This window comes from Saccharopolyspora sp. NPDC050642 (assembly GCF_040654735.1).
GTDB classification, from domain to species: Bacteria; Actinomycetota; Actinomycetes; order Mycobacteriales; family Pseudonocardiaceae; genus Saccharopolyspora; species Saccharopolyspora elongata.
Genome location: NZ_JBFAIN010000011.1, coordinates 168,454 through 226,124, shown reverse-complemented (window position 1 = coordinate 226,124; position 57,671 = coordinate 168,454). Strand labels below are relative to the sequence as shown.

The 57,671-nt window shown below is 71.2% G+C and carries 49 protein-coding genes, 1 tRNA gene and 1 pseudogene (2 of these 51 only partly in view); 26 read left to right on the top strand and 25 right to left on the bottom strand.

What is annotated here, in order from left to right; genetic code table 11:
* Both selD and AB0H93_RS19835 read right to left on the bottom strand, forming a co-directional pair.
* Positions 1-984: the 5' portion of a selenide, water dikinase SelD gene (gene selD / locus AB0H93_RS19840; protein WP_358574332.1), read on the bottom strand. The gene continues 18 nt to the left of window position 1, outside the view; the window shows 984 of its 1,002 coding nt (coding positions 1-984); its start codon is at positions 982-984; its stop codon lies beyond the left edge, outside the window.
* Positions 985-1,017: 33 nt separating this feature from the next.
* A tRNA-Sec gene (locus AB0H93_RS19835) sits at positions 1,018-1,113 on the bottom strand.
* Positions 1,114-1,136: 23 nt separating this feature from the next.
* Between AB0H93_RS19835 and AB0H93_RS19830 the strand changes: the two genes are divergently transcribed.
* Complete coding sequence (locus AB0H93_RS19830; RefSeq protein WP_358574330.1) at positions 1,137-1,925, top strand: alpha/beta fold hydrolase; 789 nt, start codon at positions 1,137-1,139, stop codon at positions 1,923-1,925.
* A gap of 15 nt (positions 1,926-1,940) precedes the next feature.
* On the opposite strand, the gene AB0H93_RS19825 is transcribed toward AB0H93_RS19830, so the two are convergent.
* Positions 1,941-2,924: a sigma-70 family RNA polymerase sigma factor gene (locus AB0H93_RS19825; protein WP_358574329.1), complete on the bottom strand. Its 984-nt coding sequence runs from the start codon at positions 2,922-2,924 to the stop codon at positions 1,941-1,943.
* A gap of 80 nt (positions 2,925-3,004) precedes the next feature.
* Entirely contained in the window at positions 3,005-3,943 is a 939-nt protein-coding gene (locus tag AB0H93_RS19820) for a siderophore-interacting protein (protein WP_358574328.1), read from the bottom strand.
* Positions 3,944-4,004: 61 nt separating this feature from the next.
* Between AB0H93_RS19820 and AB0H93_RS19815 the strand changes: the two genes are divergently transcribed.
* Positions 4,005-5,006, top strand: coding sequence for an ABC transporter substrate-binding protein (locus tag AB0H93_RS19815; RefSeq protein ID WP_358574327.1), 1,002 nt, complete (start codon positions 4,005-4,007; stop codon positions 5,004-5,006).
* Between the two features lie 113 nt (positions 5,007-5,119).
* Here AB0H93_RS19815 and AB0H93_RS19810 read toward each other — a convergent pair whose 3' ends face one another.
* The 3 genes from AB0H93_RS19810 to AB0H93_RS19800 are packed head-to-tail and all read right to left on the bottom strand — an operon-like array spanning position 5,120 to position 7,867.
* Positions 5,120-5,755 carry a helix-turn-helix domain-containing protein gene (locus tag AB0H93_RS19810; RefSeq protein ID WP_358574326.1) on the bottom strand — a complete coding sequence of 212 codons (636 nt, stop codon included), beginning with the start codon at positions 5,753-5,755 and terminating at the stop codon, positions 5,120-5,122.
* Between the two features lie 2 nt (positions 5,756-5,757).
* Positions 5,758-6,654 carry a hydroxymethylglutaryl-CoA lyase gene (locus AB0H93_RS19805; RefSeq protein ID WP_358574324.1) on the bottom strand — a complete coding sequence of 299 codons (897 nt, stop codon included), beginning with the start codon at positions 6,652-6,654 and terminating at the stop codon, positions 5,758-5,760.
* 1 nt (position 6,655) lies between these two features.
* Positions 6,656-7,867 carry a CaiB/BaiF CoA-transferase family protein gene (locus AB0H93_RS19800; RefSeq protein WP_358574323.1) on the bottom strand — a complete coding sequence of 404 codons (1,212 nt, stop codon included), beginning with the start codon at positions 7,865-7,867 and terminating at the stop codon, positions 6,656-6,658.
* 306 nt (positions 7,868-8,173) lie between these two features.
* On the opposite strand from AB0H93_RS19800, the gene AB0H93_RS19795 reads away from it, so the two are divergent.
* The gene (locus AB0H93_RS19795; RefSeq protein WP_358574322.1) at positions 8,174-9,511 is read left to right on the top strand and encodes an SLC13 family permease; all 1,338 of its coding nucleotides are present in this window, start codon (positions 8,174-8,176) and stop codon (positions 9,509-9,511) included.
* Between the two features lie 48 nt (positions 9,512-9,559).
* On the opposite strand, the gene AB0H93_RS19790 is transcribed toward AB0H93_RS19795, so the two are convergent.
* The 8 genes from AB0H93_RS19790 to AB0H93_RS19755 form a co-directional block, all read right to left on the bottom strand.
* Positions 9,560-10,354, bottom strand: a complete 795-nt coding sequence (locus AB0H93_RS19790) for an alpha/beta hydrolase (RefSeq protein ID WP_358574321.1) — start codon at positions 10,352-10,354, stop codon at positions 9,560-9,562.
* On the bottom strand, positions 10,354-11,400 hold the full coding sequence (locus AB0H93_RS19785) for an oligopeptide/dipeptide ABC transporter ATP-binding protein (protein ID WP_358574320.1): 1,047 nt from the start codon (positions 11,398-11,400) through the stop codon (positions 10,354-10,356). Before AB0H93_RS19785 ends, AB0H93_RS19790 begins: the two co-directional genes overlap by 1 nt.
* The gene (locus AB0H93_RS19780) at positions 11,397-12,380 is read right to left on the bottom strand and encodes an ABC transporter ATP-binding protein (RefSeq protein WP_358574319.1); all 984 of its coding nucleotides are present in this window, start codon (positions 12,378-12,380) and stop codon (positions 11,397-11,399) included. The genes AB0H93_RS19785 and AB0H93_RS19780 overlap by 4 nt, the downstream gene beginning before the upstream one ends.
* The gene (locus AB0H93_RS19775) at positions 12,377-13,297 is read right to left on the bottom strand and encodes an ABC transporter permease (RefSeq protein WP_358574318.1); all 921 of its coding nucleotides are present in this window, start codon (positions 13,295-13,297) and stop codon (positions 12,377-12,379) included. The genes AB0H93_RS19780 and AB0H93_RS19775 overlap by 4 nt, the downstream gene beginning before the upstream one ends.
* 23 nt (positions 13,298-13,320) lie before the next feature.
* Complete coding sequence (locus tag AB0H93_RS19770) at positions 13,321-14,265, bottom strand: ABC transporter permease (protein WP_358574317.1); 945 nt, start codon at positions 14,263-14,265, stop codon at positions 13,321-13,323.
* A 4-nt stretch (positions 14,266-14,269) separates the two neighbouring features.
* Positions 14,270-15,811, bottom strand: a complete 1,542-nt coding sequence (locus tag AB0H93_RS19765) for an ABC transporter substrate-binding protein (RefSeq protein WP_358574315.1) — start codon at positions 15,809-15,811, stop codon at positions 14,270-14,272.
* Positions 15,812-16,053: 242 nt separating this feature from the next.
* Positions 16,054-17,475, bottom strand: a complete 1,422-nt coding sequence (locus AB0H93_RS19760) for an amidase family protein (RefSeq protein ID WP_358574314.1) — start codon at positions 17,473-17,475, stop codon at positions 16,054-16,056.
* Between the two features lie 23 nt (positions 17,476-17,498).
* Entirely contained in the window at positions 17,499-18,788 is a 1,290-nt protein-coding gene (locus tag AB0H93_RS19755) for an MFS transporter (protein WP_358574312.1), read from the bottom strand.
* A 100-nt stretch (positions 18,789-18,888) separates the two neighbouring features.
* Between AB0H93_RS19755 and AB0H93_RS19750 the strand changes: the two genes are divergently transcribed.
* Positions 18,889-19,905, top strand: a complete 1,017-nt coding sequence (locus AB0H93_RS19750; protein ID WP_358574311.1) for an Lrp/AsnC family transcriptional regulator — start codon at positions 18,889-18,891, stop codon at positions 19,903-19,905.
* Here AB0H93_RS19750 and AB0H93_RS19745 read toward each other — a convergent pair whose 3' ends face one another.
* Genes AB0H93_RS19745 through benA form a run of 5 tightly spaced genes read right to left on the bottom strand, consistent with a single transcriptional unit; the run spans position 19,906 to position 26,244 of the window.
* Positions 19,906-22,545, bottom strand: coding sequence for a LuxR C-terminal-related transcriptional regulator (locus AB0H93_RS19745; protein WP_358574310.1), 2,640 nt, complete (start codon positions 22,543-22,545; stop codon positions 19,906-19,908). It abuts the gene before it with no gap.
* A gap of 28 nt (positions 22,546-22,573) precedes the next feature.
* Positions 22,574-23,350 (bottom strand): 1,6-dihydroxycyclohexa-2,4-diene-1-carboxylate dehydrogenase, encoded by a 777-nt coding sequence (locus AB0H93_RS19740; RefSeq protein WP_358574309.1) that lies wholly within the window; start codon positions 23,348-23,350, stop codon positions 22,574-22,576.
* Positions 23,347-24,366, bottom strand: coding sequence for a benzoate 1,2-dioxygenase electron transfer component BenC (gene benC / locus AB0H93_RS19735; RefSeq protein WP_358574308.1), 1,020 nt, complete (start codon positions 24,364-24,366; stop codon positions 23,347-23,349). Before benC ends, AB0H93_RS19740 begins: the two co-directional genes overlap by 4 nt.
* Before the next feature lie 10 nt (positions 24,367-24,376).
* Positions 24,377-24,874, bottom strand: coding sequence for a benzoate 1,2-dioxygenase small subunit (benB, locus tag AB0H93_RS19730; RefSeq protein WP_358574306.1), 498 nt, complete (start codon positions 24,872-24,874; stop codon positions 24,377-24,379).
* A gap of 8 nt (positions 24,875-24,882) precedes the next feature.
* Complete coding sequence (gene benA / locus AB0H93_RS19725; protein WP_358574304.1) at positions 24,883-26,244, bottom strand: benzoate 1,2-dioxygenase large subunit; 1,362 nt, start codon at positions 26,242-26,244, stop codon at positions 24,883-24,885.
* 251 nt (positions 26,245-26,495) lie between these two features.
* On the opposite strand from benA, the gene AB0H93_RS19720 reads away from it, so the two are divergent.
* The 4 genes from AB0H93_RS19720 to catC all read left to right on the top strand — a co-directional run bounded on the left by AB0H93_RS19720 (position 26,496) and on the right by catC (position 29,810).
* The gene (locus tag AB0H93_RS19720) at positions 26,496-27,434 is read left to right on the top strand and encodes a LysR substrate-binding domain-containing protein (RefSeq protein WP_358574303.1); all 939 of its coding nucleotides are present in this window, start codon (positions 26,496-26,498) and stop codon (positions 27,432-27,434) included.
* Positions 27,415-28,518 (top strand): enolase C-terminal domain-like protein, encoded by a 1,104-nt coding sequence (locus AB0H93_RS19715; protein WP_358574301.1) that lies wholly within the window; start codon positions 27,415-27,417, stop codon positions 28,516-28,518. Before AB0H93_RS19720 ends, AB0H93_RS19715 begins: the two co-directional genes overlap by 20 nt.
* A gap of 46 nt (positions 28,519-28,564) precedes the next feature.
* Positions 28,565-29,416, top strand: coding sequence for a catechol 1,2-dioxygenase (catA, locus tag AB0H93_RS19710; protein WP_358574299.1), 852 nt, complete (start codon positions 28,565-28,567; stop codon positions 29,414-29,416).
* Between the two features lie 103 nt (positions 29,417-29,519).
* Positions 29,520-29,810, top strand: a complete 291-nt coding sequence (gene catC / locus AB0H93_RS19705) for a muconolactone Delta-isomerase (protein ID WP_358574357.1) — start codon at positions 29,520-29,522, stop codon at positions 29,808-29,810.
* Positions 29,811-29,820: 10 nt separating this feature from the next.
* Here the strand turns inward: catC and AB0H93_RS19700 are convergent, their stop codons facing one another.
* The 3 genes from AB0H93_RS19700 to AB0H93_RS19690 form a co-directional block, all read right to left on the bottom strand.
* Positions 29,821-30,033, bottom strand: coding sequence for a DUF2277 domain-containing protein (locus tag AB0H93_RS19700; protein WP_358574298.1), 213 nt, complete (start codon positions 30,031-30,033; stop codon positions 29,821-29,823).
* Positions 30,034-30,170: 137 nt separating this feature from the next.
* On the bottom strand, positions 30,171-31,610 hold the full coding sequence (locus AB0H93_RS19695) for a gluconate:H+ symporter (protein ID WP_358574297.1): 1,440 nt from the start codon (positions 31,608-31,610) through the stop codon (positions 30,171-30,173).
* A gap of 208 nt (positions 31,611-31,818) precedes the next feature.
* A complete protein-coding gene (locus tag AB0H93_RS19690) occupies positions 31,819-32,421 on the bottom strand; it encodes a TetR/AcrR family transcriptional regulator (protein ID WP_358574296.1) in 603 nt (200 codons plus the stop codon).
* 240 nt (positions 32,422-32,661) lie between these two features.
* Between AB0H93_RS19690 and AB0H93_RS19685 the strand changes: the two genes are divergently transcribed.
* The 12 genes from AB0H93_RS19685 (at position 32,662) to AB0H93_RS19630 (ending at position 48,488) form a co-directional block, all read left to right on the top strand.
* The gene (locus AB0H93_RS19685) at positions 32,662-33,114 is read left to right on the top strand and encodes a (2Fe-2S)-binding protein (RefSeq protein WP_358574295.1); all 453 of its coding nucleotides are present in this window, start codon (positions 32,662-32,664) and stop codon (positions 33,112-33,114) included.
* Positions 33,101-34,063 (top strand): xanthine dehydrogenase family protein subunit M, encoded by a 963-nt coding sequence (locus tag AB0H93_RS19680; RefSeq protein WP_358574294.1) that lies wholly within the window; start codon positions 33,101-33,103, stop codon positions 34,061-34,063. The genes AB0H93_RS19685 and AB0H93_RS19680 overlap by 14 nt, the downstream gene beginning before the upstream one ends.
* Positions 34,060-36,222: a xanthine dehydrogenase family protein molybdopterin-binding subunit gene (locus tag AB0H93_RS19675; RefSeq protein WP_358574292.1), complete on the top strand. Its 2,163-nt coding sequence runs from the start codon at positions 34,060-34,062 to the stop codon at positions 36,220-36,222. Before AB0H93_RS19680 ends, AB0H93_RS19675 begins: the two co-directional genes overlap by 4 nt.
* A 188-nt stretch (positions 36,223-36,410) precedes the next feature.
* Complete coding sequence (locus AB0H93_RS19670) at positions 36,411-37,253, top strand: SAM-dependent methyltransferase (RefSeq protein WP_358574291.1); 843 nt, start codon at positions 36,411-36,413, stop codon at positions 37,251-37,253.
* A gap of 78 nt (positions 37,254-37,331) precedes the next feature.
* Complete coding sequence (hutC, locus tag AB0H93_RS19665; protein ID WP_358574289.1) at positions 37,332-38,087, top strand: histidine utilization repressor; 756 nt, start codon at positions 37,332-37,334, stop codon at positions 38,085-38,087.
* Positions 38,088-38,280: 193 nt separating this feature from the next.
* Positions 38,281-39,696, top strand: a complete 1,416-nt coding sequence (locus AB0H93_RS19660) for an amino acid permease (RefSeq protein ID WP_358574288.1) — start codon at positions 38,281-38,283, stop codon at positions 39,694-39,696.
* A gap of 105 nt (positions 39,697-39,801) precedes the next feature.
* The gene (gene hutH, locus AB0H93_RS19655) at positions 39,802-41,376 is read left to right on the top strand and encodes a histidine ammonia-lyase (RefSeq protein ID WP_358574287.1); all 1,575 of its coding nucleotides are present in this window, start codon (positions 39,802-39,804) and stop codon (positions 41,374-41,376) included.
* Between the two features lie 160 nt (positions 41,377-41,536).
* Positions 41,537-42,925, top strand: coding sequence for a cytosine permease (locus AB0H93_RS19650; RefSeq protein WP_358574285.1), 1,389 nt, complete (start codon positions 41,537-41,539; stop codon positions 42,923-42,925).
* Between the two features lies 1 nt (position 42,926).
* A complete protein-coding gene (locus AB0H93_RS19645) occupies positions 42,927-43,715 on the top strand; it encodes an IclR family transcriptional regulator (protein WP_132483803.1) in 789 nt (262 codons plus the stop codon).
* A gap of 112 nt (positions 43,716-43,827) precedes the next feature.
* On the top strand, positions 43,828-45,489 hold the full coding sequence (hutU, locus tag AB0H93_RS19640) for a urocanate hydratase (protein ID WP_358574284.1): 1,662 nt from the start codon (positions 43,828-43,830) through the stop codon (positions 45,487-45,489).
* Positions 45,490-45,559: 70 nt separating this feature from the next.
* Positions 45,560-46,510 carry a formimidoylglutamase gene (hutG, locus tag AB0H93_RS19635; RefSeq protein ID WP_358574283.1) on the top strand — a complete coding sequence of 317 codons (951 nt, stop codon included), beginning with the start codon at positions 45,560-45,562 and terminating at the stop codon, positions 46,508-46,510.
* 502 nt (positions 46,511-47,012) lie between these two features.
* Positions 47,013-48,488, top strand: a complete 1,476-nt coding sequence (locus AB0H93_RS19630; protein WP_358574282.1) for an amino acid permease — start codon at positions 47,013-47,015, stop codon at positions 48,486-48,488.
* A gap of 43 nt (positions 48,489-48,531) precedes the next feature.
* Here the strand turns inward: AB0H93_RS19630 and AB0H93_RS19625 are convergent.
* Positions 48,532-49,771: pseudogene (locus AB0H93_RS19625) on the bottom strand (ATP-binding cassette domain-containing protein); the annotation flags it as partial.
* 94 nt (positions 49,772-49,865) lie between these two features.
* Positions 49,866-51,134 (bottom strand): amidohydrolase family protein, encoded by a 1,269-nt coding sequence (locus AB0H93_RS19620; RefSeq protein WP_358574281.1) that lies wholly within the window; start codon positions 51,132-51,134, stop codon positions 49,866-49,868.
* Positions 51,135-51,362: 228 nt separating this feature from the next.
* Between AB0H93_RS19620 and AB0H93_RS19615 the strand changes: the two genes are divergently transcribed.
* The 6 genes from AB0H93_RS19615 to AB0H93_RS19590 all read left to right on the top strand — a co-directional run.
* Positions 51,363-52,280, top strand: coding sequence for an alpha/beta hydrolase (locus AB0H93_RS19615; RefSeq protein ID WP_358574280.1), 918 nt, complete (start codon positions 51,363-51,365; stop codon positions 52,278-52,280).
* A 322-nt stretch (positions 52,281-52,602) separates the two neighbouring features.
* Positions 52,603-53,934 carry an MFS transporter gene (locus tag AB0H93_RS19610; protein ID WP_358574278.1) on the top strand — a complete coding sequence of 444 codons (1,332 nt, stop codon included), beginning with the start codon at positions 52,603-52,605 and terminating at the stop codon, positions 53,932-53,934.
* A gap of 40 nt (positions 53,935-53,974) precedes the next feature.
* The gene (locus AB0H93_RS19605; protein ID WP_358574276.1) at positions 53,975-54,451 is read left to right on the top strand and encodes a deaminase; all 477 of its coding nucleotides are present in this window, start codon (positions 53,975-53,977) and stop codon (positions 54,449-54,451) included.
* Positions 54,448-55,359, top strand: coding sequence for a polysaccharide deacetylase family protein (locus tag AB0H93_RS19600; protein WP_358574275.1), 912 nt, complete (start codon positions 54,448-54,450; stop codon positions 55,357-55,359). The genes AB0H93_RS19605 and AB0H93_RS19600 overlap by 4 nt, the downstream gene beginning before the upstream one ends.
* Positions 55,360-55,389: 30 nt before the next feature.
* Complete coding sequence (locus AB0H93_RS19595; RefSeq protein WP_358574273.1) at positions 55,390-56,757, top strand: amidohydrolase family protein; 1,368 nt, start codon at positions 55,390-55,392, stop codon at positions 56,755-56,757.
* Positions 56,751-57,671: the 5' portion of an amidase gene (locus AB0H93_RS19590; protein ID WP_358574272.1), read on the top strand. 465 nt of this gene lie beyond the right edge of the window; the window shows 921 of its 1,386 coding nt (coding positions 1-921); the start codon lies at positions 56,751-56,753; its stop codon lies beyond the right edge, outside the window. Before AB0H93_RS19595 ends, AB0H93_RS19590 begins: the two co-directional genes overlap by 7 nt.

Sequence of the window (57,671 nt, the reverse complement as noted above, 5' to 3'; positions counted from 1 at the left end):
CGCGGCGCCCGCGGGGACCACCCGGCCGATCACCGCCGCGCCGGGCACCTCACCGACCACGAGCAGCCCGCCGGAGGTCTGCGCGTCGGCGAGCAGCAGCAGGTCTTCTTCCGGCGCCGAACCAGGATCGAGGTGCGGCCGGACCCAGTCGAGGTTCCGGCGGGTGCCGCCGCTGACGAACCCGGCCCGCACCGCATCCCGTGCGCCGTCGAGGTAGGGCACTGCGGCCACGTCGATCTCGGCGGCGGTGCCGGAGGCGCGCATCGTCTTGAACAGGTGGCCCAGCAAGCCGAATCCGGTGACGTCGGTCGCGCACACCGCCCCCGCCCGCGCCGCCGCGGCGGCGGCATCGCGGTTCAGCGTCGTCATCGCGTCGATCGCCTGCTCGAAGCGTTCGCCGGTGCTCTTGTGCCGGGTGTTGAGGACGCCGATGCCCAGTGGTTTCGTCAGCGACAGCGGCAGGCCGGGACGCGCGGTGTCGTTGCGCAGCAACCGATCCGGCTCGACCAGGCCGGTGACCGCCAGCCCGTACTTCGGCTCGGGATCGTCGACGCTGTGCCCGCCGCCGACGTGGCAGCCCGCCGCCCCGGCGGCGTCGCAACCGCCGCGCAGCACCTCCGCCGCCAGCTCGAACGGCAGGACGTCGCGCGGCCAGCCGAGCAGGTTGACCGCGACGATCGGCGTCCCGCCCATCGCGTAGACGTCGGACAGCGCGTTCGTGGCGGCGATGCGGCCCCAGTCGTAGGGATCGTCCACGACGGGCGTGAAGAAGTCCGTGGTGGCCACGATCGCCGGCCCGCCGCCGGCGCGCACCACGGCGGCATCGTCGCCGGTGTCCAGGCCGACGATCAGCTCTGCGTTCGGTCGTTCGACGGCGGGCGTCAAGCCGCCGACGACCGACTCCAGTTCGCCGGGCGGGATCTTGCAGGCGCAGCCGCCGCCGTGCGCGTACTGGGTCAGGCGAATCGCCGCGGTTCCGGGCATGGCCCCATTGCAGCACGTCGAGGGCGGGTGCACTGGCGGAGACGGACGGGAATCGAACCCGCCGCACCGAGGTGCTCGGTGCCACCGGCTTTGAAGGCCGAGGGGGCCACCAGGCGCCCAGACGTCTCCGCCGGCCACTCTAGGATGTTCGCGTGCCGTTCGCGACGACAGCTGACCAAGCCAAGATCTACTACCAGGTCCGGGGTTCCGGCGAACCGCTGGTGCTGCTGAGCGGGCAGGCGAACACCCACCACTGGTGGGACAACGTGCATGCCGATTTCGAGGACGATTACCGGACGATCGTGCTGGACTACCTCGGCACCGGGCAGAGCGACAAGCCCGCCGACGTGGAGTACGGCGTCCGCCGTTTCGCGGGCGATGTGATCGCCGTCCTCGACGACCTGGGCCTGGCGCGAGCCCACGTCTACGGCACCTCGATGGGCGGCAAGGTGGCGCAGTGGGTGGCGATCGACCACCCGGACCGGGTCGGTGCGCTGGTGCTGGGCTGCACCTCGGTCGGCGGCACCCGCGGGCTGCGCGCCGACGCCGAGGTGACCCGGTCCCTGGCGCAGCCGTCGGCGGACGCGGCGCGCCAAGCCCTGATCGACCTGATGTACACGCCGGGATGGGTGCGGACCCACCCCGGCCCGTACGTCACGCTCGGCGGCCCGATGCCCCACCACGCCCGGCGCGGGCACCTCCGGGCCAGCAACGGCCACGACAGCTGGGCGGAGCTGGACCGGGTGACGGCGCCGACGCTGGTGCTGCACGGCACCGACGACATCTTCAGCCCGGCGGAGAACGCCGCGATCCTCGCCGAACGCATCGCCGGTGCCGAACTGCACTACCTCGAGGGTGCCCGCCACGCCTACTTCGAGGAGCAGCAAGCCGAATCCTCCGGCGCCGTGCTGCGGTTCCTCGCCGCGCACCCGCTGAGCTAGCCGCCCTGCGCGGGATCACGCCGGGCAGGTGTCGGGCAGGCCGAACTTGGGGAACAGGCTGACGTCGAAGAACGCGACGGTGTGCTTGACCTTCGCGCCGTCGAAGTCCAGCACCTGCAGGTGGAACGGCCGGAACACGCCGTCGGGCTCGAGCCGGTACACGCCGAAGGCGACCTGGCCGTTCGCCCGCGCCGGCAGCAGCCGCATCTCGCCCGGACCGGCCGGGCACTGGAGATCGACCAGTTGGCCGATGTGCTCCGCGCCGCGCACCCACGTCGCGATCGGCGGCATCTCCCAGACCGCGTCGTCGGTGAACATCTGCACGATGGCCGGGATGTCCTTGGCCTCGAACGCCGCCACGTAGCGCTCCAGCAGCTGCCGCTGCTCGCTGCTCAGCGGCTGCGGGGTGTCGTCCTCGGATGGCTTGACCTGGTCGAGCTGGGCCCGGGCGCGCTGCAGGACGCTGTTGGCCGCGGCCGTGCTGATGCCGAGCGCGTCGGCGACCTCGGCGGCCTTCCACTTCAGCACGTCGCGCAGGATCAGCACCGCGCGCTGCCGGGCGGGCAGGTGCTGCAGGGCGGCGATGAACGCCAGCCGGGTGCTCTCCCGCGCGCCGACGATCGCCGCGGGATCGGTGTGCTCGTCGGCGACCATGCCGTCGGGGACAGGTTCCAGCCACGCCACCTCGGGGAGTTCGACCAGCTCGCCGCCGGGGTCGTCGGTGGGGCCGCCCAGGCCGGTCGGCAGCGGGCGGCGCTTCCGGTTCTCCAGCGCGGTCAGGCAGGTGGTGGTGGCGATCCGGTAGAGCCAGGTGCGCAGCGACGAGCGGCCCTCGAACCGGTCGTAGGCGCGCCAGGCGCGCAGGTACGTCTCCTGCACCAGGTCCTCGGCGTCGTGCAGCGAGCCGAGCATCCGGTAGCAGTGCGCGAGCAGTTCCCGGCGGTACGGGTCGGCCTGCGCGACGAAATCGTCGTTGGCCATGGTGGTCGTGGCGGCCATGACTGCGCCCCTTCGGCTACCTGTCCTGGACTTTTGGTGTCGCAGAGCACAGTAACCGAAGGCACCGACAGATCAGGAGGTCAGCAGTGGCCCTCGCGCCAATAGCCCATGAAGGCGACCGCCTGCTTCGGAATGCCGTAGTCGCTCACCAGCATTCGCCGCAGCCGCTTGATCACGCCCGCCTCGCCGGCCAGCCAGCCGTAGAAGGCGTTGGGGGAGGCCGCGTCGGTGGGCGCGTCGGGCACCTCCCACAGCGTCGTGGTGTCCACGTCGACGTCGTCCAGGTCGACCGCGCCGCCGCGCGACGTCGGGCGCAGCTCGTTCAGGGCCGCGGCGACGCCTTCCTCCAGCAGCTTGCCGTGCGGCATCGCCGCGCACCGGGGGAACCAGCGCACCTCGACGCCGTCGGGCAGGTTCCAGTCCTGCCGGTCGTGCTCCTCCGGCACTTCGAGGCAGACGATGCCGCGAGCGCACGGCGGGAGCGATTCGACGATGGAGGCGACGGCGGGCACGGCGGTCTCGTCGCCGGCGAGCACCAGGTGGCTGGCCGCCGCGGGCGGCGCCCACTCGCAGCCCCACATGCGGCCGGTGCCCGGCCGGTCGGGGCCGAGCAGGCCGATCTCGTCGCCGGGCCGCGCCTGCGCCGCCCAGTTCGAGGCGGGGCCGCCGTGGCCGGGGCCGCCGTGCAGCACGAAGTCGACGTCGAGCTCGGCGGATTCGCCGCGGTAGGACCGGACCGTGTAGGTGCGCAGGTTCGGGCGGATCTCGTCGGGCATCGCCAGCCACCGCTGGTACCAGTCGGGGCCGCTCGGGAAGTCCGCGAGGGTGCGGCCCGGCTGCGGGAGCACCAGCTTGATCCGCTGGTCGTGTCCGCCAGCGCCGAAGGAGCGCAGGCACTCGGCGGTGAAGGTGATCCGGACGAAGCTCGGGCCGAGCCGTTGCACCCGCGCGACTTCGACCGGGAACGTCCGGTAGACGGGCTTGTGCTCGGTCGACTGCGCGGTCCGCGTACCTGGCATCCGTAACCTCCCGAGATCGAGTGCTAGGTTAGCCTAGCCTTACGGAAATGGGGAGGTTGGTTTGCGTCACAAGATCCGAGCGGCTGCCGCGTTGCTCGTCGCCGCCGGCTCGCTGGCGGCATGCGCTTCGCCTGGTCAGAACGATCAGGCGGGTGCCGGGTGGTCCTACACCGATGATCGCGGGATCACCGTAACGGCGGACAAGCGCCCGGAGCGAGTCGTCGCGCAGGTCTCGGCGGCCGGCGCGCTGAAGGACTTCGGGGTCAACGTGGCCGGCACCTTCGGGCCGCTGGTGCGCGACGACGGCTCCACCGAGCCGGAGGCGGGCAGCATCGATCCCCGCCAGGTCACCGACGTCACCGGGCCGGGCTACGGCGAGGTGAACATGGAGCGGCTGACCTCCCTCAACCCGGATCTGCTGGTCAGCGGCAAGTACGCGGAGTTCGAAGGTCTCTGGCACCTGGTCCAGGACCAGGAGGAGGCGGTCAAGCGGATCGTGCCGACCGTCGGCGTCCAGCAGTCGGGGATCGCGCTGCCCGAGGCCATCCGCAAGTACAAGGAGCTGGCCCGCGCGCTCGGCGGCGACGTCGACTCGGAGCGGGTGAAGGCCGACGAGGACCGGTTCAACGCGGCCGCCCAGCGCCTGCGCGACATCGGGGCGCGGATGCGCGCCGAGGGCAAGTCGATCCTGGCCGTGGGCGGCACCAAGGAGGAGTACTTCGTGGTGGTCCCGGCCCGCAACCCGGACCTGGACTACTACGTCAAGGAGCTGGGCCTGCCTATCACGACGCCGAAGAACCCGGACGTGGCCGGTGGCGGCTACTTCGAGCGGCTGTCCTGGGAGAAGGCCAACGCCTATCCCGGCGACGTCCTGCTGTGGGACGCCCGGTCGGCCTCGATGAAGCCGGAGCAGATGAAGGAGAACCCGGTGTTCGCCTCGCACCCGGCAGCCGCCGCGAACCGCTTCGTCGAATGGGACGCGGTCGCGCCGATGAGCTATGCCAGCTACGCCGGGATCATGAACGAGCTGGCGGACCAGCTGGAGTCCCAGCTGCCCCGCTGAGCCGGCCGCGAACCCCCGGCATCGCCGTCCGATGTGGACGGAGGTGTCGGGGGTTCTGCTTTACCCGTCCGCCGGATCGCCGTCGAACCCGTTCGCCCAGTGGCGGCCGCGCACTAGCCGCCGAGGGCCGCTCCGATCCGCTCCGCGGCAGCGACGACCTGGGCGCCGAAGCGCCGGCCGGGGCTCGGCAGGAGTCGTTGCGTCGGCGCCGAAAGGCACACCGCCGCGATCGTGTCGCCGTGCAGGCGCACCGGAGCGCTGACCGAACCGACGCCCGGCGCGCGGGCCTGGACGCTCTCGACCCAGTCGTGGCCGTCCGGGTTCCGCTCGCCGAGCAGTACCTGGCCGGACGATCCGTGCGGGAACGGGAGCAGGGTGCCCACGGGCTGGCTGGCCCGCAGTTCCTCCGGCGACTCGACGCTCACGATGCACAGCCGGTGGTCCGCCCGCCGGACCCACAACTGCACCGATTCCGCCGCCGCCGCGCACAATTCCTCCAGCACCGGCAGCGCGGTCTCGGCCAGCGCCGAGGTCGCGAAGCGCGGGCCGAGGTGGAAGCAGCCCGCCGCGTCGCGCCGCAGCAGGCCGTGCGCGACGAGGGCGGTGGCCAGCCGGTGCGCGGTGGACACCGTCAGGCCGAGCGTCCTGGCCAGTTCGCTGGTGCCCATCGGGTGGCTTTCCACGCAGTCCAGGATGGCCACCGAGCGGTCCAGGACGCCGACGCCGGTGGTGAACGGTTCCGCGGCCACGGCTAGCGCCGGACTTCTGCGGGCGCGGCCGGGATCTTCGCCAGCGCCGACGGCAGCGCGTGCCCGACCAGCCCCGCGAGGTGCTCGCGCAGCGCGCCGAGCTTGGACACGTCGATACCGGTGTCGATGCCTTCCCGGTGGAACAGGTGGATCAGGTCGTCGGCGGCGATGTTGCCGGTCGCGCCCGGCGCGAACGGGCAGCCGCCGAGCCCGCCGAGCGCGGCGTCGAAGCGCCGGATGCCGCAGCGGTAGGCCTCCCAGGCGTTGGCGTCGGCCATGCCGTAGGTGCTGTGCAGGTGCAGACCCGTTCGCTCCACGGGAAAGATGTCGCGCACCGCGGTGACGGCGCGGTTGATGTCGCCCGGCGAAGCCGCGCCGATGGTGTCCGCGAGGTGCAGCACGTCGACGCCGATGTCCGCGTAGTGCCGCGCGACCCGGACGACGCGCTCCACCGGGGTGTCGCCGTCGAAGGGGCAGACGAACGCGGTCGCGATGCAGCCTTCGGTGCGGATTCCCGCGTCGTGCACGATCTCGGCGGCCCGCGCGATGCGCTGCATCGCCTCCGCCGTGCCGACACCGGCGTTCGACACGCTGTGGCCCTCGCTGGCCGAAAGCACCAGCCGCACGTTCTTCGCGCCCGCCTCGACGGCGCGCTGCGCGCCCCGCTCGTTGAGCACCAGCGTGTGGAAGGTCGCCGGCTGGCCGGCGAGGCCCGCGACGACCTCGGCGGTGTCGGCCATCGTCGCCACCCGCTTCGGGTTGACGAACGAGCCGATCTCCAGGTGCTTGAAACCCGCGTCGACCAGCAGTTCGCCGAAGCGGACCTTGTCGGCGGTGGGCACGATCACCGGCTCGATCTGCAGCCCGTCGCGCAGCGACACCTCGGTGATGAGTACCAATTCAGATCACTCCTTCGGCCCGCAGCCCGGCGGTCTCGGTCGGGGAGAGCCCCAGCTCGGCCAGCACCTCGTCGGTGTGCTCGCCCAGTTCCGGGCCGAGCCAGCGGGTGCCGCCCGGTTCTTCGGTCAGCTTCGGGACGATGCCGGGGAACAGCACCTCGCGGGTCTCGTCGCCCTCGATGCGCACCGGGTGCCGCTCGTGCATCCCGCGGGCCGCGAAGTGCGGATCGGCCACGATGTCCGGCACGTCGTAGATGGGTCCACTGGGGACGGACGCACCGGCGAGCAGCTCCAGCACCCGGGGGCTGTCCAGCCGCGCCGTCCAGGAGCCGATCGCCTCGTCGATCTCCGCGCCCCGCTCGACCCGGCCCACGTTCGTCTGCAGCGCGGGATCGTCGGCCAGGTCGGGGCGGTCGATCAGGTTCATCAGCCGGGCGTAGATGGCGTTGTTGTTGCCACCGACCACCACGTACTTGCCGTCGGCGCACCGGTAGGTGCTCGACGGAACGACCCCGGGGATCGTCGCCCCCGTGGCCTCCCGGGTGACGCCGAACGCGTCGAAGTCCGGCACCGAGGATTCCATCAGCGAGTAGATCGCCTCGTACAGCGCGACGTCGACGGTCTCGCCGGGCTCCCCGGAGCGGCGGCGCAGCAATCCCATCAACGCGCCGATGACCGCGTAGAGCCCGGCCACCGAGTCGGCCAGGCTGACGCCGGTGCGCACCGGCGGCATGCCCGGATAGCCGGTCAGGTGCCGCACGCCGCCGAAGGCCTCGGCGACACCGCCGAAGCCCGGGCGCTCCCGGTACGGCCCGGTCTGCCCGAACCCGGAGATCCGCACCAGCACGGCTCCCGGGTTGGCCCGGCGGATCTCCGCCGGGCCGAGTCCCCACTTCTCCAGCGTGCCGGGCCGGAAGTTCTCCAGCACGATGTCCGCACCGGCGATCAGCTTCCGCGCGACGTCCTGGCCCGGCGCGGAGCGCAGGTCGAGGGTCATCGAGCGCTTGTTGCGCGCCATGGTGCGGAACAGCAGCGACACGTCGCCGCCGTGCAGCCGCCAGTTGCGCAGCTCATCGCCGGTCTTGGGGCGTTCGATCTTGATGACGTCGGCGCCGAACTCGGCGAGGATCCGGCCCGCGGTCGGGGCGGCGATGAAGTTGCCGAGCTCGACCACCCGGACCCCGGTGAGGGGCCCGTGTCCGTTGGACGCCATCGGTCTTCTCCTGTTTCACGGTGTTGCGGCGAGGGCGATGTGAGCGCCCGGGGCGTGGAGGTGTCCGTCTCCGCAAGCCCCTGCTTTTCAATATTTGGGAAACTGATGCCTTTATTCGGCAAGACAGGACGGTAATCACCCGAATGAGGATTCACAAGACCTTGATCACGCAACGATGATGTGTATGCTTCGCCGGTCCGTCTTCGTAGCCGCCGGTTGGGCAAAACCCGGCCCGGCGGGAAAAGCGCTGCTCGCCGCAGAACTCAGGAGTCGGCTCGTGCCGACCCCGACGAATCGGACCCATAGATGTCGGACATCGTTGTCTTCGCCAACGCCGCGATAACCATCGTCGGCGTCGTCGTGCTCATCCTCCGTGCCAAGATCAGCCCGGCCATCGCGCTCGTCCTCGGCGCGATCTACCTCGGCCTGGTCTCCGGGCTGGGCCCCGAGCAGACCATCAAGTCCATCACCACCGGCTTCGGCGACCTGATGACCGAGGTCGGACTGCTGATCGCGTTCGGCGTGCTGCTCGGCTCGCTGATGGCCTCGCTCGGCGCGATCGAGAAGCTCGTCGACCTGCTCGTGCGCACCTTCGGGCCGCGGAGCCTGCCCTACACCTTCGGCGTCACCGTCGGCACGGTCCTGCAGTCGATCTTCGCGGACGTGCTGCTGGTGATCACCGCGCCGCTGGCCAGCCGGCTGTCCCGGCAGATCGGGCCGTACGGCGCGGCCCGGATGTGCGCGGCGATGGCGCTGGGCATCGAGGTCGGCCTGGTGTTCGTGGTGCCCGGCGTCGGGGCCGTCGCGCTGGCCGGCGTGCTGGACCTGCCGTTCGGCAAGATGTTCCTCTTCGGCACCATCACCGCGGTCTTCACCATCGTCGTCACGCTGGCGCTGTTCACCGCGCTGGCCAAGCGCGGCCTGTGGAACCCGAAGCTGGACGAGACCGAGGAACTGCCGGTCGCCGAGGTCGCGGAGGAAGAGCGGTCGCCGCGCGAACTCCCGCCGCTGCCGCTGCTGCTGGCCCCGCTGCTGCTCGCGCTGACGCTGATCGCCTTCGGCGCCATCGCGGAGATGGCCGAGTTCTCCTCGCCGTGGGTCGACTTCCTCGGCGACCCGGTGATCGCCCTGCTCATCGGCCTGATCGGGGCGGTGCTCATCGCGCGCTGGAAGCTCCCGGCGGAGCAGACCGCGGCGGCGTTCAAGCGCGGTTTCCACGAGAGCGGCCAGATCCTCATCCTCACCGGTGTCGGCGGTTCGCTGGCGCAGACGGTGAAGGACGTCGGCCTGGGCGAGCTGCTGAAGGGCTACTTCTCCACCAGCACGGTCGTGCCGCTGCTGCTGGTGTGGCTGGTGGCCGCGGTGCTGCACATCGCGATCGGCTCGGTGACGCTGGCGTCGATCACCGCCGCGGGCGTGCTGGGCCCGGTGATGCCGATGCTGGGCATCGACCCGATCTTCGTCGCCCTGGCGGCGGGCGCGGGTTCGCTGTTCGTCATCCACGCGACCAGCAACACGTTCTGGCTGCTGCAGACCCTGCTGCCGCAGACGACGCGGGGAGCGCTGAAGTCGGTGACGCTGACGGTCTCGGCGGCGTCGGTCATCGCCATGATCCCGATCCAGCTCATGGCCCTCCTGTTCTGAGCCGGGCGGGCCGTGGGCCTTTCGGATCGTTGCGACGGCTCGAAAGGCTCACGGCCCTTGCACGGCCAGGGCATTGCGCAGCGCGGCTGTGACGGCCTCCGGGTTGTCGACGTTCATCAGGTGGCCCGCGCCGGGGATTTCCTGGTACGTGGCCTGGGGGAGTGCTGCGAGGAGGATGTCGGCCGCCTTGCGCGGGCAGAGGGCGTCGTGCTCGCCGCCGATCACCGTCACCGGGCACTCGATCGCCGCCAGCTCCGGGGTCAGCGGGTTGCCGCGCAGGCCCGCCATCGCGGTCGCCGCGTTCGAGTAGCCGCGGCCGTCGCCGAGGGACTCCGCGCGCCGCGCGACCACCTCGTCGAGGTCCACTGTGGAGTTCGCGACCATCATCCTGGTGTCCGCGCGCAGCGAGTCGAGCACGGCGTCGCCGGTCTCCGCGGCCCGCTGCAGGTTGATCTCGGCCGCCGCCCGCCCCACCACCGAGGACGTCCCGAGCACGACGACGCCGGTGACCAGGTCCGGACGGTGCGCCGCGGCGGAGAGCACCACCGTGCCGCCGAGGGAGAATCCCACGCACACCGCAGGTCCGGAGATCTCGGCGAGGAACGCGAGCAGATCGTCCCGCAGCTGGGCCAGGGTCCCGTTCGCGTCGCCGACCGTGCTGGCGCCGTGCCCGCGCACGTCGTAGGCGTAGGTGCGGTGGTCGGCGAACTCCTCCTGCTGGCGCCGCCAACTGCGGTGGTCCTCGGCGAGGCCGTGCACGAACACCACGGCCGGGCCGGAACCGTTGGCGCAGTAGTGCGTCTTGACGTCGTTCAGCGCGGCCGTCGCGGTCTGCAAGCCCATCAACTCCCGGTGTCGGTTGCCGCCCCCGATTCTGCGGCACGCAGTTCCAGGACGGAACCGCCCGCCAGCGCGGGCCCGCTGGTGTGCAGGTGGCAGCGCACCGTGCCGCCGCCGTCGACGGGCGTCGGCTCGGGGACGACCGAGCGGCAGACGTCCATCGCGTACGGGCAGCGCGGGTGGAAGGTGCAGCCGCCGGGAGGATCGGTCGGGTCCGGCGGATCGCCGGGGAGCACGATGCGTTCGCGGCGGCGCTGCACCTTCGGGTTGGGCACCGGGACCGCCGACAGCAGCGCCTCGGTGTACGGGTGGGCGGGATGGGAGTAGAGGCGCTGCGACGGGCCTTCCTCCACGAGCCGCCCCAGGTACATCACCGCCACGCGCTGGGCGAGCTGCCGCACCACCGACAGGTCGTGCGAGATGAACAGGTACGAGGTGCCCAGTTCGGCGCGCAGTTCCTCCAGCAGGTTGATGATCTGGTTCTGCGTCGAAACGTCCAATGCGGACACCGCCTCGTCGCAGACCACGACGTCCGGGTCGACCGCCAGCGCGCGGGCGATGGCCAGCCGCTGCCGCTGCCCGCCGGAGAACTCGTACGGGTAGCGCTCCAGGTGGCGGGGCGACAGGCCCACCCGCACCAGCAGGTCCCGGACCCGTTCGTCGCGGGCCTTCCCGCGCAGGCCCTCGTGCACCTCCAGCGGTTCGCCGACGCTCTCGGCGACCACCATCGACGGGTCCAGCGACGAGTAGGGGTCCTGGAACACCATCTGGATGTGCCTGCGGTGCCGCCGCAGCTCGCGGCCGCCGAGCGCGGTCAGCTCGGTGCCCCGCAGCCGGACCGCGCCGCCGTCGGGGTCGACCAGCCGCATCAGGGCCCGGCCGGTGGTCGACTTGCCGGAGCCGGACTCGCCGACCAGCCCGAGGATCTCCCCGGCGGCCACCTCGAACGACACCCCGTCCACCGCACGCAGCCGCGCCCCGCGCCGGAACAGGCCGCGCTGCAACGGGAAGCTCACCGACAGGTCCTCGACTTCGAGCAGTGCGGTCATGCCGGGCCTCGCAACAGGAGTTCGTCGGAGCGGACGCACCGGGTGGCGCGGTGCAGGTCGAACGGCCGGAGCTCCGGGGCGCCGGTGGCGCAGCGGTCGGCGGCGTACGGGCAGCGGGGGTGGAAGCGGCAGCCGTCGGGCACGACGCCCGGCGTCGGGGCCTGGCCGGGGATGGTGGCCAGCCGCTCCGCGCCGCCGACCTGCGGCATGGCGGCCAGCAGGCCCTCGGCGTAGGGGTGCGGCGGGTGGCTGAAGAGGTGGTCGACGTCGTCGGCCGCCACCACCTGCCCGGCGTACATCACCACCACCCGGTCGCAGATGTCGGCGACCACGCCCAGGTCGTGGGTGATGAACACCATCCCCATGCCGAGCTCGTCGCGCATCTGCCGCAGCAGGTCGAGCATCTGGGCCTGGATCGTCACGTCCAGCGCCGTCGTCGGCTCGTCGGCGACGAGCACCTTCGGCTCGCAGCAGATCGCCATCGCGATCATCGCCCGCTGCCGCATCCCGCCGGAGAACTCGTGCGGGTAGCTGCGCACCCGGCGCGCCGCGTTCGGGATGCCGACCTGGTCCAGCGCCGCGACGGCGCGGCCCATCGCCGCCCTGCGGGACACCTTGCGGTGCCGCCGCACGGTTTCCGCGATCTGGTCGCCGATGGTGAACGCCGGGTTCAGCGACGACATCGGCTCCTGGAAGATCATCGCGATGTCGTTGCCGCGGATGTCGGCCAGCCGCTTCTGCGGCAGGCCGACCAGCTCGGTGCCGTCGAGCCGGATGCTGCCGCGGGACACCCGGCTGGTCCGCGGCGGCAGCAGGCCCAGCATCGCCAGGCTGGTGACGGTCTTGCCGGAGCCGGATTCGCCGACCAGGCCCAGCGTCGCCCCGGCTTCGACGGCGAACGACACGCCTTCGACCACCGTGACCCAGCCGCGGTCGGTGGCGAACCGGACGTCGAGGTCGGACACCTGCAGCACGCTCATCGACCGCTCCTGATCTCCCGGCCGAGCGAGTCGCGCAGCCCGTCGCCGAGGACGTTGAACGCCAGCACCGTCAGCGCGATGGCGACGCCGGGGAGGACCACCAGGTGCGGCGCCAGCGACACGAACCTCGCGCCCTCCTGCAACATCGAACCCCAGCTCGCCTGCGGCGGCACCACACCGAGGCCGAGGAAGCTCAGCGTCGCCTCCGCGAGCATCGCGAACGCCGCGACGAGCGAGAGCTGGACCAGCAGCGGCGACAGCACGTTGGGCAGCACGTGCCGGCGGATGATGCGGCCCGCCGGGGTGCCGATGCTGCGGGCCGCCTCGATGTAGGTCTCCTCCCGCACCGACAGCACCGAGCTGCGCACCAGGCGCAGCAGGCGCGGCGCGGTGACCAGGCCGACCGCGAACATCGCGTTGGTCAGGCCCGGGCCGCGGGCGGCGACGATCGCCACCGCCAGGATCAGCGGTGGGAAGCTCATGAACGCGTCCGCCAACCGCACCACCCAGCGGTCGAACCGGCCGCCGAGGTACGCGCCGACGAGCCCGAGCGGCACCCCGAGCACCACCGCGACGCCGACGGCTTCCACCGCGGCGAGCAGCGAGATGCGGCTGGCCACCAGCATCCGGCTGAGCATGTCGCGGCCGAACTGGTCGGTGCCCAGCAGATACCCGTCGGCGCCCGGCGCGGCGAGCACGTTGCGCAGGTTCTGGTCATCGGGATCGGCCGGGGCCAGCAGCGGCGCGAACACCGCGACCGCCGTCAGCACCAGCAGGAACAGCAGCGCGAGCACTGCCGGGCGCTGCCGCCGGAAGCGGCGCCAGAACCGCTGCCTCGGCGACTGCGGCGGGCCGAGGTCGTCCGCGGTGGTCTCCGCGGCGACGTGCCGCGTCCACCGCTGCGTGGTGTCGGTCAACTCCGCTCCTCCCTCGCCGGCGCTCACTGCGCTCGCACCTTCGGGTTGAGGTAGCCGTAGGACAGGTCGACCGCCAGGTTGGCCAGCATCACCATCACGGCGGTGACCACGACGACGCCCTGCACCATCGGCAGATCCCGTTGCAGCACGGCGGTGATCGCCAGCTGGCCGAGGCCGGGGATGCCGAAGATCTGCTCGACGACAACGGTTCCGCCCAGCAGCACCGAGATCCGCATGCCCAGCACCGTGACCACCGGCGTGGCCGCGTTCTTCAGCGCGTGCTTGGCGATGACGCTGGTGGTGCGCAGGCCCTTGGCGCGGGCGGTGCGCAGGTAGTCCTGGTCGAAGACGTCGATCAGCGAGCTGCGCAGCTGGCGGGTGAGTTCGGCGGCGGCCGCCAGGCCCAGCGTGAAACCGGGCAGCAGGAGGTGCGCCAGCCAGGCGACCGGATCGTCGTCCAGCGGCACGTACCCGGTGGCGGGCAGCAGCCGCAGGTTCAGCGCCAGCGCGGTGGCCAGCAGCAGCCCGAGCCAGAAGTTCGGCATGGCCACGCCCACCGACGTGCCGACCGTGGCGAACCGGTCCAGCCAGCGGCCCCGGCTGGTGGCCGCGGCGACCGCGGCGGGCACGCTGATCAGCAGCGCCATCACGATGGCGACCGCGGTCAGCGACACGGTGGCAGGGAAGCGCTCCGCGATGGCGCCGGAAACGCCGCGGTTGCTGAACATCGACGTGCCCAGGTCGCCCTGGACGGCGTGGCTCGCCCAGCGCCAGTACTGCTCCAGCAGCGAGTCGTTGAGCCCGAGGCGTTCGCGGGTCGCCTCGATCTGGGCCTGGGTGGCGTTCTCCCCGGCGATGGTGATGGCCGGGTCGCCGGGCACCAGCAGCACCAGCCCGAACACGATCAGCGAAACGAGGAACAGCAGCGGAACCATCGCCGCCAGGCGGCGGACAACCAGCTGTAGCACCCGGTCACCTCCCCGTTCCGGCCGCGCCGACGCCGCGGAACTCGGGCTTGTTGGACAACCAGCTGCGCAGGTCGGTAACGCGCGCGGCGTGCCCGTAGTTGGTGTCGGCGAAGACCACCGGCACGTCCAGCGCCTGGTCCAGGACCATCCGGTCGATCCGGTGCAGGAGTTCGGTGCGCGCCGCCGGGTCGATGGTCCGCCTGGCCTGCCCGATCAGCTGCTCCAGCTCGGGCGTGGTGTGCCCGCCGGGGTTGGAGAAACCCTTGCTGGAGTAGAGCAGTCCGAGGGTCTGGATCGGGTCGGCGCGCCCGCCCCACGGCGCGACCATCGCGTCGCCCTGCTGCCTGCCGTAGAACAGGTCGGCCGCTTCGCCGGAGGAGACCTCGCGGATCTTCATCCGCACCCCGATGTCGGCGAGTTGTTCCTGCACGGCGACGGCGGTGCCGGGATCGGTGTTGGGCACGATCGCCTCGAACTCGAAACCGCCGGCCAGCCCGGCCTCGGCGAGCAGCTGCCGCGCCTTCTGCGGATCGTACGGGTAGGGATCGGGCAGGTCCGGGTCGTGCGCGTAGTACCCGGGCGGGAAGGGCTGCGAGGCCGGTTTCCCGTTGCCGAACAGCACGCCGTGGATGATGGCGTCGCGGTCGATCGCGTGGTTGAGCGCGCGCCGCACCCGGATGTCGCCGAACTCGGCGCGGGTGCGGTTGAGCTGCAGGTGGTAGAAGGCGAGGGTCACGTCGCCGACGACGCCGAGGTCGTACTGCCGGGCCTCGGCGACCTGGTTCCCCGCCAGCAGCGCGGCGTCGACCTCGCCGGCGCGCAGCGCGTTCATCCGCGTCGTCGTGTCGGGCTGGATGACGATCGCCATCGTCTCGACCTGCTGGGCGGCGGGATCCCAGTAGCCGGGGAAGCGGCGCAGCACGACGCGGTCGTTCGGGCTGTAGCTGACGATCTGGTACGGCCCGGCGCCGACCGGCCGCAGGTCCAGCTGCGGGTCGTCGAACGCCGCCGGGCTGACCATCATCCCGGCCCGGTCGGACAACACGCCGATCAGCGAGCTGTCCGGCGCGGTGAGCGCCAGCGCGATGGTCAGCGGCCCGAGCACGTCGACCCGTTCCACCGCTTTCAGCTCGGAGGCGACGGTCGAGCCTTGCAGCGTGCGGGCGCGGTCCAGGTTCGCCTTCGCGGCGGCGGCGTCGAACGGGGTGCCGTCGTGGAACCGCACGCCCGGCCGCAGTTCGAAGACCAGCCGCTTGCCGCCGTCGGTGTACTGCCAACCGGTGGCCAGGCCGGGCACCGGTCCGGCGGCGGTGGTCAGGTGCACCAGGCGGTCGTAGACCGGGAACAGGGAGGCGTTGTCGAAGCTGGACGAGGCGCGGTGCGGGTCGTAGCGGCTGGGGCCGACGGAGTAGGCGAACCGGAAGGTGCTGCCGGCACCGCCGGAGGCCGATCCGGTCGCCTCGGTGTTGATGCCCCCGCACGCCGCGGTGAGCGCGAGCAGCGCGAAAATGGCTGCTGCGGCGAGGAACTTGCGATGTGCGGGCACCCGGACCTCCGGCTCTTCGGCGAGTACGGCGTCGGCGGTTGTCCTGCGCGAGCACGCCTGGTGGTGCGGCCCGAGTCGGAGATCTCGTGATCGGTCGCCCTATTCAAGGAGAGCTGGATCACAGAATCAAATAGCCCTGGGCGAACGGACGAATAGGGCGAAACCATGGCCGCCGAACGGGTGTTGATCGGTGCAGACCCCGTGCGGCGGCCGGTTCGGTGTGCCGGTTCAGCCTCGGATTTCTAGCGCGGGTTGCGCACCACCGGTGCGATGCGCGAGCCGGTGGCGGCTTCCTGGAGCACCCCGGCGAAGCGGAGCACGTCGGCGTCGGCGCCCGGACGGCCGACCACCTGCACGCCCACCGGCAAGCCGTCGTCGGTGAACCCGAACGGCACCGACGCGGCGGGCAGTCCGGTGACGGTGATCCGCGAGCAGGCCCGCATCCAGTCGAGGTAGTGGCGGCTGGGCACCCCGTCGACCGCCGCCGGGTAGCGCAGCCCGGCGTCGAACGGCGGCACCTGGCTCACCGGGCAGACCAGGAACTCGTGGCCGGTCATGAACTCCCGCGCCCGCTCGACCACCGCCATCCGGTTGCGCTCCGCGCGCACCAGATCCGCGCCGGAGACCTCGAGCCCCCGGTCGACGTTCCAGACGATGTTCGGGCCGAGGACGTCGCGCTGCTGCTCGACGAGCTCGCCGAAGGACAGCACCTGGTACCAGGCGCGCCAGGTCTCGAAGGCGTCGTCGGCGCCTTCGAAACCGGGCGTCGCCTCCCGCACCTCGCAGCCGAGCCCGGCCAGCACCGCGGCGACCCCGGCGAACACCTTCCGCACGGCCGGATCCACCGGAAGGCCGTCGAGGTCGGCGTCGACCGCGACCACGGTGCCGGACACCGCCGCGCCGGCATCCAGCCCGAAGGAGGTCACCGGCGCCGCGACCTGGCAGCGCGGGTCCGCTGCGTTGAGCACCCGCATCTGCAACGCCACGTCGTCCACCGAGCGCCCCATCGCGCCGTTGGTGACGTACGGGAACTGCGGGAAGGTGGCGGGCCAGGACGGAACCCGGCCGTGGGTCGGCCGCAGGCCCACCACGTTGCAGAACGACGCCGGGTTGCGCAGCGACCCGCCCATGTCCGAGCCGTCGGCGATCGGCAGCATGCCGGCGGCCAGCGCCGCCGCCGCGCCGCCGCTGCTCCCGCCGGCGCTCCTGGTCAGGTCGTGCGGGTTGCGGGTGGTGCCGAAGACCTCGTTGCGGGTGTGCGATCCCGCGCCGAACTCCGGCGTGTTCGTCTTGCCGACCATGATCGCCCCGGCCGCGCGGTACTGCTCCACGGTCAGCGCGTCGGCCTGCGGCACGTGCTCGGCGAAGGCCCGCGACCCGTAGGTGGTGCGGATTCCCTTCGTGTCCAGCAGATCCTTGTGCGCCACCGGCAGCCCGTGCAGCGGGCCGAGCGGCTCGCCGGTGCGGGCGAGGGCGTCGTCGGCCCGGCGGGCCGCCCGCTCGGCCTCCTCCGGGCAGGTCGTCACGATCGCGTTGACCGCGGGATTGGTCTCCTCGATGCGCGACAGGAAGGCGGCCAGCACCTCCCGGCTCGACACCTCCTTGCGCACCAGCATTTCGTGCAGCCGCACGGCGTCCGAGGTCCACAGGTCTTGGGCGTCCACAGTGGTCTACAGCTCCCTCTTCATCAGGTGAGGTCCTTGCCCCGGGTTTCCGGCATCCGCCACAGGCACACCACGGTCAGCGCGCACATCGCCACCAGGTAGCCGAGGAAGGCGGAGTGGTACCCGATGCCGGTCAGCCAGGTGTTCAGGTAGGGCGCGGTGCCGCCGAACAGCGCGACCGCGATCGAGTAAGGCAGGCCCACGCCGGTCGCCCGGACCGAGGTGGGGAACAGCTCGGAGACCATCGCGCCGATGATCGCGCTGGAGCACGCCATCACGACCAGCGCGATGCTCATCGCCAGCAGCAGCTGCCAGAACTCGCCCTGCACCAGCCAATCCAGCGGGAACGGGAGCACGACGTAGCCGATCGCGAAGACGTAGTACACCGGCTTGCGCCCGAACCGGTCGGAGAGGTGCCCGGCGATCGGCAGCGCCACCAGGTACGCGCACTGGGCGAGCACGCCGGCGATCAGCGCCGCCGACGGGTCCATGCCCTTCACCGACGACGCGTAGCTCGGCGCGAACACCACCCAGGTGTAGAAGCCGACGGTGCCGCCCATGGTCAGCCCGATGTTCAGCGCCGCGGCCTTGCGGTGCCGCCACAGCTGCGCCAGCACCGACGTCCGCGGCTGCGCGGTGGTTTTCTGCTGGTACGCGGCGGATTCCGTCAGGCGGCGGCGCAGCACGATCGCGTACACGCCGAGCACGGCACCCAGCAGGAACGGGATCCGCCAGCCCCAGGAGCGCATCTGGTCGCTGCTGAGCACAGTGGTCAGCAGCGCGCCGGTGCCGGTGGCCAGGATGGTGCCGAGGGTGATGCTCACGTACCCGGTGCTGGACCACAGCCCGCGGCGGCTCGGCGGCGCGATCTCGGCGACGTAGGTGTAGGACGCGCCGACCTCGCCGCCGTGCGCGAGCCCCTGCGCCATCCGCGCGACCACCAGCAGCACCGAGGCGAGCACGCCGACGGTGGCGTAGGTGGGGGAGACCGCGATGAGCAGGCTGCCGCCCGCCGTGAGCGTCATCGACAGCGCGAGGCTGATCTTGCGCCCGCGCCGGTCGGCGAGCCGCCCGAAGAGGTATCCGCCCAGCGGGCGCATCAGGAACCCGACGGCGAAGACGGCCAGCGTGGACAGCAGCGCCGACAGCGTGTTGTCGGCGTGGAAGAACTGGGCGGCGAAGAACGGCGCGAAGATCGCGTACACGTTCCAGTCGAACCACTCCAGGGCGTTGCCGATGTTGGCGGCCACCAGGTCGCGGCGGTGCCGGCGCAGCGTGGGTTGTCTGGACTCCAGTCCGGTGCGGGGGACCATGGTGCCTGCCTAGGGGAGACGTGCTGGGGAAGTGGATTGAGAGCCTGGCACCATGGGAATTGAACAGACAAGAAAATCCCGGATATTGAAAGAATCAGACATGACCGATCGCTTGCCGGTGCTGGACGAGCTCGACCGGCGCATCGTCGCGGCCCTGCAGATCGACGGGCGCGCCTCCTGGGGACGCATCGCGCGGGTGCTGGGCGAGACCGAGCGCACCGTGGCCCGCCGGGCCACCCGGCTGCTGCGGGAGCGGCACCTCGCGATCGTCGGCATCGTGCATTACCAGCGAGTCGGCTGGGGCGAGCCGTACCTGCTGCGGGTGCAGTGCGAGCCGGCCGGGCTGCGGGACGCCGCGCGGCGGCTCGCCGAGCTGCCCCAGGCGCGCTGGGTGGCGGTGGTCCACGGCTCGTCCGACTGCTTCGTGGAGATCGACATCCGCCAGGACGACCTCACCTCGGCCCTGCTGGACCGGCTGGCCAAGATCCCCGGGATCGTGTCGCTGCGGACGCACGCGATCCTGCGGTACTTCCGCTCCGTGCACGAGTGGCGGCTCGACGTGCCGGCGGAACCGCAGGCCTCCGAACTGGTGCGCCCGGACCTGGACCTGACCGCCGAGTTCGAGCCGGGCACGGTGCAGCTGGCACCGGACGAAACGGCGATCCTGGACCTGCTGGCCGTCGACGGGCGCGCCGGTAACGACCAGATCGCCGCCGCGGCGGGCATCTCGGCGTCCACCGCCTGGCGCCGGGTGGAGTCGCTGCGCAAGCGGGGGCTGGTGTTCATCCGCGCGGACATCGAACCGGCGCTGCTCGGCCGGGCGGTCGAAGCGCTCCTGTGGCTGCGCGTCGCACCGGGCAGCCTCGCCGCGGTCGGCGAGAGCCTCGCCGCGCACCACGACGTGCGCTACCTCGTTGCCACCACAGGGGATTTCCAACTGGTCGCCAACGTGGTGCTCCCGCACCGGGCCGCGCTGTACCGGTTCCTCACCGAGGTGGTCGGCGCGCGCGAGGGCATCGAGCAGGTCGACGTGTCGATGAACGTCGCCGCCCTGAAGCGGGCCTTCGTCCGCCGCGACGGCGTGCGGCTCACCCCGGTCGGCAGGCAGCGGCGCTGATCAACCGTCGGCCGGCGAGGCGTGGCCGCGGGCGGCGAGCTCGCTGCGGGAGCGGATGCCGAGCTTCGCGTAGATCCGGGTCAGGTGGAACTGGACGGTCTTCACCGACACGAACAGCTCGGCGGCGACCTGCTTGTTGGTCATGCCCGCCGCCACCAGCTTGGCCACCGCCTGTTCCTGCGGGGTGAGCTCGGTGAGGTCCACGCCGCCGCGCTTCGGGTGCAGCCCGCCCGCCTTGAGCTCGCGGTCGCAGCGCACCACGTACGCGGTGGCGCCCAGCGCCGCGTAGCCGTCCCGCGCTCGTTGCAGGACGACGTCGGCATCCTTGCGCTTCCCGGCCCGGCGCAGGGTTTGGCCGTACGCGAAGTGGACCCGGGTGCGCTCGTAGGGCAGCGGTAGCGTCCGGAGGTTCGCGAGCGCTGCTTCGAAGGATTCCCGCGCGGCATCGACGTCGCCCGTCGCGGCGAGGATCCGCCCGCGAACGTAGCCGAGCCTGGCCGTGGCCGACCGGTGCCCGCGCTCGGCGGCCAGGGCTTCGTGCGGCCGCAGGAACTCGTCCGCCTCGGCCACCCGATTGGTCATGACCAGCGCGTTGCCGTAGATGTCGGGCCACGGCCAGAAACCCGGCTCGTCCACGCCCTCCCGGGGCCACAACTGGGCCACCGGTTCGAGCGCGCGCAGCACGCCTTCGTAATCGGATTGGGCCTCGGCGCAGTGCGCGCGGGCCAGGCACGCCGGGATCAGCATGATCTCGTAGTTGTGCGTGGATGCCGAGGCCTGTCGCAGGTGGCGCTGGGCGGCGTCGGGATCCCCGCGCAGCGCGTGGATCTGCGCGCCCGTCCAGTGCACCAGCGGCCGCACCAGTTCCAGGCCGGTTTCGGCGAGTTGCACGGCCGCGCGGTCGACGGTTTGCAGCGCCTCGTCCCAGGAGCCGAGCGCGAAGTCGGCGCGCGCCAACCACGCCTGCGCCCACAGGGAGATCCGCAGTGCGCCCATCCGGTACTCGGTGGGCACTGCGATCTCCAGTTCCCGGCGCGCCGTCTGCGGGTCGTCCAGCGCCAGGTCCAGCCAGCCCTTGCCCATCTGCACCCGCTGCGACTGCGCGCCCCGGCTCACCCGCGCCACCACGTCCCGGTAGGTGTCCTGCGCCTCGCGGATCCGCCCGGTCGCCGCCAGACCCAGCCCCATGATCGCTTCGGACTCCACCGCCGACGGGTCCTGCGGATCGGCCAGCGCCACGGCGCGACGCCCCCAGGCGACCAGGTCGGTGCCGTGCCAGCGGCTCAGCGAGTGCAGCACCCGCCGCTGGCAGATCAGCGCCGCGGTCTCCGGCTCGCGGCCGGGGCGGCAGGCCTCCCACGCGCGGGTCAGCAGCAGCTCGGCCTCGGCCGGACGGCCGCGCTGGATCGCCAGGTAACCCAGCACCGCATCGCGCAGCGGCCCCGGGGGGAAGCTCTCGATCTGCGCGGAGAACGCGCTCGCCTGGGCGAGATCCCCGGCGCCCACCAGCGCGTCGACCGCCCGGACCAGCCGGTGCTCGCGGTCCGCCTTCGCCGGGCTGAGCCGGCTGGCGTCGATCAGCGCCCGCCCGGCCACCGACCACGCGCCGAGCCCGGCCTGCCGCGCGGCGAAGTCGTCGAGCTCGTCGGCCAGCGCGGCATCCGGCGCGGGGGTCTGGGCCACCAGGTGCTTCAGCTTGGCGTGCTCGTCCTCGGCGAGCTGCGCCGCCGTGCCGTGCAGCCCGTACCGCACCAGCGGCGGCACGTCGTGGTAGATCGCGGCGTGCACCAGCGGATCCGGGAACGCCAAGGTCATCAGGCCGTGCCCGGCAACGGTGCCGACGAGCCCGCTTTCGCACGCCGCGTCCAGCGCGGTGATGAGGTCCTTGATGTCGGCCAGTTCGGCGGCCGCGGCGACCGGGACCGTGCGGCCCAGCACCGCAGCCGCCTCGATGAACTCCCGCGTCGCGGCGGAACAGGCGTGCAGCCTCCGGGTGACGTCGGCGGCGACGGCGCGGGGCGCGGGCAGCGCCGGGTGCCATCGCGACCAGGTCTCCGGCGGGAGCTCGTCGAGCAGATCCCTGATGTGGCGGGGATTTCCACCGGTGTGGGCGGCGAGTTGGTGGGCCGTCGGGGCGCTCAGGTCGCGTCCCGCGTGCAACATCGCCAGCGTCCGCACCTCGGCCGCCATCAATGGTCCTATTCGGACTGTCGCGCCCGGTCGCACCGCAGCGGGGAGTTCGCGCGCGACCAGGACGATCAGGACCGGTTCCGAGGTCAGGCGCCGGAAGGCCGACAGCAGCGCCTCCAGCGACTCGACGTCCGCCCACTGCGCGTCGTCGACGACCACGATGCCGGGGCCGGCGGAGCACCAGGCGAGCAGCCCCGCCGCGTCGCGGGGCGCGTCGGATCCGCGCAACAGCTGGTCCAACACGGCGAAGGCGTCCGACTGCTCCCAGGGCAGGCCGACCGCTCGTGCCACGCGGATCTGCGGATGCCGGGACAGGAAGTGGTCGACGACGGCCGTCTTCCCGATCCCGGCCGGACCCGCCACCGCCGCGAAACCGGGCGCGGCGGCGAGCAACCGGTCCAGCTCGGCCAGCTCCCGCTGCCGGCCGATCGGTTCTGCATGCCCGGTCATCTGCCCAATGTAATCGGACGGCGCGCCCTCACCCGAGGTCACCGCCGGCGACCGGCAGCACCGTCCCGGTGATGTAGGAGGCCTCGGGGGAGGCGAGGAACGCGATCGCCGCCGCCTGTTCCGCCAGCGTCCCGTAGCGCCGCATCGGCGACGACGCGACGGTCTGGTCCACGACCTCCCGGTACCACCGCTTCTCCTGGTCGGTCTCGGCGGCCGGGCCGCGCGCGATGCGGCGCGGCGGCGCGTCGGTCCCGCCCGGGGCCGTGGCCACCACCCGGATCCCGTGCTGCGCGGCCTCCATCGCCAGGGCGGTGGTCAGTGCGTTGACCCCGCCCTTCGCCGCCGCGTACGGCACCCGGTTGACGCCGCGGGTGGCCACCGACGAAACGTTCACGATCGTGCCGTGCCCCTGCCGGACCAGGTGCGGCAGCGCAGCCCGGCAGCCCCACAGGGTCGGCAGCAGCGATCGCCGCAGCTCCGCTTCGATCTGCTCCGGCGGGTAGTGCTCGAACGGCTTCGCCCAGATCGTGCCGCCGACGGTGTTGATCAGCACGTCGATGCCGCCGTGCAGTTCGCGGGCGCAGGCCACCGCCTGCTCCGCACCGGCGAACTGCTCCAGGTCGACGACCACGGCGTGCGCCTTGCGGCCGCCCGAGACCAGCCCGGCGGCCACCTCGTGGACCAGTTCGGACCGGTCGGCCAGGACCACCTCGGCGGATTCGGCGAACAACCGCTCCGCCACCGCCCGGCCGATGCCCTGCGCGGCGCCGGTGACGACGACGACCTGCCCGGCGAAGCGGTTCACCTGCCCACCTCCGCCGCGACGGTGAACTTCTCGGTGTAGAAGTTCGCCGGATCGATCCCGGATTCCCGCAGGTGGCCGCGCACCGCCTCGACCATCGGCGGCGGCCCGCACAGGTAGACGTCGACATCGCCGCCGTGCAGGCGTTCCGGCGTGAGCAGGCTGGTCACGTAGCCCTTGTGGGCGGCGGTGCTCGCCTCGTCGGCGACGCAGTGGTCGAAGCTGAACCGCGCGATCGCGTCGGCATAGGCGCGCAGCTTGTCCAGCTCCACCAGATCGGTGTCGGAGCTGACCCCGTAGATCAGGTGCACGGGGTGGGCGACCTCGATGTCGGTGAGCCGCTCCAGCATGGACAGCAGCGGCGCCAACCCGGTGCCACCGGCGAGCAGCAGGGCCGGGCGGACCAGGTCGCGGAGGAAGAAGCTCCCCAGCGGCCCGGTGAACTCGACCCGGTCGCCGACCTCGGCCCGGTCGGCGAGGTAGCCCGACATGGCGCCGCCGGCGGTGATGCGGACCAGGAACGACACGGCCTTCTCGGCCGGCCCGGTGCTGAACGAGTACGACCGCGTCACGCCGGTCCCGGGCACCGCCACGTTCACGTACTGGCCGGGCAGGAACGCCAGCTGGTCGCGGTCGTCCAGCTCCACGGCGAAGGCGACCGTGCTGGCCGACAGCCGCCGTACCTCGGTGATCGAGCCGGCGTGCACCGCGGCCCCCGTCTTGGCGAATTCCGCGGTCGCCGGGATCTCCAGCACGAGGTCGCTGTGCGGCACCATCTGGCACGGCAAGGCGAATCCCGCCGCCGCCTCGTCGTCGGTGAGCGCGTCCTCGATGTAGTCGCCGCCGTCGTACTCGCCGGCGACGCAACGCGACTTGCAGGTGCCGCAGGCGCCGTCGCGGCAGTCCAGCGGGATGTTGATCCGCGACCGGTAGGACGCCTCGGCGACCGTCTCATGTGGACCGCAGGTGATGAACCGGGTGACCCCGTCCTCGAAGCTCAACGCGACTTGATAGCTCATCTCCGGCCCCTCAGACGTGGTAGATGTCGACGACGTGGTGGATATAATCGTTCTTCAGCACCACCCGCTTGCTGGTGATCAGCGGTCGCTCGCCGCCGAAATCGATGGTGTAGAACGAGGTTCCGAAGTACGTGTCGACGTGGTGGTAGCGGTAGTACAGGGTGAACCAGTTGAACCGCACGTCCACCAGTCGGCCGCGCTGCTCGACGATCTCCACGTTGGTGATGTTGTGGCCGGTGCGCGGCTCCGGGATGCTGGTCGCCGCCGACCGGTCGGTGCGGATCCGGAACACCCGGTCTTCGAGGCCGCCGCGGTTGGGGTAGTAGATCAGCGAGATCTCGGTCTGCGGATCGGTGGTCGGCTCGTCATCGTCGTCCCACGCGGGCATCCAGAACTCGACGTCCTCGTGGTAGCACTCCAGCCACTCCTCGAACTCCCGGTCGTCGAGGTGGCGCGCCTCGCGGTACAGGAACTGCCGGACTGCTTCGGTCTCGATCGCGGTGGTCATCACGGGCCTCACCGGTTTCCCTGGGCTGCGGCGGAATCGACGGCGGCGCGCATCGTGTCGAGCCAGTAGCCGTGCTGGATGGGGTAGAGGCCCTCGTCCTCGGTGCGCACCCCGCTGGCGATCGGCGAGATGCCGAGCCGCTTCGCGTCCTCGTCGGCGCCGGCGATCTGGTGCACCGCGCCGCGGCTGAGGTCGTTCCACGGGGCGGCGGTGGCCCGGTAGGTGTGCTGGCAGGCCCGGAACTCCTCCAGGTCGTCCGGGGTGGCCATGCCGGTGGCGTTGAAGAAGTCCTCGTACTGGCGGATCCGGTTCGCGCGGGCCTCGGCGCTCTCGCCCTTCGGGGCGATGCAGTAGATGGTGACCTCGGTCTTGTCCACCGAGATCGGCCGGAAGTGCCGGATCTGCGAGCTGAACTGGTCCATCAGGTAGACGTTCGGGTACAGGCACAGGTTCCGGGAGTAGCCGATCATCCAGTTCGCCCGGTCCTCGCCGAACCGCGCCACGAGCTCGTCGCGCTTCTCGTTCAGCGACCGGTTGCTGGGGTCGGCCCACTCCGTCCACAGCAGCAGGTGGCCGTGCTCGAAGGAGTAGAACCCGCCCTTCTGCCGGGACCAGGTGCCGGCGTCCATGTTCTTCGTGTCGTTGCTGGACTCCCCGGAGGTTCGGCGGGCGGTCGTGGCGGCGTAGTTCCAGTGCGTCGCGGAGACGTGGTAGCCGTCGGCGCCGTTCTCGGCCTGCAGCTTCCAGTTGCCGTCGAAGACGTAGGTGGAGGCGCCGCGCAGGACCTCCAGCCCCTCCGGGGACTGGTCCACCACCATGTCGATGATCTTGGTCGCCTCGCCCAGGTGCTCGGTGAGCGGCTTGACCTCGGGGTTGAGGCTGCCGAACAGGAAGCCGCGGTAGTTGTCGAACCGGGCGACCCGGGTCAGGTCGTGCGAGCCGTCGGTGTTGAACTGCTCCGGGTACCCGGCGTCCCGCGGATCCTTGACCTTCAGCAGCTTGCCGTTGTTGCTGAAGGTCCAGCCGTGGAACGGGCAGGTGAGCGTGGTGCGGTTGTCCCGCTTGCGGCGGCAGAGCATGGCCCCGCGGTGGCTGCAGGCGTTGAGCAGCGCGTTCAGCCGCCCCTGCTTGTCGCGGGTGATGACCACCGGCTGGCGGCCGATGTGGGTGGTGAAGTAGTCGCCGACCTCGGGGATCTGGCTCTCGTGCGCCAGGTAGATCCAGTTGCCCTCGAAGATGTGCGCCATCTCCAGCTCGAAGAGCTCCGGGTCGGTGAAGATGCTGCGCTTGGCGCGGTGCACGCCGCGCTCGGGGTCTTCGACCAGCGCGTCGGCGAGCGCGGTCCGGATGCGGTCCAGCGCTTCGGGCATGGTGCCTCCTTCCGGCGGGCCGCGGTGCCCGCCTTCGGACTTCGGTGTCCGGGTTGCCGAAGACGCTGGCACGACCGTGGCCTGGATCACGCCGGGAAAACCCCCAGTCCCGACCTAGGGCCGATTGATATCTGCGACATACCAATCGATCGGGAATGAGTATTTGTTCGAGCTGAATGGCGGACCTACGCTGACCTGGACGAACGACGTTGTGGCCGCGGCCACACGGCCTGGCGGGAGGAGGTGCGGCAGTGGAGTTGCGACACCTGCGCTACTTCGTCGCGGTGGCCGAGACGCGCCACTTCGGGCGGGCGGCCAAGCGGCTGAACATGGCGCAACCGCCGCTGTCCCAGGCGATCCGGCAGCTGGAAGCCGAACTCGGCGCCGAGCTGTTCGCCCGCACGACCAGGCAGGTGCAGCTGACGCCTGCGGGCGCGGTCTTCCACGACGACGCGCTGCGCATCCTGAAGTCGATCGACGACGCGGCGCGCCGCGTGAAGCGGCTCGCGGACGGGCGTCACGGCGTGCTCCGGCTCGGGCTGACCGGGTCGGCGTCCTACCGGCAGCTGCCGCGGCTGGCGCACATCGTCAAGCGCGACCTGCCCGGGGTCGAGCTGGAGATCCACCCGGACCTGCTCACCCCGGCGCAGGAGAAGGCGTTGCTGCGCAACGAGATCGACGTCGGGATGCTGCGCCCGCCGACCCGTGAGGACCGCATCGCGCACCGCACCATCGCGCGCGAGCCCCTGGTGCTCGTGCTGCCGGAGAACCACCCGCTCGCCGGGGAACCCGAGGTCGGGATGGCGCGACTGCGGGCGGAGCAGTTCATCATGTACTCAGCCTCGCTGCGCTCGGTGGTCAACGACGCGGTGGTGCGCAGCTGCCTGGCGGCCGGGTTCTACCCGAACTGCGCGCACGAGATCGGGGAGGCCTCCACCCAGGTCGCGCTGGTCGCGGCCGGCCTCGGGGTGGCGCTCGCCCCGGCCTCGGTGCAGGCCTTTCCGCTGGAGGGCGTGGTGTTCGTGCCGGTGCCCGACGCCGAAAGCGTCGAACTGGCACTGGCCTGGCGCGCCGAGGACGATTCGCCGCTGCTGCGCAACCTGCTGACCACGCTCGCGGCCAACGACGTGTTCGTCTGCCACGACGACATCCAGGACATCGAGGAAGCACGTGAAGATCACGCGAATTGAGGCGATCCCGTTCGCCATCCCGTACCGCAAGCCGTTGCGCTTCGCCAGCGGCGAGGTGCACGTGGCCGAGCACGTGCTGGTGCGGGTGCACACCGACGACGGGCTGGTCGGGGTCGCCGAGGCGCCGCCGCGGCCGTTCACCTACGGCGAGACGCAGGAATCCATCGTCGCGGCGATCGACAAGCTGTTCGCGCCCGACGTGGTCGGCATGTCGGCGCTGGAGCGGGAGGCGATCCACGCGCGGCTGCACCGGACGGTCGGCAACCCGACGGCCAAGGCGGCGCTGGACATGGCGCTGTGGGACGTCATCGGCAAGTCGCTCGGGCTGCCGGTGACCGAGCTGCTCGGCGGCTACACCGACCGGATGCGGGTCTCGCACATGGTCGGCTTCGCCGCGCCGGAGCAGATGGTCGCCGAGGCGGAGCGGATCCGCGCCGAGTACGGCATCACCACCTTCAAGGTCAAGGTCGGCCGCAAACCGTACACAATGGACGTCGAGGCCTGCCGGGCGCTGCGGGCCGGGCTCGGCGACGACGTCGAGCTCTACGTCGACGGCAACCGCGGCTGGACCGCGTCGGAATCCGCCCGCGCCCTGCGCGAGATGTCCGATCTCGGCCTCACCCTCGCCGAGGAGCTCTGCCCGGCCGACGACGTGCTGGGGCGGCGCTGGCTGGTGCAGCACAGCGAAATCCCTTTCGTGGCGGACGAAAGCGCCACCCGCCCGGGCGAGGTGACCCGGGAACTGCTCGCCGGCGCGGCCACCGCGATCAGCATCAAGACCGCCCGCACCGGCTTCACCACGTCGCAGCGCGTGCTGTTCCAGTGCGAGGGACTGGGCGTGGAAGTGGTGATGGGCAACCAGATCGACGGGCAGATCGGCACCATGTGCAGCGTCGCCTTCGGCGCCGCGTACCAGCTGACGTCGCAGCGGCCCGGGGAGCTGTCCAACTTCCTGGACATGAGCGACGACCTGCTCGCCGAGCCGGTCCGGATCAGCGACGGCACCGTCCAGGTCCGCGCGCAGCCGGGCATCGGCATCGACATCGACCCCGGGAAGCTGGCGCACTACCGCCAGGACGGCTGAGCCGGGAACCCCATCGACAACGTTGTTGAGCAAAGGAATCGGTGACATGACGACGAACCTCTCCGAGCAGACCGCGACCGCCGCCGCATCGGGCGCGGCGGCCACCCAGCGCTTCCGGGAGAAGCAGACGACCGCCGCCACCAGCAAGGAGCGGGTCGACGCGTTGGCCACGGAGGTCATCCGGGCGGTGCACGACGTGATCCGGCGGCAGCAGGTCACCTACGCGGAGTACGACGCGCTCAAGGCGTGGCTGATCCAGGTCGGACAGGACGGCGAATGGCCGCTGTTCCTGGACGTGTGGATCGAGCACGTCGTCGAGGAGGTGGCCAACGAGGACCGGCAGGGCTCCAAGGGCACCATCGAGGGCCCGTACTACGTGCCGGACTCGCCGGAGCTGCCCGCCGAGGCCACCCTCCCGATGCGGCCGGACGAGCCGGGCACCCCGCTGCTGTTCCAGGGCCAGGTCACCAGCGTGTCCGGCCAGGCGTTGGCCGGGGCGAAGATCGAGATGTGGCACGCCGACGACCTCGGCTACTACTCGCAGTACGCGCCCGGCCTGCCGGAGTGGAACCTGCGCGGCACGGTGATCGCCGACGAGCAGGGCCGGTTCAAGATCCGGACCGTGCAGCCCGCGCCGTACCAGATCCCCACCGACGGCGCGTGCGGCAAGCTGATCGCCGCCGCGGGCTGGCACGCCTGGCGGCCCGCGCACCTGCACCTGAAGGTCTCCGCCCCCGGCCACCAGCTGATCACCACCCAGCTGTACTTCAAGGGCGGGGCCCACGTCGCCGACGACATCGCCCAGGCGGTCAAGCCGGAGCTCGTCCTGGACCCCCGGCCCAACCCCGGCAGCGGGGCGAACGAGGTCACCTACGACTTCGTCCTGGACCCCCGATGACCCGTCGGCAGTGATCAATCGAACGGGGTGGGGTGCCACCTCGCCGAGTAATTTGGTCGAGGGCGCCCCGCACCGGGGCGAGGAATCTCAGGAAGGACTGACCGTGCTGTTCGCGGTGAAGATGGACGTCGACCTCCCGGTCGGGATGGATCCGGCGGTGAAGGCCGACACGCTCGCGCGGGAGAAGGCCTACTCGCAGGAGTTGCAGCAGGGCGGGGAGTGGGTGCACCTCTGGCGCTGCGTCGGGCAGTACTCGAACCTCAGCGTCTTCGACGTGGCCGACAACGCCCGGCTGCACGAGATCCTCTGGAACCTGCCGCTGTTCCCGTACATGACCATCGAGGTGACCCCGCTGGCCCAGCACCCGTCCGACATCGCCCTGCTCGACTCCTGACGGGCGGCCGTCACCGGGAGCCGCGGACCTCCAGGGACGCCAGCAGCTTCGCGGTGGCCTTCTCGATGTCGTCCACCGCTTGTTCGAAGGCGGCCTCGTTGTGCGCGGCGGGCTTGCGGAACCCGGAGATCTTGCGGACGTACTGCAACGCGGCGGCCCGGATGTCCACTTCGGTGACCTCTTCGGCGTACGGCGGGCGGAGCGTCTTGATGCTGCGGCACATGAGCATTTCCTGGGTAGGTTTCCCCAGCTTTCGCCGAGGGCGACGACCGGTGGACGGGGACGGCCTTGGCGCCGTCCCCGTCATGCTAGTGGCAGTGCCCCACGCGTGCGGGTGAAGAACGGCTGCTGTCCAGAGCGCTAGAGGAACGTCGACAGCAGGAGCGTCAGGGCGAGGCCGACCACGGAGATGATCGTCTCCATCACCGACCAGGACTTGATGGTCTGGCCGATGGTCATGCCGAAGTACTCCTTGACCAGCCAGAAGCCGGCATCGTTGACGTGGGAGAAGAACAGGGAGCCGGCACCGATGGCCAGCACGACCAGAGCCAGCTGCGTCGGCGGCAGGCCGGCGGCGAAGGGGGCCACGATGCCCGACGCGGTCACGGTCGCCACCGTGGCCGACCCGGTCGCCAGCCGCACCAGCACCGCCACCATCCAGCCGAGCAACAGCGCGGACAGGCTCGCCGCCACGGCGAGCTTCCCGATCGCGATCCCGGCACCACCGTCCACGAGCACCTGCTTGAAGCCACCGCCGGCCCCGACGATCATCGTGGCGCCGACGATCGGCATCAGGCTCTCGCTCAGCTTCGTCGTCAGGGTGACCGGCGTGAATCCGACACCGATGCCGAACGTCACCATCGCCAGCAGCACGGCGATCAGCAACGCCACGATCGGTTCCCCGATGAACTGCAGGAACGGGTAGATCCACGCGGTTTCGCTCATCCACACGTCGGCCGCAGCGCGGACCAGCATCAGGACCACCGGGGTGAGAACCGTGATGAGGGTCCAGGTGAAGCTCGGGCGACGCGTGCGTTCCGGCTCGCTCGGCACCGTTCCGGACCCGCCGCCATCCTCGCCACCGCCCGACCCGGGCCCGATGAGGTTTCCGCCCGCTCCGCGGGCACCGATGGGCACCAGGCGCGCCGCCACCTTGCCGTACAGCGGTCCGGCGACGATCACGGTGGGGATCGCGATGATCAGGCCGATGGCGAGGGTGACACCGACGTTGGCGTGCAGGTTCGCGATCGCCACCAGCGGCCCCGGATGCGGGGGGATGAAGCCGTGCAGGACGGAGAGGCCGGCGAGAGCCGGGATCGCCAGGTACATCGCGGGCAGCCTGGACCGGCGGATCGTCAGCATGATGACGGGGATCAGCAGGACGAGGCCGATCTCGAAGAACATCGGGATGCCGATGATGAAGGCGATCAGGGCCATTCGCCACGGCAGCCCGCGGCGACCCCCGGTCATGATCTTGTCCACGATCTCGTCGGCCCCTCCCGAGTCGGCGAGCAGCTTGCCGAGCATCGCACCGAGCACGATCAGCACGCCGACGCTGCCGAGCACGTCGCCGACGCCCTTCTCGAACGAGCCGGCGACATTGTCCAGCTCGATGCCGGACCCGATCCCGACGAAGAAGGATCCGATGGTCAGCGCGAGGAAGCCGTGCATCTTCGCCACGACGATCAGCAGCACCACGATGGCGATCCCGATCGCCGCCACGACGAGGGTCTGGGTGTCGTGACCGGTCCACGGCTCGTGGATCTTGTCAGCCGGGAAGAGAGTGTTCGAGCTGAGCATGTCGCGCTCCTTCGAGCCACCGGAGTGCCAGGTCCGTCATGGCAGCCGTTGTCCCACGTTGCACCAGTTGGAGTCCGAGGGCCTGTCGACCTTGCGGCCAGGACCGGTCGATCGGGCGGCGCTGCGCGGGCGGGTGCGGCTCGAAGGTGCGCATGTCCATTCAGGACGATGATCGGTCGGGCCACCGCAAGGCGAGGCGCTTGGCGAGTCAGGCTGGTCGGCCGTCGCCATCGGGGCGGCACTTTCCCGTGCACATGCCCCGCCACAGCAGGTCGATGAGCTTCTCGGTCGGGCCCCGCCAGTCGTCGCGGGGGTCGAGGTAGAGCAGGCCGCCGAGCCCGCGCAGGACCGTCTCCGGGTCCAGGTCGGCGCGGACGGTCCCGGCCTCGACGTTGGCCTCCAGTAGCGTGGCGACCGCGCCGACCATGGCCTCGTGGGCCTTCGCGAACATGTCGCCATGCGACGACGTGGCGGCGCCGAGGGCTCCGGCCAGGCCTCGCTTGGTCATCATGTAATGCGTCAGGTGGTCGGCCGTCCAGATCCGGAACGCCTGTTCCGGCGGGTGTTGCCGGAGCAGGCTCGGGACGACGTCGACGAGGTGCTGCAGCTCGCGCCGGTACACGGCCAGGACGAGCGCCTCCGGGGTGGGGAAGTGCCGGTACACCGTGCCGACGCCGACGCCGGCCTGCTTCGCGATGGCGTTGAACGAAACCGCTCCCGAACCGGCCAGCGATTTCGCCGCCGCGGTGAGGATGCGCTCGTGGTTGCGCCGGGTGTCCGCGCGTCGGGAACTGACCGAGCCCGTCGTCATCGTCCCTCCCGGTTGGCTGCCGCGTTCTTCCCTGGAATGTAATGCACAATCTGCCGTCGACCTGCGGCTACCTTCGGGAGTGGTGTCGTCCTTGCAGAGCGGATAAGTATCCGCTAGCGTCGGGGAGGGGCCGAAACGGATGAATATCCGGTTTCGGCGATGATCCCAGTTCTGCTCCCACCACCACAAGCGACACCGCTGCGGTCGTCCTGCGCGGGCGACCGGCGGGGAAGAGATCAAGTGGACATCTCACTCGAAGTCAACGGCAGGGCCGAACGGCTGAACGTCGATCCCGGCGTGACGCTGCTGGACGCATTGCGGGAGAACCTCGGCGTCACCGGCCCGAAGAAGGGCTGCGACCGCGGCCAGTGCGGTGCCTGCACCGTGCACGTCGACGGCAGGCCCGTGCTCTCGTGCCTCACCCTCGCCGCCACCGTGAAGCGACCGGTGACGACGGTGGAGGGCCTCTCCGACGGCGACGAGCTGCACCCGGTCCAGCAGGCGTTCGTCGACCAGGACGCCCTGCAGTGCGGGTTCTGCACGTCCGGTCAGGTCATGTCGGCCGTCGCCGCGGTCGAACAGGGCGTGGAGGACGTCCGGGAGTTCATGTCCGGCAACATCTGCCGCTGCGCTGCCTACCCGAACATCGTCGCGGCGATCGAACAAGCGAGGCGGGCCGATGCGTCCCTTTGAACTCACGGCACCGACGACCGTCGAAGCGGCGCTCGCCTCGCCCGGCACGTTCCTGGCCGGCGGCACCACCCTCGTCGACCTGATGAAGCTCAACGTCCTCGCGCCGCAACAGGTCCAGGACATCAACGAGCTCCCGCTGCGGGGCATCGACACCGGCGACGGGCTGCGCATCGGCGCGCTGGAGCGGATGAGCGACGTCGCCGAGCACCCCGGCGTGTACCCGGCGATCTCCCGGGCCCTGCTGCAGAGCGCCTCCCAGCAGCTGCGCAACATGGCCAGCATCGGCGGGAACCTGATGCAGCGCACCAGGTGCACGTACTTCCGCGACGTCGCCACGCCCTGCAACCGGCGGGAACCGGGCAGCGGATGCCCGGCGATCTCGGGCGCGAACCGGATGCACGCGGTCCTGGGCACCAGCGACTCGTGCGCGGCAGCGCACGCCAGCGACCTGGCGGTCGCGCTGGTCGCGCTCGACGCGGAGGTAAGGCTGCTCAGCGCCGCCGGGAGCCGCACCGCGAAGCTGGCCGATTTCTACCGCCTGCCGGCCGATTCGCCGGAGGTGGAGCACGATCTGCGCCCCGGCGAGCTGATCGGCGAGGTCGTGGTGCCGCGACTGGACTGGGCGTCGCGTTCCACGTACGTCAAGGTGCGCGACCGGCAGTCCTACGAGTTCGCGCTCTGCTCCGCAGCGGTCGCGCTGGACGTCCAGGACGAGCACATCGCCGACGCCCGGGTGGCGGTCGGCGGCGTGGCGACCGTGCCGTGGCGGCTGCCCGCGGTCGAGGAGGCCCTGCGCGGCGCGCCCGCGACGCCGGAGTCCTTCGAGGCCGCGGCGTCCCTGGCGGCCGACGGCGCTCGGCCGTTGTCCGGCAACGCTTTCAAGGTTTCCCTGCTGAAGCGGACCGTGGTCCGCGCACTGCTCGAACTGACCGAAGGGAGCCGCCTGTGACCAGTCGGCTGGACGGCCCGCTGAAAGTCACCGGGCAGGCGAAGTACGGCGCGGACAACAACTTCCCCGGCATGGCCTACGGGTACGTCGTGCTCAGCACGATCGCGCACGGCGAGGTCGAGGCCATGGACGTCACGGCGGCGAAGAGCGCGCCCGGCGTGCTCGGCGTGTACACGCCGTTCGACCCGCTGGACCTGCGCAAGCCAAGTTCCCCGCTCTTCGGCGAGATGTGGGTTCCGCTGCAGGACCGCGAAGTCACCTACTACGGCCAGCCGATCGGCTTCGTGGTGGCGGAGACCTTCGAGCAGGCGCGGGACGCGGCGATGCTGGTCGAGGTCTCCTACCGGACCCGGCCCGCCCTGACCTCGTTCGAGGACGGCCTCGCCGCGGCCGAGGGCGCGCCGTCCAACGAGGACATCACGGTCCTCGCGGACGGCGTCGAGTCCATCGAGGACGCGCTGGGGGCGAGCCCGGTGCGCATCGAGGCGACGTACCGCACCGCCACCCAGAACCACGCCGCGATGGAACCGCACTCCGCGGTCGCGGTGTGGGACGCCGGCGTCCTGACCATCTACAGCGGGAACCAGGGCTCGGACCTGCAGGCCGCCGACATCGCCGGGGCGCTGGGCCTGGACCGCGCGTCGGTCCGCGCGCTGAACCCCTTCGTGGGCGGCGCTTTCGGCGGCAAGGCCCGCACCTCCACCCCGGCGTTCCTGGCGGCGGCCGCGGCCAAGGCCCTCGGCCGGCCGGTCAAGGCCGCGCTCACCCGGGAACAGGTCTTCACCGCGACGGCGACCCGCCCGGCGACGCTGCAGAAGATCTCCCTCGGCGCGGACTCCGATGGCACGCTGATCGCGCTGCGCCACGAGTCGTGGTGCACCACGCCGACGGACCGGTCGTTCGTGGAGCCGACCTCGCACGGCACCTCGCGGGAGTGGTACGCGACCCAGAACCTGGCCGTCAGCCAGAAGATCGTGCCGCTGAACATCCCGCCGACGACGTTCATGCGGGCGCCGGGGGAGGCGCCCGGCTCCTTCGCGCTGGAGAGCGCGATCGACGAGCTGGCGGTCGAGCTGGGCGTGGACCCGATCGAACTGCGCCTGCGGAACAACTCGATCGCGCCGCCCGGCAAGGACCTGCAGTGGTCCAGCAAGCACCTCGACGAGTGCTTCCAGGTCGGCGCGGAGCGGTTCGGCTGGGCGGACCGCTCGCCCGGCGGGCGCACCGACGGCGACTGGCTCGTGGGCATGGGCGTGGCCACCGCGATGTTCCCGGCGCTGCGGTTCCCGGCCAGCGTCGAGATCACCCTGGGAGCCGACGGCACGGCCGTGGTGGCGACCAGCGGCTCGGACCCGGGCACCGGCCTGCTGACCGTCCTGTCGTTGGTGGGCGCGGAATCGCTGGCGATTCCAGTCGAGCGGATCACGCCGCGGCTGGGCGACTCGGCGTTGCCGTCGGGCGGCATGTCCGGCGGCTCGACCGGCACGGCGAGCGCAGGTTCGGCTGTCATGATCGCGGCCACCGAGGTGATCGACGCACTGCTGGCGGTGGCGTCGTCGCCGGGCGCGCCGTTCGAGGGCGCGGAGGTGTCCTACGAGGACGGTCGGGTGCTGGCCGGTGACGGCCGCGCGATGGAGTTCGGCGAACTGCTGCGTGCGGTGGGTCGCTCGTCGGTCTCCGCGATCGGTTCCTCGGCACCTGGAGAGGAGCTGACGAAGCACTCGTTCAGCTCGTTCGGCGCCCAGTTCTGCGAGGTCCGCGTGCACAAGTGGACGCGGGAGGCCCGCCTGTCGCGGATGCTCGGCGTGTTCGACTGCGGCCGGATCATCAACGAGAAGGCGGCCCGCAGCCAGGCGCTCGGCGGGATGATCTGGGGCGTGTCGGCGGCGCTGCACGAGGGCTTGGAGATCGAGGACAGCGGCCGCCTGGCCAACGGCGACTTCGCGGGCTACCTGGTCCCGGTGAACGCCGACATCCCGGACGCCGACGTCCACTTCGTCCGGTACCCGGACACGCTGCACAACGCGGTCGGGGCGAAGGGCCTGGGCGAGATCGGCGCGGTGGGCATGGCGGCGGCGGTGGCCAACGCGATCTACAACGCAACGGGAACCCGGGTCCGCCACATCCCGATCACGATCGAGGACCTCCTGGACGACTGAGGCGCTGAAGGGCCCGCTGACCGCCGCGAAAGCACCGGTCAGCGGGCCTGCAGCTCGCCGGAGTTCCGGGTTTTCCGGGGCTGTTCGAGGTTCTGCCGGCGCTTGCGCCGTTCGTGATCGACACGCTGATGACCATGAGTGGCCGGGCGGCTACGATGTCGGCGTCCTTTTCGCGTTGAAGAGTTCCGATGTCGTCTGATCACCTGAGCTGGGCACGCGATCGGGAGGCAGTCGTCAATCCCTCCGCGGAGCTGGACACCGGCGTGCCGACCGCGGCCCGCGTCTACGACGCGATGCTCAACGACAAGGACAACTACTCCGCGGACCGGGCGGTGGCCGAGGCGAGCCTCGCGGTGATGCCGGAGCTGAAGGAGATCGCGATCAACAACCGCGCGATCCTGCACCGCGTGGTGCGACACCTCGCGGCCGACGAGGGGATCGTCCAGTTCCTGGACCTCGGGTCGGGCCTGCCGACCGCGCGGAACACGCACGAGGTCGCGCAGGAGGCCAACCCCGAGGCCCGCGTCGTGTACGTCGACATCGATCCCATCGTGCTCGCGCATGGCCGCGCCATCCTGGCCAACGATGCGAACACGAGGGTGGCCACCGCCGACATCCGCCGGCCGGGCGAGGTGCTGGCCCACCCCGACGTGCGCGGGCTGATCGACTTCGAGCGGCCGGTGTGCGTGATGCTGTGCGGCATCCTGCACCACCTCCTCGACGAGGAGGACCCCAACGGCATCGTCGACGCCTTGCGAGAGGCGGTCGCGCCGGGCTCGTTCTTCTTCATCACCAACTTCACGCGGCTCGGCGATGCGCCGGAGTCGGCGGAGCTGGAGCGCGTGCTGCTGTCCCAGCTGGGCACGGGACGGGTCCGGACGCCGGCCGAGCTCGCCCGGTTCTTCACCGGGTTGGAGCTGCTCACGCCCGGGATCGTGCCGCTGCCGCTGTGGCGGCCGGACACGCCCGTCACCGACACCACGTCCATCGCGGCCCGCTTCATGACCGGCGGTGTGGCCCGCAAGCCGTAGCCGCTGCTCCCGGGGCGTTTCGGGGGCGGGATAAACTGGGCGCGGGCTGATGATCGATCTCCGAGGTGGGCGGTGCCGGTGGCCATTGATGCGTTGGACGTGGCCGTGCTGTTCCGCGAGAGCCGCCGCGAGTCCGCGCCCGCCTACCGCCGCCTCAAGGACGTGATCATCGAGCAGATCGGCTCCGGGCGGTGGCCCGAGGGCGAGCTGCTGCCGTCGGAGAGCCAGCTGGTGAACGCGCTGGGGCTGTCGCGGATGACCATCAACCGGGCGCTGCGCGAGCTGAGCTCGGAGGGGCTGATCGTCCGGCTCGCCGGCGTGGGGACCTTCGTCGCCGAGCGCAAGAGCAGCTCCGCGCTGTACGAGGTGCGCAACATCGCCGACGAGGTCCAGCGGCGCGGGCACCGGCACCGGACCGACGTGGTGCTGCTGCGGGAGGAACCCGCCGACCTGCGGATGCACCGCCTGTTCGGGATCACCGAGGGGCGGCCGGTGTTCCACTCGCTCGTGGTGCACTTCGAGGACGAGATCGCGATCCAGCTCGAGGACCGCCACGTCAACCCCGAGCTCGCCCCGGACTACCTCGACCAGGACTTCGCCACGCAGACGCCGAACAGCTACCTGTCGCGGATCGCGCCGCTGGGCAAGGGCGAACACGTCGTCGAGGCCGTGCTGGGCACCGCCGAGGACTGCGCGCTGCTGGGCATCGCGGAAGCCGAGCCGTGCCTGCTGATCCACCGGCGCACCTGGTCGGAGGGGCGGCTCGTGAGCACCGCCCGGCTGCTGCACCCCGGTTCGCGATACCGGCTCGAAGGCACCTTCGACGCGACCTGATCCCCGGATCGTCCCTGTTCACCAGCGTTTGTCCGGTTTCTCCGCGCGCTCCGCCCGGATTTCGGGCCGAACTCTTGACGAGCTGTATATACAGCACTATACATATCGCACCGCCTTGGATTGTGCCCGGCAGCACAGCCGGCGGTTCCGGTTGCAACGGAGGGGACAACGTGGTTCCCGCAGGGAGGAAAAGGTGAGAAAAGGCGCGGCGGCACTGACCCGTGGCCTCACGGCACGGCACATCCGCTTCATCGCCCTCGGCTCGGCCATCGGCACCGGTCTCTTCTACGGCTCTTCCGAGGCGATCAGCCAGGCCGGCCCCTCGGTGCTGCTGGCCTACCTGATCGGCGGTGCCGTGGTCTTCGTGGTGCTGCGGGCGCTCGGTGAGATGGCCGTGGCCGACCCGGTGCCCGGCTCGTTCGGCGAGTACGCCAGTCGGCACCTGGGGCGCCTGCCGGGCTTCCTGACCGGCTGGACCTACACCTTCGAGATGATCATCGTCTGCATCGCGGACGTCACCGCGCTGGCCGTCTACATGGGATTCTGGTTCCCCGACGTGCCGCGGTGGATCTGGGTGCTGGCCACGCTGTTCGTCATCGGCGCGGTGAACCTGCTGAGCGTCAAGGTCTTCGGCGAGCTCGAATTCTGGTTCTCCGTGGTCAAGATCGGCGCGATCGTCGCGATGATCCTCGGCGGCATCGCCGTCCTCGCCTTCGGCTTCAGCGGCGCCCACGCGGAGACCGGCGTGAGCAACCTGTGGTCGCACGGCGGGTTCTTCCCCAACGGCATCGAGGGCTTCCTGATGTCCTTCGCCGTGGTCATGTTCGCCTTCGGCGGCACCGAGATCATCGGCGTCACCGCGGGGGAGGCCGAGGAGCCGCACAAGACCATCCCGCGCGCGGTGAACAGCGTTCCGGTGCGCGTGCTGCTGTTCTACGTGCTGACCATCGGCGTCATCATGTCGATCACCCCGTGGCAGTCGATCAGCTCCTCGGGCAGCCCGTTCGTGCAGATCTTCGAGGGCCTCGGGCTGACCTCGGCGGCGACCGTCCTCAACGTCGTGGTGATCACCGCCGCGCTGTCGGCGATCAACAGCGACATCTTCGGCGCGGGCCGCATGCTGTTCGGCATGGTCGAGCGCGGTCAGGCGCCGGCGATCATGGGCCGGGTCTCGCGCAACGGCGTGCCCTGGATGACCGTGGTCATCATGACCGGCGCGCTGCTGATCGGCGTGGTGCTCAACTACGTCGTCCCGGAGGACATCTTCACGATCATCGCCTCCATCGCGACCTTCGCCACGGTCTGGGTGTGGCTGATGATCATGCTGGCGCACTTCCAGGCCCGCCGGAAGATGAGCCCGGCCGAGGCGTCGGCGCTCAAGTTCCCGTCGCCGCTGTGGCCGTACGCGCAGATCGCGGCGATCGCTTTCCTGGTCTTCGTGTTCGTGCTGCTGGCGTTCTCCGCGGACACCCGCGTGGCACTCATCGTCGGCGCCGTGTGGCTCGCCGCTCTCACGATCTTCTACAAGTTCGGCGTCGGCCGCCGCAAGGCCGCCGGCGGGAGCTCCGACGACGACCGGCTCGCCGCGTCCGAGGCCGGGACCGGCTGACCACCGGACACGCAGCTGTATAGACAACCCTATGCTTCATCTGGCGCCACCAGCCGGAAGAAGCGAGCGCGACGCCCCAACTCACGAGGAAGAACAACATTGAGCATGCTCAGCAGCACTGAAGCCAGCGCGGACATCACCGCCCAGCCGGTGGTCGTGGGAGTCGGCGCCGTCAGCCCCGCCGACGTCGTCCGCGTCGCCCGCGGCGGCGCGCGGGTCGAGCTCTCCGAGGAGGCTCGCCAGGCCCTCGCGGACACCCGCGGCCGGATCGAGCGCCTCGCCGAAGAACCGAAGCCGGTCTACGGGATCTCCACCGGGTTCGGCGCGCTCGCGACCCGCCACATCCCGGTGGAACTGCGCCGCCAGCTGCAGAAGAGCCTCGTCCGCTCGCACGCCGCCGGAAGCGGCCCGGAGGTCGAGCGGGAGGTCGTCCGCGGGCTGATGCTGCTGCGCCTGTCCACCCTGGCCACCGGCCGCACCGGCGTCCGCCCCGAGATCGCCGACGCCTACGCCGCGATGCTGTCGGCCGGGATCACGCCGGTGGTCCACGAGTACGGCAGCCTGGGCTGCTCCGGCGACCTCGCGCCGCTCGCGCATGCCGCGCTCGCCCTCATGGGCGAAGGCACCGTGCGGGACGCCGACGGCCGCTCGCTGCCCGCCGCGGAAGCCCTCGCCGCCGCCGGGATCACCCCGGTCGAGCTCGCCGAGAAGGAAGGGCTCGCGCTGATCAACGGCACCGACGGCATGCTCGGCATGCTCGTGCTGGCCTGCCACGACCTGCGCAAGCTGGTGAAGCTGGCCGACATCACCGCCGCCATGAGCGTGGAGGCCCAGCTCGGCACCGACCGCGTCTTCGCCGCCGACCTGCAGGAACTGCGCCCGCATCCCGGCCAGGCCGCCGCCGCGTCCAACATGCGGCGCGTGCTCGCCGGCTCGGGCATTGTGGCCAGCCACGCCGGCCCCGACTGCAACCGCGTGCAGGACGCCTACTCGCTGCGCTGCGCGCCGCAGGTCGCCGGCGGCGTCCGCGACACCCTCGCCCACGCCGAGTCTGTCGCGGCCGTCGAGCTCGCCAGCGCCGTGGACAACCCCGTGGTCACCCCCGACGGCCGCGTGGAGTCCAACGGCAACTTCCACGGCGCCCCCGTCGCCTACGTGCTGGACTTCCTCGCCATCGTCGCCGCGGACCTGGCCAGCATCAGCGAGCGCCGGACCGACCGGTTCCTGGACCCCGCCCGCAACCACGGCCTGACGCCGTTCCTCGCGGACGACCCCGGCGTCGACAGCGGCCACATGATCGCCCAGTACACCCAGGCCGCGATCGTCTCCGAGCTCAAGCGCCTCGCCGTCCCGGCCAGCGTCGACTCGATCCCGTCCTCGGCCATGCAGGAGGACCACGTCTCGATGGGCTGGTCCGCGGCCCGCAAGCTCCGCCGCGCCGTCGACGGCCTCACCCGCGTCCTGGCGATCGAAGCGCTCACCGCGGCGCGCGCCATGGACATGCGGCAGCCGCTGAGCCCGTCGCCCGCCACCGGAGCCGTGCGCGACCGCATCCGGCAGCACGTCGCCGGTCCCGGCGCCGACCGGCACCTGGCGCCGGAGATGGGGGCCGCCGTCGAGCTGTGCCGGTCCGGCGCACTGGTCGACGCCGTCGAGGAAGTCGTCGGCGCTCTCGACTGAGACCCGTTCGCAGTCAGGACTTCCGGGCGCGGGAGGGGCGTGACCCCTCCCGCGCCCGGACTGTCTGTCATCCTGGACAACTGCTTCCGGCCGGGGATTGCTCCGGGAACCCGCGCGGCGACTAATGGAACGAACGAATTCCGCGGCGCGAGGAGGGCGAATGGCCGGATCGTTGCAGGTCGAGCGCAGATCGATCGACCCGATCCCCGACGGCGAGCGGCACGGCAACCCGCGCAGCCTGTTCACGTTGTGGTTCGCCGGAAACATGCAGATCACCTCGGCCGTGACCGGCGCGCTGACCGTGCTCGTGGGCCTGCACCCGCTGTGGGCGCTGGCGGCCATCGCGCTGGGCAACGCCATCGGCGGCATCCCGATGGCGTTGCACGCCGCGCAGGGGCCGAAGCTCGGCATCCCGCAGATGATCCAGAGCCGGGCGCAGTTCGGCGTGTACGGCGCGGTGCTGCCGCTGGTCCTGGTCGTGCTGATGTACCTCGGCTACTTCGCCAGCGGCAACGTGCTGGGCGGCCAGGCGCTGGCCGCGATCACCGGGCTGCCGGTGGACGCCAGCATCCTGCTCTACGCAGCGCTGTCGGCGCTGATCGCGATCGCCGGATACCGGCTGATCCACCGCTTCGGCTGGCTCGCGTCGCTGGTGTCGGTCGTGGTGTTCGTGTACCTGACGTTCCGGCTGGTCACCACGCACGACCTCGGGCCGGTGCTGGCGAACGCGGAGCTCGACCTGCCCGCGTTCCTGCTCGCGCTGTCGCTGACCGCGTCCTGGCAGCTCACCTTCGGCCCGTACGTCGCGGACACCTCCCGGTACCTGCCGGCGAGCACCTCGATCCGGGCGACGTTCTGGTGGACCTACGGCGGCACCGCGCTCGGCGCGACGTGGGCGATGTCCTTCGGCGCGCTCGCCTACGCGGTGGCGGGCAAGGAGTTCAAGGGCCACGAGGTGACCTACGTGGTGGGACTCGGCGGCGAGGCGCTGGTGCTGCCGCTGCTGCTGGCCATCGCGCTGGGCAAGCTCACCATCAACGTGCTCAACATCTACGGCGGCTACATGACGGTGGCCACCACGTTGACCGCGTTCACCCGCAGGGCGGTGCTCTCGCAAGGGGCCCGGATCGGTTACATCGCGTTCGTCGGCGTCCTCGGCGGCGTGCTCGCGGTGCTGGGGCGCGGTGACTTCCTGTCGAACTTCGTGCTGTTCCTGCACTTCCTGCTGTACTTCCTCACGCCGTGGAGCGCGATCAACCTGGTCGACTTCTACTTCCTGCGCAAGGAGAACTACGACCTCGACGCGATGTACGACCCGAACGGCCGCTACGGCCGCTGGTGCGTTCCCGCGCTGGTCGCCTACTTCTTCGGCATCGCCGTGCAGATCCCGTTCTCCAACGTGGACAAGGTCTTCACCGGCTTCATGGTTCCGCTGCTCGGCGGCGCCGACATCGCGTGGCTGCTCGGGCTGGTCGTGCCCGGCGCGATCTACTGGGCGGCGATGCGCAACCGGATCCGCGAGAATCGTCCCGTCGCGGGAGGTGCATGAGGTGGCCGAGTCGAGCGCGTCACCGGCCGTCGGGCGGGCGCTGGACGTCCTCGTCCGGCTCGCCGAAGGACCCGGGCCGGTGCGCGCGGCGAGCCTCGCCAGGGATCTCGGGATTCCCCGCTCGTCGCTGTACCACATCCTTTCCGTCCTGGTGGACAAGGGATTCGTGGTGTACCTGGCGGCGGAGCAGGCCTACGGGCTCGGGGTGGTGTCGTTCGAGATCGGCTCCGCCTACCTCCGGCACGAGCCGCTGGAGCGGCGGGCCGCGCCGATCCTGCGCCGGCTGGCCCGCAGCCTCGGGCAGACCGTGCACCTCGGCATCCTGCACGGCGCGGAAACGGTGTACCTGCTGAAGGAGCAGCCGACCTCCGGCGCCGACGTCTCGCTGATCACCGACGTCGGGGTGCGGCTGCCCGCGCACCTGACCGCCAACGGCCGCGCGATCCTCGCCGGCAGCACCGAAGCGCAGATCCGCGCCCTGTTCCCGCACCGCAGCGACTTCATCACCCGCACCGGCCGCGGCCCCCGGACCCTGGCGGAGCTGGGGGAGGGGCTGGCGGTCGACCGGGAGCGCGGCTGGTCGGAGGAGGTGGAGCTGGTCGCGCCCGGCATGCGCTCCGTGGGCGCCGCGGTGTTCGACCACAGTGGACGGCCGGTGGCGGCGTTGAGCACCACGTGGAGCCGGTTCCACGAGCGCCACGAACCGGCCGTGGTCGGCGAGGCGATGCGCGGCGGCGCCGCCGGGCTGACGGCGGCCATCTCCGGCCGCGACCCGCGCCCGGTCGCCTGAGCGTCGGAAGCAGGTGTCTCGGATCCGAGAACAACCCGGCTCCGCGCTGTCGGCCGGGCGCGGTGCGGGGTCTGATGGGACCAACGAGAACGGCTCGAACCTGGAGCAGCACATGAGCAACGAAGACGCCCGCACCGTCCGCGCCCCGCGCGGCACCGACCTGAACTGCCGCGGCTGGCAGCAGGAAGGCGCCCTGCGGATGCTGATGAACAACCTCGACCCCGAGGTCGCCGAACGCCCCGACGACCTGGTCGTCTACGGCGGCACCGGCAAGGCGGCGCGGAGCTGGGCGGCCTTCGACGCGATCACCGAGACCCTCAAGACCCTGGAGAAGGACGAGACGCTGCTGGTGCAGTCCGGCAAGCCGGTCGGCGTGCTGCGCACCCACGAGTGGGCGCCCCGGGTGCTGATCGCCAACTCCAACCTGGTGGGCGACTGGGCGAACTGGGAGGAGTTCCGCCGCCTCGACTCGCTGGGCCTGACGATGTACGGCCAGATGACCGCCGGGTCGTGGATCTACATCGGCAGCCAGGGCATCCTGCAGGGCACCTACGAGACCTTCGGCGCGGTCGCCCGCAAGCGCTTCGACGGCACCCTCGCCGGCACCATCACGTTGACCGCCGGGCTCGGCGGCATGGGCGGCGCGCAGCCGCTGGCGGTGACCATGAACGAGGGCGTGGCGATCTGCGTGGAGTGCGACCCCTCGCGCATCGAGCGCCGCATCGCCCACCGCTACCTCGACGTCCGCGCCGACGACGTCGACGACGCGCTGCGGCTCGCGGTGGAGGCCAGGGACCAGCGCAAGCCGCTGTCGATCGGGCTGCTGGGCAACGCCGCCGAGGTGTTCCCGAAGCTGCTGGAGATGGACGCGCCGATCGACATCGTCACCGACCAGACCTCCGCGCACGACCCGCTCTCCTACCTGCCCGTGGGCGTCGAGCTCGACGAGTGGGCCGCGCTGGCGGAGCAGGACCCGGCGGCGTTCACCGAGCGGTCCCGCAAGTCGATGGCCGCCCAGGTCGAGGCGATGGTGGGCTTCCTGGACAAGGGCATCGAGGTCTTCGACTACGGCAACTCCATCCGGGACGAGGCCCGCAAGGCCGGCTACGACCGGGCCTTCGCGTTCCCGGGGTTCGTGCCCGCGCACATCCGGCCGCTGTTCGAGGAGGGCCTCGGCCCGTTCCGGTGGGCGGCGCTGTCCGGTGACCCCGCGGACATCGCGGCCACCGACAAGGCGATCATGGAGCTGTTCCCGGAGAACGAGCACCTGCACCGGTGGCTGACGATGGCCGGCGAGCGGGTCGCCTTCGAGGGCCTGCCCGCCCGGATCTGCTGGCTGGGCTACGGCGAACGGCACCGCGCCGGCCTGAAGTTCAACGAGATGGTCGCCTCCGGCGAGCTGTCCGCCCCGGTCGCCATCGGCCGCGACCACCTCGACTCCGGTTCGGTCGCCTCGCCTTACCGGGAGACCGAGTCGATGCTGGACGGCTCCGACGCGATCGCCGACTGGCCGCTGCTGAACGCGCTGGTCAACACCTCCTCGGGCGCGTCGTGGGTGTCGATCCACCACGGCGGCGGCGTCGGCATGGGGCGCTCGATCCACGCCGGGCAGGTCTGCATCGCCGACGGCACCGAGCTGGCCGCCGAGAAGCTGACCCGGGTGCTCACCAACGACCCGGGCATGGGCGTGCTGCGCCACGTCGACGCCGGCTACCAGCACGCGACCGACGTCGCCAGGGAGCGCGGCGTGCGGATCCCGATGCTCGACGCGTGAACCGGCCGGCCCGGAGGCGGCTGCGCCTCCGGGCCGCCGGCGACCAAATTGGACTTGCAGGAGTGGGAAAGTGATCGTTGAGGCGGTGAACCGCGCGCCGCAGCGCTGGAGCGGCCGCGACGACGGACCGGGGCCCGAACACCTCAGGTGGCACCACGTCGTCGGCGCCGGGGGAGCGGCGGACGTCGCGTTCCTCGGGTTCCGCAGCGATGAAGGCGTCCGCCGCAACAAGGGCCGCCCGGGAGCGGCGGACGGCCCGCGCGCCATCCGCGAGGCGCTGGCCTCGATGGCGCTGCCCGCACCGGTGGAAGCCGCGGACGCGGGCGACGTCGAGGTCACCGACGGTGCGCTGGAAGCCGGGCAGGAACGGCTCGGCCGGGCCGTGACGGACCTGCTCGACGACGGCCGGTTCGTCGTCGTCTTCGGCGGCGGGCACGAGATCGCCTACGGCAGCTACCTCGGCATCGCGGAATCGGCGCGGGTGCGCTCCGGCGCGAAGCTCGGCGTGCTCAACCTCGACGCGCACTTCGACCTCCGCGCCGACGAAACACCGAGCTCCGGCACGCCGTTCCGGCAGATGGCCGACCGGGAGCGGCAGAGCGGCGAACACCTGCACTACGCGGTGCTGGGCATCAGCCAGCCGAGCAACACCAAAGCCCTGTTCGACACCGCCGACGAGCTGGGCGTGGACTACCTGCTCGACGACCACTGCGGCCCGGCGAACCTGGTCGCGGTGGACGAGTTCGTGGACCGGTTCCTGACCGGCTGCGACGTGGTCTACCTGACGATCGACCTCGACGTGCTGCCTGCGGCGGTGGCGCCCGGCGTGAGCGCCCCGGCGGCCTACGGCGTCCCGCTGGAGACGATCCAGCACGTGTGCGAGCGGGTGGCGGCCAGCGGCAAGCTGGCGCTCTGCGACGTCGCGGAGCTCAATCCCGGGCTCGACATCGACAACCGCACCGCCCGGACCGCGGCCCGCCTGGTCCACCGGATCGTCACCGCGCAACGCACTCACCAGTAGGGGGAGGAATGCCCGAGCACGAAACCGCGGATCCCCGCGAACTCTCCGACGAGGCGTTCACGACCATGCTCGAAGAGGAGCAGGGCACCGTCCAACGTGGACTGGAATAGCGGCCGGGTCTTGGCCCGGAGCACCGGGGCGGTGTCTCGGTAGGGTGGTGGGAGTTCCCCTCCACCGGAGAACGACGACGTCGTCCTCGTCGCGCTCGGGCCGCTGACCGCGACCGACTGCGAGGAGTTCCACGCGCTCGGCACCCCGGCGGGAACGGCGGCGAGCGCGCTGATCCGGCACCGCTTCGAACACGGTGCGTGACCTGCGGGGTTCGACTAGCTAGACGCCGGGCGGCGGAGGACTATCTCCGGTATCCGCGTTCACGAAATTGGTCCGGGTGCCGACTGGTTCGTGAGCGAACGGGACCGCGTCGCCCGGCGTTCGGCTACCCGTTCGAGCGCGAGCGTGAACCCACGGCCGACCCGGTCCGAATCCGACCGAGGGGGCCGCGATGTCCACTTCGGACAGCAAAGCCGGCAGCGACGACGCGCGGCTGAGCGAGCTCGGTTACACCACGGAATTCCGCCGGGACATGAGCCTGTGGGCGAACTTCGCCCTCGGGTTCACCTACCTGTCGCCGGTGGTGAGCACCTACACGCTGTTCGGGGTCGCGCTGGCCGCCGGCGGGCCGCCGATGATCTGGAGCTTCCTGCTCGCCGGCGCCGGGCAGTTCCTGGTCGCCCTGGTGTTCGGGGAGGTCGTCGCGCAGTACCCGCTGGCGGGCGGGATCTACCCCTGGGCCCGGCGGCTGTGGGGAAAGCGCTGGGCGTGGATGTCCGGCTGGGTCTACCTGATGGCACTGCTGGTGACGATCACGAGCGTCGCCTACGGCGCCGGGCCCTACATCGCCCTGCTGTTCGGCTTCCACCCGACGGTCATCAACAACGTGCTGTGCACGGTCGCGCTGATCGTGGTGGCCACCCTGATCAACTACGGCGGCACGAAGGTGCTGTCGATGGCCGCGATCATCGGGTTCACCGCCGAACTGCTGGGCGCGCTGTTCGTGGGCATCTGGCTGCTGACGACCCACCGCTTCCACGGCCTGGGGGTGCTGTTCGACAACTTCGGCGCCGGAGGTTCCGGCCCCTACCTGCCGGTGTTCCTCGCGGCCGCGATCATCGGCTTCTACCAGTACTACGGCTTCGAGGCGTGCGGCGACACCGCCGAAGAAGTCCCGGACCCGGGCCGCAACGTGCCGAAGGCGATGCGGCGCACCATCTACATCGGCGGTGCTGCGGCGACGTTCGCCTGCCTGACCCTGCTGCTGGCGGTGCCCGACTTCGGCAAGGTCATCTCCGGCGAAGACGCCGATCCGCTGATCAACGTGCTCAACAGCGCCTTCGGCGAGACGGGCGCGCGGGCGGTGATGAGCGTGGTGCTGATCTCGTTCCTGTCCTGCACGATCAGCCTGCAGGCGGCGGCCGGGCGGCTGACCTACTCCTACGCCCGCGACGAGATGATCATCGGCTACAAGGTGCTGCGCCGCTTCTCCCACGCCCGCCACGTGCCGCCGTACGCGCTCCTGCTGGCCGGCGTGGTCCCGGCGATCATCGCGGTGGGGTCGCTGATCTCCACCGACGCGCTCACCAAGATCGTCTCGTTCGCGATCCTGGGGATCTACCTGGCGTTCCAGATGGTCGTGCTCGCCGCCCTGCGCGCGCGGCTGAAGGGCTGGCGACCGACGGGCAAGTTCACCCTCGGCCGGTGGGGGATCCTGGTCAACGTCGTGGCGCTGGCCTACGGCATCGGCGCCATGGTGAACATCTCGTGGCCACGAACGCCGCAGGCCGCCTGGTACGACAACTACATCGTGCTGCTCTCCGGTGGGATCGTCGTCGCCATCGGCGTGATCTACATGTTCACCACCCACCACTACGGCCGCAGCAACGCCCCGGCCGGGGACGCCGTGCCGGCGGACAAGCAGTGAGGCGCGGCTCCACCCCGGAGCGGGGTGGAGCCGCGCGAGGCGGTCAGAGCGGCAGCCGCGGCCAGTTCGCGGTGTCGCGCAGCAGCTGCCTGTTGTGGGTGGCGACCACGATCGCCGCTGTGGTCGTGGTCAGCGCATCGGTGAGCTCTTCGACCAGCGTCATCGACAGGTGGTTCGTCGGCTCGTCGAGCAGCAGCACGTGCGGCCGCGCGGCCAGCGCGATCGCAAGCTGCAGCCGGCGTTGCTGGCCGATCGACAACTCGGCGACCGGTCGGCCGGCGGCGTCGGGCAGCAGCCCGAGCTCCGGCAACGGGATCGCGTCGCCGTCGATCAGCCCGGACACGGCGAGTTCGTCGACGGCCCGCTGGTACGCCTCACCGGCGGTCAGCCGTGCCGCAGCCGGCGATTCCTGCGCGAGCCACGAGACCCGCGCCGAGGCGTTGCGCACCACGGCACCCGACGTCGGCTGGAGCTCACCGGACAGCAGCGAAAGCAGACTCGACTTCCCGGCACCGTTGCGGCCGGTGACGACGAGGCGATCGCCGGATCGCAGCAGCAGCGACCGGGGTTGCTCCAACCGCCCGCGCAGGGTCACCTCGTCGGCGTGCAGGAGCGGAACCCCTGGCATGTCCCCGAGTTCCGGGGCCTGGAAGCGCAGCGGCGGCGCCGGCACGTCCACGCGGTGCGCGTCGAGGTCTTCCTGCCGCCGGTGGACCGCCCGCACGAGCGCGGGCGCGCGCGTGGCGCGGGTGTGCTTGCCGGTGCCCTTCTCCGGTCGCCACCCGGTGGACAGGCGGTCCTGGGCCGCGGAGAGGTCGTCGGCGAGCCGCTGGTGTTCGCGTTGCTGTGCGCGGTATTCGTTCTCCCAGCGCTCGCGTTCGGCCCGCTTCCCCTGCTGGTAACCGGCGTACCCGCCGCCGTAGGTCCGCGGGCGCCCGTCCCTGGTCGGGTCGAGGTCGAGCACCGAGGTGACGACGTCGGCGAGCAGCGCGCGGTCGTGGCTGACGAGCACGACGCCGCCCGGGTGTTCCCGCAGCCGCGTGGTCAGGTGTTCGAGACCGGCCGCGTCGAGGTGGTTCGGCGGCTCGTCCAGCAGCAGCAGGTCGTGCCCGGCCGAGGAGGCAGGCCAACCGCACCCGGTAGCGCTGGCCGACCGACAGCGCGGCCAGCGGCCGGGCGCGGTCGGCGACGGCGCCGAGTGCGGCCAGCGAGATGTCGACCCGGCGGTCGGCATCCCAGGCGTTCAGCGCCTCCGCGGCGGCCAGCGCTTCGGCGTACTACTCGGTGCCGGAACCGTCCACAAGAGACGAAAAGAAGCCGGAACGCCGTGGCGGGCCGGGGAATCGACCACGGCCCGCCACGGTGGAAGTGGTAGGACTAGACGACCAGCCCTGAACGAACGACGTGCACCGGCGACATCAGGACGGACAGGTCGCGCTGCGGGTCACCCGAGACGACGATCGCGTTGCCCTGGAAGCCCGCGGTGAGCCGCCCCGCTTCGCGTTCCACGCCGAGGAGCCTGGCGGCGGAGGTCGTCGCGGTGCGGATGGCGTCGAGCGCGGGCAGGCCTGCCTCGTGCATCAGCTGCACCTCGCGGCCGATCGGGTCGACGGTGCCGCCGGAGGAGTCGGTGCCGGCGGCGAGCGGCACGCCCATCTCGTGGGCGGCGCGGACGGCGTCCTTGAGGATGGGCAGGTAGGTGCGCCCGCGTTCGGCCAGGACCGGGTTGGTGGACTCGGCGAGACCGGCCATCGCGGTGAGCGTCGGGGTGAAGTAGGTGTCCCGGCGGCGCATTTCGTGCAGGGTCCGCTCACCGACGAAGACGCCGTGCTCCAGCGAGCGGATGCCCGCGGTCACCGCGTCGTGGCAGCCCTTCTCGCTGTAGCTGTGGCACAGGACGCTCTTGCCGCGCTTCCGGGCCGCGGCCACCACCACGGCGAGCTGCTCGTAGGAGTAGACCTGGGTCTGCGGATCCTGCTCGGGCAACCCGGCCCGCTCGTTGACCCGCGTCTTGATCACGTCGGCGCCCCGGGCGAGGTTCACCTCGACGACGCGGCGCAGCGCCTCCGGCGAGCGGACGCCCTCCTTGAGCCGCGCCAGCGGCGTGAGGTCGGGGTCGGCGAGGACGGTGTCGCCGAGATCCGGGGTGACGAAGACGCCCGCGGCCTTCAGATGCGGCGCCTGCTGCGGCGCCTGCCACGCCAGCTCGCGCACGGCGATGTCCTGGTAGAAGTTCGTGGAACCGCTGCGCGCGCTGGTCGCGCCCTTGCGGACCGCGTCGGCGGCCTCGGCCGCCGTGTTGAGGTGGATGTGCGCGTCGACGAGGCCGGGCAGGACCCACTTGCCGCGCGCGTCCAGGCGCGGGGCGTCGGCGGGTGCCTGCACGCGGTCGCGGGAACCAGCCGCGCGGACGATGCCGTCGCGGATCACGACGACGCTGTCCTCGATGACCTCACCGGTCGCCGGATCGAGCAGCGTGCCGCCCTCGATGACCAGGTCGCCGCCGTTCGAGCCGGGTCGCGGAGCGGCCTCGGCCGAGCGGGGCGCGGTGGTCAGGGCGGCGGTTCCGGCCAGCACGGCGGCTGCGGCGAGCACCCCGCGACGGGTGACGCTGCTGGGCGGCGGCGGGGTTGGGTCGAGGCACATCACGAGCTCCTAGAAGTCCAAGCTTGGGGTGTTCTGTATACCAAATCATCTCGCAGGTTCGGAATATCCAAGAAACGAGCCGCGTGTACTTGATCGGATTAGCGTTTGGTATACCCATAGCTATGCGAGCGCGGGCGCGGTGCGCACGGGCAAGCGCTGAGCCGCCGCAGTGGCCGGGGCGGCCGCTCTGGCCGCACAATGCGGTGACGTCGGCGAGGGGGTGACGACGTGCGCCTGGATCCCGAGCTCGCGGCAGCCCTGCCCGCGCTGCCCGACCTGCACATCCAGGACCTCGCCGGGGCTCGCGCCCGAATGCGGCAGCTCGCCGCGGGCGCGGCGCCCGGCGGGGTCGACATGACCGACCACGCGGTGCCCGGTCCGGACGGCTCCGTGCGGGTCGGGGTCTGCCGGCCGCCCGATGTCACCGGCCCGCTTCCCGCCTTGTTGTTGTTGCACGGCGGGGGATTCGTGATGGGCGGCCTGGAGACGGTCGCAGTGCAAGCCGCGGATCTGTCCGCGCAAGTGCCCGCGGTCGTCGTGGCCGTCGACTACCGGCTGGCTCCGGAGCATCCGTACCCCGCCGCCCTGCGGGACTGCGAGGCAGCGCTGCGCTGGATCGCTTCCGAAAGCCGCGAGTTGGGCGTCGATGCGGGGCGGATCGGGGTGTACGGGATGAGCGCCGGGGGCGGTCTCGCCGCCGCGCTCACGCTGCTCGTCCGCGACCGCGGCGGGCCGCCGCTGTGCTTCCAGCTGCTCGACGCGCCCGAGGTCGACGACCGGCTGGACACCGCCTCGATGCGGGCGTTCGGCGATACTCCACTGTGGAACCGGCCCGACGCGGTGTTGAGCTGGCGGTACTACCTGGCGGACTGCGGCGGGGTCGTCCCGCCGTACGCCGCGCCGGCTCGCGCCGATGATCTCTCCGGTCTCCCGCCCGCGTACGTGTCGGTCTACGAGAACGACCCGCTGCGCGATGAGGGCTTGTCCTACGCGTCCGGCCTGTTGCGCGGCGGCTCATCGGTCGAGCTGCACCTGTTCCCCGGCACGTTCCACCGGTCGGCCGTCGTCGCGAGCGCGGCCGTATCCCGGCGTCAGATCGCCGAAACCCTCGATGCGCTCCGCCGTGGATTGAGCCGGTTCGAATAGAACTGTAACGAGACAGATAGCGCCGGAAATGGCGCTTTTCCTGCTTTGTTTCCGCTGGTGGATGCGATGTTTCCAGTTGACGATCATTCGTGAACAGATGGTATCCGGGATACGAAAACGTTGACAGAGGAGCCGGGCCGCTGCGAGTATCCGGGATACCAAATCTTCCTTTCAGTCCGGTGTACCAGTTCACCGCAGGGCCTCCCGAACCTCCGGGATCCGGAGGCGGCATCGCCGTCGGCGCCGGTCCGCAGCTCTCGCGCCAGGTATCCACCAATTCGTTCTGCGCCGGGTCGCAGAACGCCCGTTCCTTGGAGTGAGCATGACTTCTTCCTCGGACACGTCACAAGCACCTGCGATGGTTCGGCAGCGGGGTTCGTTTCGTCGTGTCATCGGGGCGAGCGTCGCCGGCACGACCTTGGAGTGGTACGACCACTTCATCTACGGATCCGCGGCAGCGCTGGTGTTCCCGGCCCTGTTCTTCCCGGCGGGCAATCCCGTCGCGGCGACGTTGTTGTCCCTCGCCACGTATTCCGTGGCCTTCGTGACCAGGCCGCTGGGCGCCGTGATCTTCGGCCACTTCGGCGACAAGCGCGGCAGGAAGGCGGTGCTGGTCGCGACGCTGGTCATCATGGGTGCGGCGACGACCCTCATCGGCGTCGTCCCCACCTACGGCCAGGTGGGGATCTGGGCGCCGGTGCTGCTGGTGGTGCTCCGCTTCGTCCAGGGCATCGGGCTCGGCGGCGAATGGGGCGGCGCGGCGCTGATGGTGGGGGAGAGCAGCAAGGACGGGCGGCGCGGCTTCTTCGGCGCGCTCGTCCAGATCGCCAGCCCGGTCGGCCTGCTCATCGCCAACGGGGTCTTCTCGCTGGTCACGTTCCTGGTCTCCGACGAGGCGTTCTTCGCGTGGGGCTGGCGGGTTCCGTTCCTGGCCAGCGGGATCCTCGTGCTCATCGGCCTGTGGATCCGCGTCCAGGTGCACGAGTCACCGGTCTTCGAAGAGGCCGGCGGCCGGCACGAGCAGTCGCGCGCGCCCCTGCTCGTCGTGGTGACCGAGCATTGGCGCACCGTGGCCATTGCGGTCGGTTCCCGCATCGGCAGCGACGTCACCTTCTACGTGTTCAACGTCTTCGTCCTGGTGTACGGCACGACCCAGCTGGGCGCGTCCCGGCAGCTGCTGCTCAACGCCGTGCTGCTCGGCGCCGCCGCGCAGGCCCTCGCCATCCCGGTGTGGGGGCACCTCGCCGACCGCATCGGCCGCCGGCCGGTCCTGGCCATCGGCGCGATCGGCTCCGCCGCGTGGGTGTTCGCCTTCTTCTCCTTCCTGCACAGCGGTTCCACCATCCTGATGCTCCTGGCGCCGGTCGTGGGGAACGTGCTGATCGCGGCGATGTGGGGCCCGCTGGCGGCCTACGTGCCGGAGCTTTTCCCCACCCGCGTGCGCTACACGGGCGCGGGGCTCGGCTTCCAGCTGGCCGGCGTGTTCGGCGGGGCGCTGGCCCCGATCATCACCGCGTTCTTCATCGCGCAGTTCGGCTCCTGGATCCCGGTGGCCGTGTACCTCGCCGCGCTGCTGGCGCTGATGGTCGGTTGCGTCCTGGCCGCCCGGGAGACGGCGCACGTGGACCTGCGCACCGTCGGGGAGGCGGGGTGACGTGCTAGCCGGGATCGATGCGAAGTCGGGAAGGAGCGACGTGGAACTCGACACGCAGCTGTTGTTCATGGAGGAAGCGCTCATCGAGGCGCGCGCGGCAGGTCGGCGCGGCGACCTCGCCGTCGGGGCGGTCGTGGTCGTGGGCGAGCGGATCGTCGGGCGCGGCGGCAACGAGACGACCTCGTCCGGCGACCCCACGGCCCACGCCGAGGTCGTTGCCCTGCGCGACTTCGCCCGCCAGACGCCGGACGCGATGTCCGCCGCCGCCACCATGTTCACGACGTTCGAACCGTGTCCGATGTGCCTGGGCGCGTGCCTGCTCATGCGGCTGGAGGCGGTCGTCATCGGAGGCCGGCGACGCGCCGGCGACCGCGCCTGGGGCGACTACCGGCCCGAGCTGCTCGCCGCCATGTCCGCGACGGGCGGTCCGAAGCTGCAGGTGGGCCAAGGCCCGCTGGCCGACGAGTGCGTGGCGACCCGCGGGCCGGGCGGCCCGGGAGCGGAGGTTCGCAAATGACGGGCGAAGCCCGGGACCTCGTCGGCTACGGCCGGGAGGGACTCCAGGTCCGGTGGCCGAACGGCGCCCGGGTCGCGATCTGCCTCGTGATCAACTACGAGGAGGGCTCGGAGTACTCCTACGCCAACGGCGACGGGCGCAACGAGATCCCCCAGGAGTTCGACTACCCGCCGCTGCCGGTCCGCGACCTGGGCAACGAGACGATCTTCGAGTACGGCGCACGAGCCGGGATCTGGCGCCTCCAGCGGATGTTCGACGAGCTGCGGCTGCCGGTCACGTTCCAGGCGTGCGCCACGGCGCTGGAGATGAACCCCGAGGTCGCGGCCTGGATCAAGGAGGCAGGCCACGACGTGTGCTGCCACGGCTACCGCTGGGAGAACGTGTCCACACTGGACCGCGAGACCGAGCGGCAGCGCCTGCGCATGGCGATCGAGTCGATCGCGGAGACCTGCGGTGAGCGGCCGCGCGGCTGGTACTCCCGGCAGCCGGCGTCGGTGAACACCAGGGAACTGCTCGTCGAAGAAGGCGGCTTCCTCTACGACAGCGATTCCTTCGCCGACGAGCTCCCCTACTTCGTTCCGGTGCTCGGCCGGGACCACCTCGTCGTGCCGTACTCCTTCGCGCTCAACGACGGCCGGTTCCTGCCTGGCCAGACCCTGTCGGGCCCCGACGCGTTCCTCGACCACTGCCGGCGCTCGCTGGACTACCTGTGGGAGGAGGGCGCCACCCGCCCGAAGCTGATGTCGATCGGGCTGCACCCGCGCATCATCGGCCAGCCGGCCCGCGCCCACGCGCTGCGGGAGTTCCTCCGGGAGGCGGTGGACCGGGGCGAGATCTGGTGGGCGCGGCGGCAGGACATCGCCGAGTTCTGGTGGGCGAACCACGGGCCCGCCGCCGATCCGCAGTAGACGCAATCTCGAGGACGAGGAAGGCGAGAAATGACCAAGCTGATCAGTGGCGCGACAGTCGTCCCCGTCGACGCCGAGCGCTCCGTCATCCGGGACGGCGCGGTCGTCGTCGCGGACGACGGCCGCATCGCCGACGTGGGCAAGCGCGCCGTGCTGGAGGAGGCGCATCCGGACGCCGAGCGCATCGACGCCCGGGGGCAGCTGCTCCTGCCCGGTTTCGTGAACCTGCACGTGCACTGCGCGCTCGCGGTCACCCGCGGCATCGGCGACGACATGGGCGGGGCACCCGTCTACCGCAAGGACATCCCGCAGGGCGTGATCCTCGGCCCGGACGACACCTACGTCTTCTCCCGGCTCGGTGCCCTGCAGGCGCTGGCGTTCGGCTCGACCACGATCGTGGAGAACTACATCCACTCGCTGTCCAACGTGAAGGCGCTCGCCGAGCTGGGGATCCGCGCCGTCGTCAGCGAACGCGTCCACGACGCGGACCTGTTCACGGTCCGCGGCGGCGAGTACAGCTACGACGCCGATCTGGGCAAGCGGCTGCTGGAGACCAACGCCCAGCTCATCGAGGAGTGGCACGGCTACGACGGCGGCCGCATCACCTGCCAGGTCGGCCCGCACGGCCCGGACACGGCGTCGTCGCGGCTGCTCGAACAGGCGGCCCTGCTGGCCGAGGAACGCGGCGTCGGGATGTTCATGCACCTCGCCCAGACCGCGGGGGAGGTGGAACAGGTCCGGCGGCTCACCGGCCGGAGCTCCGTCCAGCATCTCGGTGACCTGGGGATCCTGGGGAGCGGGCTGATCGCCGGTCACTGCGCCTTCCTCGAGGACGGCGACGCCGAGCTCCTCGCGGAGTCGGGCACCAACGTCTGCCACATCCCGGTGGTGAACGCCAAGAGCGGCTGGATCGCGCCCGCCGCGCGGTTGCGCAGGCTGGGCGCCGTGGTCGGGCTCGCGACCGACAACATGGTGCACGACATGGTGGAGGCGATGCGGTTCGCGCTCTGCGTCAACCGCGTCGCCGACGGCGGGCCCACCGGCATCAAGGCGATGGACGTGCTCGAAATGGCCACGATCCAGGGGGCGCGGGCCATCGGCCGGGAGGCGGACCTCGGCTCCATCGAGCCCGGCAAGCTCGCCGACCTGGTGTTCGTGGACCTCGAACGCCCGCACCTGGCGCCGCTGCTCGACCCGGTGGCGAACCTCGTCTACGCGGGCCAGTCCAGCGACATCCACAGCGTGATGGTCAACGGCGAGTTCGTGGTCCGGGACCGCGCCGTGCTGACGGTCGACACCGGCGAAGTCGTGGCCGCGGCCCAGGAACGCGCCGAGGACCTGTGGCGATCGGTCGCGGGCTGGGAACCCGCCGACCGGGCGGTCTGCGGCCAATGCTGACCCCGGGAGGCGATGGGCCGGTGGAGTCGCTCGCCGACCTGACCATCGTCGGCGCTGCCGAGGAGCTGCGCGCGGGCCGAGTGAAAGCCGTCGAGCTCGTGGAAGCGGTGCTGAGCCGAGCCCGCGCAACCGAACCGCACGTGAACGCCTACGCGCACCTCGACTGCGACGCGGCTCTGGCGGCCGCGCGCGATGCCGACCGGAAGTGGTCCGACGGGCAGATCTCGGGACCGCTGCACGGCATTCCGATCGGGATCAAGGATCTGATCGCCACCCGGGGGATGCCCACCGAGGCGGGGTCGGACGTGCTCGCCGGCAACGTGCCCAACGTCGACGCGGCCGTGGTGCGCCGCCTCCGGGCCGCCGGCGCGATCATCACCGGCAAGCACCGGACGCACGAGTTCGGCATCGGCATGAACGCGCCGCCGACCCGCAATCCCTGGGACCTCACCCGGTATCCGGGCGGCTCCACGGCCGGTGGCGGGGTGTCGGTGGCGGTCGGCTCCAGCCTGGCCGCCATCGGCACCGACGGCGGCGGTTCCATCCGCAAGCCGGCGGCGATCAACGGGGTGGTGGGCCTCAAACCCACGTTCGGCATGGTGGACGCGGACGGCCTGGTCCCGGGCGGCACCTCGGTGGACCACATCGGATGGCTGACCAGGTCGGTGGCCGATGCGGCGCTGCTGCACGACGTCCTGTCCGATCAGCCGGGCTCCGACCGGCCGGTCCGGGCGGCCCGCCCCCGGATCGGCTGCCCGGCGTACTTCTTCGACGGCATCGAGGAGGGCATCGCCGAGGTGGTGCAGCGTGCCGTCGAGTCGCTGGCCGAGCGCGGCGCCGAAGTGGTTCTCATGGACATTCCGGGAATGAGCGAGACGCCGAGGGCGCACACGCTGCTCGTGTCGTGGGAAAGC

Excerpts from the sequence above, each read along its gene's own strand:
- AB0H93_RS19595 (WP_358574273.1), top strand. The coding sequence starts at position 55,390 with ATGACCAAGCTGATCAGTGGCGCGACAGTCGTCCCCGTCGACGCCGAG.
- AB0H93_RS19620 (WP_358574281.1), bottom strand. The coding sequence starts at position 51,134 with ATGTGCCTCGACCCAACCCCGCCGCCGCCCAGCAGCGTCACCCGTCGC.
- AB0H93_RS19820 (WP_358574328.1), bottom strand. The coding sequence starts at position 3,943 with ATGCCAGGTACGCGGACCGCGCAGTCGACCGAGCACAAGCCCGTCTAC.
- AB0H93_RS19680 (WP_358574294.1), top strand. The coding sequence starts at position 33,101 with ATGCGTCCCTTTGAACTCACGGCACCGACGACCGTCGAAGCGGCGCTC.
- AB0H93_RS19750 (WP_358574311.1), top strand. The coding sequence starts at position 18,889 with ATGACCGATCGCTTGCCGGTGCTGGACGAGCTCGACCGGCGCATCGTC.
- benA (WP_358574304.1), bottom strand. The coding sequence starts at position 26,244 with ATGCCCGAAGCGCTGGACCGCATCCGGACCGCGCTCGCCGACGCGCTG.
- AB0H93_RS19825 (WP_358574329.1), bottom strand. The coding sequence starts at position 2,924 with ATGGCCGCCACGACCACCATGGCCAACGACGATTTCGTCGCGCAGGCC.
- AB0H93_RS19800 (WP_358574323.1), bottom strand. The coding sequence starts at position 7,867 with ATGGCGTCCAACGGACACGGGCCCCTCACCGGGGTCCGGGTGGTCGAG.
- AB0H93_RS19745 (WP_358574310.1), bottom strand. The coding sequence starts at position 22,545 with ATGACCGGGCATGCAGAACCGATCGGCCGGCAGCGGGAGCTGGCCGAG.
- AB0H93_RS19650 (WP_358574285.1), top strand. The coding sequence starts at position 41,537 with ATGGCCGGATCGTTGCAGGTCGAGCGCAGATCGATCGACCCGATCCCC.
- hutU (WP_358574284.1), top strand. The coding sequence starts at position 43,828 with ATGAGCAACGAAGACGCCCGCACCGTCCGCGCCCCGCGCGGCACCGAC.
- AB0H93_RS19790 (WP_358574321.1), bottom strand. The coding sequence starts at position 10,354 with ATGGGCTTGCAGACCGCGACGGCCGCGCTGAACGACGTCAAGACGCAC.
- AB0H93_RS19780 (WP_358574319.1), bottom strand. The coding sequence starts at position 12,380 with ATGAGCGTGCTGCAGGTGTCCGACCTCGACGTCCGGTTCGCCACCGAC.
- hutH (WP_358574287.1), top strand. The coding sequence starts at position 39,802 with ATGCTCAGCAGCACTGAAGCCAGCGCGGACATCACCGCCCAGCCGGTG.
- AB0H93_RS19700 (WP_358574298.1), bottom strand. The coding sequence starts at position 30,033 with ATGTGCCGCAGCATCAAGACGCTCCGCCCGCCGTACGCCGAAGAGGTC.
- AB0H93_RS19755 (WP_358574312.1), bottom strand. The coding sequence starts at position 18,788 with ATGGTCCCCCGCACCGGACTGGAGTCCAGACAACCCACGCTGCGCCGG.
- AB0H93_RS19795 (WP_358574322.1), top strand. The coding sequence starts at position 8,174 with ATGTCGGACATCGTTGTCTTCGCCAACGCCGCGATAACCATCGTCGGC.
- AB0H93_RS19690 (WP_358574296.1), bottom strand. The coding sequence starts at position 32,421 with ATGACGACGGGCTCGGTCAGTTCCCGACGCGCGGACACCCGGCGCAAC.
- AB0H93_RS19610 (WP_358574278.1), top strand. The coding sequence starts at position 52,603 with ATGACTTCTTCCTCGGACACGTCACAAGCACCTGCGATGGTTCGGCAG.
- benC (WP_358574308.1), bottom strand. The coding sequence starts at position 24,366 with ATGAGCTATCAAGTCGCGTTGAGCTTCGAGGACGGGGTCACCCGGTTC.
- benB (WP_358574306.1), bottom strand. The coding sequence starts at position 24,874 with ATGACCACCGCGATCGAGACCGAAGCAGTCCGGCAGTTCCTGTACCGC.
- AB0H93_RS19630 (WP_358574282.1), top strand. The coding sequence starts at position 47,013 with ATGTCCACTTCGGACAGCAAAGCCGGCAGCGACGACGCGCGGCTGAGC.
- AB0H93_RS19785 (WP_358574320.1), bottom strand. The coding sequence starts at position 11,400 with ATGACCGCACTGCTCGAAGTCGAGGACCTGTCGGTGAGCTTCCCGTTG.
- AB0H93_RS19600 (WP_358574275.1), top strand. The coding sequence starts at position 54,448 with ATGACGGGCGAAGCCCGGGACCTCGTCGGCTACGGCCGGGAGGGACTC.
- catA (WP_358574299.1), top strand. The coding sequence starts at position 28,565 with ATGACGACGAACCTCTCCGAGCAGACCGCGACCGCCGCCGCATCGGGC.
- AB0H93_RS19695 (WP_358574297.1), bottom strand. The coding sequence starts at position 31,610 with ATGCTCAGCTCGAACACTCTCTTCCCGGCTGACAAGATCCACGAGCCG.
- AB0H93_RS19670 (WP_358574291.1), top strand. The coding sequence starts at position 36,411 with ATGTCGTCTGATCACCTGAGCTGGGCACGCGATCGGGAGGCAGTCGTC.